The organism is Allobosea sp. BH3, assembly GCF_025499465.1.
GTDB lineage: Bacteria > Pseudomonadota > Alphaproteobacteria > Rhizobiales > Beijerinckiaceae > Allobosea.
The window spans coordinates 112,709-166,597 of the sequence record NZ_JAIMCA010000005.1; the positions used below are offsets into that span (position 1 = coordinate 112,709).

General features: G+C 67.8%; 59 protein-coding genes (2 of these 59 only partly in view). 35 read left to right on the top strand and 24 right to left on the bottom strand.

Annotated elements, in window-relative coordinates; translation table 11 throughout:
• The 3 genes from BoBH3_RS17195 to BoBH3_RS17205 form a co-directional block, all read left to right on the top strand.
• Positions 1–2, top strand: a 2-nt sliver of a protein-coding gene (locus BoBH3_RS17195; protein ID WP_262332060.1) for a YihY/virulence factor BrkB family protein. Its footprint begins 1,048 nt before the window's first position; only 2 of the gene's 1,050 nt are visible here; its start codon lies off the left edge, out of view; only part of the stop codon is in view: it crosses the left edge, with 2 bases visible at positions 1–2.
• A gap of 2 nt (positions 3–4) precedes the next feature.
• Entirely contained in the window at positions 5–1,240 is a 1,236-nt protein-coding gene (locus BoBH3_RS17200; protein ID WP_262332061.1) for an NAD(P)/FAD-dependent oxidoreductase, read from the top strand.
• Positions 1,241–1,360: 120 nt separating this feature from the next.
• Entirely contained in the window at positions 1,361–2,230 is an 870-nt protein-coding gene (locus BoBH3_RS17205) for a VOC family protein (RefSeq protein ID WP_262332062.1), read from the top strand.
• A gap of 108 nt (positions 2,231–2,338) precedes the next feature.
• Here the strand turns inward: BoBH3_RS17205 and BoBH3_RS17210 are convergent, their stop codons facing one another.
• The 6 genes from BoBH3_RS17210 to BoBH3_RS17235 all read right to left on the bottom strand — a co-directional run bounded on the left by BoBH3_RS17210 (position 2,339) and on the right by BoBH3_RS17235 (position 6,694).
• Positions 2,339–2,791: a GNAT family N-acetyltransferase gene (locus BoBH3_RS17210; protein WP_262332063.1), complete on the bottom strand. Its 453-nt coding sequence runs from the start codon at positions 2,789–2,791 to the stop codon at positions 2,339–2,341.
• On the bottom strand, positions 2,788–3,750 hold the full coding sequence (gene cysK, locus BoBH3_RS17215) for a cysteine synthase A (protein WP_262332064.1): 963 nt from the start codon (positions 3,748–3,750) through the stop codon (positions 2,788–2,790). The genes BoBH3_RS17210 and cysK overlap by 4 nt, the downstream gene beginning before the upstream one ends.
• 142 nt (positions 3,751–3,892) lie before the next feature.
• A complete protein-coding gene (locus BoBH3_RS17220; protein WP_262332065.1) occupies positions 3,893–4,345 on the bottom strand; it encodes an RrF2 family transcriptional regulator in 453 nt (150 codons plus the stop codon).
• Complete coding sequence (gene dut / locus BoBH3_RS17225) at positions 4,342–4,815, bottom strand: dUTP diphosphatase (RefSeq protein WP_262332066.1); 474 nt, start codon at positions 4,813–4,815, stop codon at positions 4,342–4,344. The genes BoBH3_RS17220 and dut overlap by 4 nt, the downstream gene beginning before the upstream one ends.
• A gap of 4 nt (positions 4,816–4,819) precedes the next feature.
• Positions 4,820–6,097, bottom strand: a complete 1,278-nt coding sequence (locus tag BoBH3_RS17230) for a phosphopantothenoylcysteine decarboxylase domain-containing protein (protein ID WP_262332067.1) — start codon at positions 6,095–6,097, stop codon at positions 4,820–4,822.
• Positions 6,098–6,190: 93 nt separating this feature from the next.
• On the bottom strand, positions 6,191–6,694 hold the full coding sequence (locus tag BoBH3_RS17235) for an Lrp/AsnC family transcriptional regulator (RefSeq protein WP_262332068.1): 504 nt from the start codon (positions 6,692–6,694) through the stop codon (positions 6,191–6,193).
• Positions 6,695–6,818: 124 nt separating this feature from the next.
• On the opposite strand from BoBH3_RS17235, the gene BoBH3_RS17240 reads away from it, so the two are divergent.
• The 3 genes from BoBH3_RS17240 (at position 6,819) to BoBH3_RS17250 (ending at position 9,353) form a co-directional block, all read left to right on the top strand.
• On the top strand, positions 6,819–7,844 hold the full coding sequence (locus BoBH3_RS17240) for an ABC transporter substrate-binding protein (RefSeq protein ID WP_262332069.1): 1,026 nt from the start codon (positions 6,819–6,821) through the stop codon (positions 7,842–7,844).
• Between the two features lie 73 nt (positions 7,845–7,917).
• Positions 7,918–8,601 carry an ABC transporter permease gene (locus BoBH3_RS17245; protein WP_410050626.1) on the top strand — a complete coding sequence of 228 codons (684 nt, stop codon included), beginning with the start codon at positions 7,918–7,920 and terminating at the stop codon, positions 8,599–8,601.
• Positions 8,577–9,353 (top strand): ABC transporter ATP-binding protein, encoded by a 777-nt coding sequence (locus tag BoBH3_RS17250; RefSeq protein ID WP_262332071.1) that lies wholly within the window; start codon positions 8,577–8,579, stop codon positions 9,351–9,353. The genes BoBH3_RS17245 and BoBH3_RS17250 overlap by 25 nt, the downstream gene beginning before the upstream one ends.
• A 103-nt stretch (positions 9,354–9,456) precedes the next feature.
• On the opposite strand, the gene BoBH3_RS17255 is transcribed toward BoBH3_RS17250, so the two are convergent.
• On the bottom strand, positions 9,457–10,305 hold the full coding sequence (locus BoBH3_RS17255) for an SDR family NAD(P)-dependent oxidoreductase (RefSeq protein WP_262332072.1): 849 nt from the start codon (positions 10,303–10,305) through the stop codon (positions 9,457–9,459).
• A gap of 187 nt (positions 10,306–10,492) precedes the next feature.
• Here BoBH3_RS17255 and BoBH3_RS17260 point away from each other — a divergent pair, with 187 nt between their 5' ends.
• Positions 10,493–12,670, top strand: coding sequence for a protein-disulfide reductase DsbD family protein (locus BoBH3_RS17260; protein WP_262332073.1), 2,178 nt, complete (start codon positions 10,493–10,495; stop codon positions 12,668–12,670).
• A 21-nt stretch (positions 12,671–12,691) separates the two neighbouring features.
• Positions 12,692–13,324 carry a redoxin domain-containing protein gene (locus BoBH3_RS17265; protein ID WP_262332074.1) on the top strand — a complete coding sequence of 211 codons (633 nt, stop codon included), beginning with the start codon at positions 12,692–12,694 and terminating at the stop codon, positions 13,322–13,324.
• Positions 13,325–13,415: 91 nt separating this feature from the next.
• Here the strand turns inward: BoBH3_RS17265 and BoBH3_RS17270 are convergent, their stop codons facing one another.
• Entirely contained in the window at positions 13,416–14,606 is a 1,191-nt protein-coding gene (locus BoBH3_RS17270) for a penicillin-binding protein activator (RefSeq protein ID WP_262332075.1), read from the bottom strand.
• Positions 14,607–14,779: 173 nt separating this feature from the next.
• On the opposite strand from BoBH3_RS17270, the gene rsmI reads away from it, so the two are divergent.
• The 3 genes from rsmI to gshB all read left to right on the top strand — a co-directional run bounded on the left by rsmI (position 14,780) and on the right by gshB (position 17,090).
• A complete protein-coding gene (gene rsmI / locus BoBH3_RS17275) occupies positions 14,780–15,688 on the top strand; it encodes a 16S rRNA (cytidine(1402)-2'-O)-methyltransferase (protein WP_262332076.1) in 909 nt (302 codons plus the stop codon).
• Positions 15,685–16,080, top strand: coding sequence for a YraN family protein (locus tag BoBH3_RS17280; protein WP_410050617.1), 396 nt, complete (start codon positions 15,685–15,687; stop codon positions 16,078–16,080). Before rsmI ends, BoBH3_RS17280 begins: the two co-directional genes overlap by 4 nt.
• A gap of 71 nt (positions 16,081–16,151) precedes the next feature.
• Positions 16,152–17,090 carry a glutathione synthase gene (gshB, locus tag BoBH3_RS17285; RefSeq protein WP_262332077.1) on the top strand — a complete coding sequence of 313 codons (939 nt, stop codon included), beginning with the start codon at positions 16,152–16,154 and terminating at the stop codon, positions 17,088–17,090.
• Positions 17,091–17,117: 27 nt separating this feature from the next.
• Here the strand turns inward: gshB and BoBH3_RS17290 are convergent, their stop codons facing one another.
• Positions 17,118–17,900, bottom strand: a complete 783-nt coding sequence (locus tag BoBH3_RS17290; RefSeq protein WP_262332078.1) for a HesA/MoeB/ThiF family protein — start codon at positions 17,898–17,900, stop codon at positions 17,118–17,120.
• A gap of 155 nt (positions 17,901–18,055) precedes the next feature.
• Between BoBH3_RS17290 and BoBH3_RS17295 the strand changes: the two genes are divergently transcribed.
• From BoBH3_RS17295 to BoBH3_RS17345, 11 genes are all read left to right on the top strand, one after another.
• On the top strand, positions 18,056–19,057 hold the full coding sequence (locus BoBH3_RS17295; RefSeq protein ID WP_262332079.1) for a BMP family lipoprotein: 1,002 nt from the start codon (positions 18,056–18,058) through the stop codon (positions 19,055–19,057).
• Positions 19,058–19,073: 16 nt separating this feature from the next.
• Positions 19,074–20,612: an ABC transporter ATP-binding protein gene (locus BoBH3_RS17300; protein ID WP_262332080.1), complete on the top strand. Its 1,539-nt coding sequence runs from the start codon at positions 19,074–19,076 to the stop codon at positions 20,610–20,612.
• Positions 20,609–21,709: an ABC transporter permease gene (locus BoBH3_RS17305; RefSeq protein WP_262332081.1), complete on the top strand. Its 1,101-nt coding sequence runs from the start codon at positions 20,609–20,611 to the stop codon at positions 21,707–21,709. Before BoBH3_RS17300 ends, BoBH3_RS17305 begins: the two co-directional genes overlap by 4 nt.
• Before the next feature lie 163 nt (positions 21,710–21,872).
• Positions 21,873–22,847 carry an ABC transporter permease gene (locus BoBH3_RS17310; protein ID WP_262332548.1) on the top strand — a complete coding sequence of 325 codons (975 nt, stop codon included), beginning with the start codon at positions 21,873–21,875 and terminating at the stop codon, positions 22,845–22,847.
• A gap of 6 nt (positions 22,848–22,853) precedes the next feature.
• Complete coding sequence (locus BoBH3_RS17315) at positions 22,854–23,264, top strand: cytidine deaminase (protein ID WP_262332082.1); 411 nt, start codon at positions 22,854–22,856, stop codon at positions 23,262–23,264.
• 36 nt (positions 23,265–23,300) lie between these two features.
• Entirely contained in the window at positions 23,301–24,110 is an 810-nt protein-coding gene (locus tag BoBH3_RS17320; RefSeq protein WP_262332083.1) for a purine-nucleoside phosphorylase, read from the top strand.
• A gap of 3 nt (positions 24,111–24,113) precedes the next feature.
• The gene (gene deoC, locus BoBH3_RS17325) at positions 24,114–24,878 is read left to right on the top strand and encodes a deoxyribose-phosphate aldolase (RefSeq protein ID WP_262332084.1); all 765 of its coding nucleotides are present in this window, start codon (positions 24,114–24,116) and stop codon (positions 24,876–24,878) included.
• Complete coding sequence (deoA, locus tag BoBH3_RS17330) at positions 24,878–26,203, top strand: thymidine phosphorylase (RefSeq protein WP_262332085.1); 1,326 nt, start codon at positions 24,878–24,880, stop codon at positions 26,201–26,203. Before deoC ends, deoA begins: the two co-directional genes overlap by 1 nt.
• Positions 26,200–27,144 carry a 2-hydroxyacid dehydrogenase gene (locus BoBH3_RS17335; RefSeq protein WP_262332086.1) on the top strand — a complete coding sequence of 315 codons (945 nt, stop codon included), beginning with the start codon at positions 26,200–26,202 and terminating at the stop codon, positions 27,142–27,144. The genes deoA and BoBH3_RS17335 overlap by 4 nt, the downstream gene beginning before the upstream one ends.
• 100 nt (positions 27,145–27,244) lie before the next feature.
• Positions 27,245–28,603: an esterase-like activity of phytase family protein gene (locus tag BoBH3_RS17340; RefSeq protein ID WP_262332087.1), complete on the top strand. Its 1,359-nt coding sequence runs from the start codon at positions 27,245–27,247 to the stop codon at positions 28,601–28,603.
• An 88-nt stretch (positions 28,604–28,691) separates the two neighbouring features.
• On the top strand, positions 28,692–29,288 hold the full coding sequence (locus BoBH3_RS17345) for a hypothetical protein (protein WP_262332088.1): 597 nt from the start codon (positions 28,692–28,694) through the stop codon (positions 29,286–29,288).
• Between the two features lie 17 nt (positions 29,289–29,305).
• Here BoBH3_RS17345 and BoBH3_RS17350 read toward each other — a convergent pair whose 3' ends face one another.
• The 4 genes from BoBH3_RS17350 to nth all read right to left on the bottom strand — a co-directional run bounded on the left by BoBH3_RS17350 (position 29,306) and on the right by nth (position 33,274).
• On the bottom strand, positions 29,306–30,127 hold the full coding sequence (locus BoBH3_RS17350) for an ATP-binding cassette domain-containing protein (RefSeq protein ID WP_262332089.1): 822 nt from the start codon (positions 30,125–30,127) through the stop codon (positions 29,306–29,308).
• A 10-nt stretch (positions 30,128–30,137) separates the two neighbouring features.
• Complete coding sequence (locus BoBH3_RS17355; RefSeq protein ID WP_410050618.1) at positions 30,138–31,442, bottom strand: sugar ABC transporter permease; 1,305 nt, start codon at positions 31,440–31,442, stop codon at positions 30,138–30,140.
• The gene (xylF, locus tag BoBH3_RS17360; RefSeq protein WP_262332090.1) at positions 31,435–32,481 is read right to left on the bottom strand and encodes a D-xylose ABC transporter substrate-binding protein; all 1,047 of its coding nucleotides are present in this window, start codon (positions 32,479–32,481) and stop codon (positions 31,435–31,437) included. Before xylF ends, BoBH3_RS17355 begins: the two co-directional genes overlap by 8 nt.
• A 130-nt stretch (positions 32,482–32,611) precedes the next feature.
• Entirely contained in the window at positions 32,612–33,274 is a 663-nt protein-coding gene (nth, locus tag BoBH3_RS17365; protein ID WP_262332091.1) for an endonuclease III, read from the bottom strand.
• Positions 33,275–33,333: 59 nt separating this feature from the next.
• Between nth and BoBH3_RS17370 the strand changes: the two genes are divergently transcribed.
• Positions 33,334–33,873 carry a DUF2244 domain-containing protein gene (locus tag BoBH3_RS17370; RefSeq protein ID WP_262332092.1) on the top strand — a complete coding sequence of 180 codons (540 nt, stop codon included), beginning with the start codon at positions 33,334–33,336 and terminating at the stop codon, positions 33,871–33,873.
• On the opposite strand, the gene BoBH3_RS17375 is transcribed toward BoBH3_RS17370, so the two are convergent.
• Positions 33,858–34,481, bottom strand: coding sequence for a class I SAM-dependent DNA methyltransferase (locus tag BoBH3_RS17375; RefSeq protein WP_262332093.1), 624 nt, complete (start codon positions 34,479–34,481; stop codon positions 33,858–33,860). The genes BoBH3_RS17370 and BoBH3_RS17375 overlap by 16 nt on opposite strands.
• Positions 34,482–34,703: 222 nt before the next feature.
• On the opposite strand from BoBH3_RS17375, the gene BoBH3_RS17380 reads away from it, so the two are divergent.
• Entirely contained in the window at positions 34,704–35,600 is an 897-nt protein-coding gene (locus BoBH3_RS17380) for a methylated-DNA--[protein]-cysteine S-methyltransferase (RefSeq protein WP_262332550.1), read from the top strand.
• 67 nt (positions 35,601–35,667) lie between these two features.
• Here BoBH3_RS17380 and BoBH3_RS17385 read toward each other — a convergent pair whose 3' ends face one another.
• Together BoBH3_RS17385 and BoBH3_RS17390 are read right to left on the bottom strand one after the other, a co-directional pair.
• Positions 35,668–36,855: a hypothetical protein gene (locus BoBH3_RS17385; RefSeq protein ID WP_262332094.1), complete on the bottom strand. Its 1,188-nt coding sequence runs from the start codon at positions 36,853–36,855 to the stop codon at positions 35,668–35,670.
• Positions 36,856–36,989: 134 nt separating this feature from the next.
• A complete protein-coding gene (locus BoBH3_RS17390; protein WP_262332095.1) occupies positions 36,990–38,168 on the bottom strand; it encodes a fumarylacetoacetate hydrolase family protein in 1,179 nt (392 codons plus the stop codon).
• Positions 38,169–38,369: 201 nt separating this feature from the next.
• On the opposite strand from BoBH3_RS17390, the gene ugpB reads away from it, so the two are divergent.
• The 5 genes from ugpB to BoBH3_RS17415 all read left to right on the top strand — a co-directional run bounded on the left by ugpB (position 38,370) and on the right by BoBH3_RS17415 (position 43,335).
• Positions 38,370–39,695 carry a sn-glycerol-3-phosphate ABC transporter substrate-binding protein UgpB gene (ugpB, locus tag BoBH3_RS17395; protein WP_262332096.1) on the top strand — a complete coding sequence of 442 codons (1,326 nt, stop codon included), beginning with the start codon at positions 38,370–38,372 and terminating at the stop codon, positions 39,693–39,695.
• A gap of 74 nt (positions 39,696–39,769) precedes the next feature.
• The gene (gene ugpA, locus BoBH3_RS17400) at positions 39,770–40,651 is read left to right on the top strand and encodes a sn-glycerol-3-phosphate ABC transporter permease UgpA (protein ID WP_262332097.1); all 882 of its coding nucleotides are present in this window, start codon (positions 39,770–39,772) and stop codon (positions 40,649–40,651) included.
• Positions 40,651–41,400: a creatininase family protein gene (locus tag BoBH3_RS17405; RefSeq protein WP_262332098.1), complete on the top strand. Its 750-nt coding sequence runs from the start codon at positions 40,651–40,653 to the stop codon at positions 41,398–41,400. Before ugpA ends, BoBH3_RS17405 begins: the two co-directional genes overlap by 1 nt.
• On the top strand, positions 41,400–42,248 hold the full coding sequence (gene ugpE, locus BoBH3_RS17410) for a sn-glycerol-3-phosphate ABC transporter permease UgpE (protein WP_262332099.1): 849 nt from the start codon (positions 41,400–41,402) through the stop codon (positions 42,246–42,248). The genes BoBH3_RS17405 and ugpE overlap by 1 nt, the downstream gene beginning before the upstream one ends.
• A gap of 7 nt (positions 42,249–42,255) precedes the next feature.
• Positions 42,256–43,335 (top strand): sn-glycerol-3-phosphate import ATP-binding protein UgpC, encoded by a 1,080-nt coding sequence (locus BoBH3_RS17415; RefSeq protein ID WP_262332100.1) that lies wholly within the window; start codon positions 42,256–42,258, stop codon positions 43,333–43,335.
• Positions 43,336–43,338: 3 nt separating this feature from the next.
• On the opposite strand, the gene BoBH3_RS17420 is transcribed toward BoBH3_RS17415, so the two are convergent.
• The 5 genes from BoBH3_RS17420 to rph are packed head-to-tail and all read right to left on the bottom strand — an operon-like array spanning position 43,339 to position 46,577.
• Positions 43,339–43,725, bottom strand: coding sequence for a type II toxin-antitoxin system VapC family toxin (locus tag BoBH3_RS17420; protein WP_262332101.1), 387 nt, complete (start codon positions 43,723–43,725; stop codon positions 43,339–43,341).
• Entirely contained in the window at positions 43,722–43,955 is a 234-nt protein-coding gene (locus BoBH3_RS17425; RefSeq protein WP_262332102.1) for a type II toxin-antitoxin system Phd/YefM family antitoxin, read from the bottom strand. Before BoBH3_RS17425 ends, BoBH3_RS17420 begins: the two co-directional genes overlap by 4 nt.
• Before the next feature lie 59 nt (positions 43,956–44,014).
• Positions 44,015–45,214: a radical SAM family heme chaperone HemW gene (gene hemW, locus BoBH3_RS17430; protein WP_410050619.1), complete on the bottom strand. Its 1,200-nt coding sequence runs from the start codon at positions 45,212–45,214 to the stop codon at positions 44,015–44,017.
• Positions 45,211–45,858 (bottom strand): RdgB/HAM1 family non-canonical purine NTP pyrophosphatase, encoded by a 648-nt coding sequence (gene rdgB, locus BoBH3_RS17435; RefSeq protein ID WP_262332103.1) that lies wholly within the window; start codon positions 45,856–45,858, stop codon positions 45,211–45,213. Before rdgB ends, hemW begins: the two co-directional genes overlap by 4 nt.
• A gap of 2 nt (positions 45,859–45,860) precedes the next feature.
• Complete coding sequence (rph, locus tag BoBH3_RS17440; protein ID WP_262332104.1) at positions 45,861–46,577, bottom strand: ribonuclease PH; 717 nt, start codon at positions 46,575–46,577, stop codon at positions 45,861–45,863.
• Between the two features lie 119 nt (positions 46,578–46,696).
• Here rph and hrcA point away from each other — a divergent pair, with 119 nt between their 5' ends.
• A complete protein-coding gene (gene hrcA, locus BoBH3_RS17445) occupies positions 46,697–47,782 on the top strand; it encodes a heat-inducible transcriptional repressor HrcA (RefSeq protein ID WP_262332105.1) in 1,086 nt (361 codons plus the stop codon).
• Positions 47,783–47,789: 7 nt separating this feature from the next.
• Here the strand turns inward: hrcA and BoBH3_RS17450 are convergent, their stop codons facing one another.
• A complete protein-coding gene (locus BoBH3_RS17450; protein ID WP_262332106.1) occupies positions 47,790–48,749 on the bottom strand; it encodes a homocysteine S-methyltransferase family protein in 960 nt (319 codons plus the stop codon).
• Positions 48,750–48,994: 245 nt separating this feature from the next.
• Here BoBH3_RS17450 and BoBH3_RS17455 point away from each other — a divergent pair, with 245 nt between their 5' ends.
• Positions 48,995–49,618, top strand: a complete 624-nt coding sequence (locus BoBH3_RS17455; RefSeq protein ID WP_262332107.1) for a TetR/AcrR family transcriptional regulator — start codon at positions 48,995–48,997, stop codon at positions 49,616–49,618.
• Positions 49,619–49,728: 110 nt separating this feature from the next.
• Positions 49,729–49,977, top strand: coding sequence for a DUF3297 family protein (locus BoBH3_RS17460; protein ID WP_262332108.1), 249 nt, complete (start codon positions 49,729–49,731; stop codon positions 49,975–49,977).
• Positions 49,978–50,094: 117 nt separating this feature from the next.
• On the opposite strand, the gene BoBH3_RS17465 is transcribed toward BoBH3_RS17460, so the two are convergent.
• Together BoBH3_RS17465 and BoBH3_RS17470 are read right to left on the bottom strand one after the other, a co-directional pair.
• Complete coding sequence (locus BoBH3_RS17465; protein ID WP_262332109.1) at positions 50,095–50,628, bottom strand: GNAT family N-acetyltransferase; 534 nt, start codon at positions 50,626–50,628, stop codon at positions 50,095–50,097.
• Positions 50,625–51,221, bottom strand: coding sequence for a helix-turn-helix domain-containing protein (locus BoBH3_RS17470; protein ID WP_262332110.1), 597 nt, complete (start codon positions 51,219–51,221; stop codon positions 50,625–50,627). The genes BoBH3_RS17465 and BoBH3_RS17470 overlap by 4 nt, the downstream gene beginning before the upstream one ends.
• Before the next feature lie 103 nt (positions 51,222–51,324).
• Here BoBH3_RS17470 and lepA point away from each other — a divergent pair, with 103 nt between their 5' ends.
• The 3 genes from lepA to BoBH3_RS17485 form a co-directional block, all read left to right on the top strand.
• A complete protein-coding gene (gene lepA, locus BoBH3_RS17475) occupies positions 51,325–53,130 on the top strand; it encodes a translation elongation factor 4 (protein WP_262332111.1) in 1,806 nt (601 codons plus the stop codon).
• A gap of 62 nt (positions 53,131–53,192) precedes the next feature.
• Positions 53,193–53,399 (top strand): CsbD family protein, encoded by a 207-nt coding sequence (locus BoBH3_RS17480; protein ID WP_262332112.1) that lies wholly within the window; start codon positions 53,193–53,195, stop codon positions 53,397–53,399.
• Positions 53,400–53,513: 114 nt separating this feature from the next.
• Positions 53,514–53,889: the 5' portion of an SDR family NAD(P)-dependent oxidoreductase gene (locus BoBH3_RS17485; protein WP_262332113.1), read on the top strand. The gene runs 371 nt beyond the window's last position; the window shows 376 of its 747 coding nt (coding positions 1–376); it begins with the start codon at positions 53,514–53,516; its stop codon lies off the right edge, out of view.

Genomic DNA, 53,889 nt, shown 5'->3' on the forward strand with positions numbered 1-53,889 from the left:
AGCCATGCTCGATCCGGAAGACACCCGTCACGCCGATCTCCGCAGCGGCGCCGGACCGTGGCAGCCCGGCGCCTTGCGCCCGGCCGGGCGGCCGCTCGAGCAGGACACGCGTTGCGACGTGGTCATCGTCGGCGGCGGCATCACCGGCGCGCTGGTCGCAGAACATATGACGGCGCTCGGCCTCGATATCGTGGTGATCGACCGTGAGCGAGAGGGCTTCGGCAGCACGGCCGCCTCGACGGCGATGCTGCAATGGGAGATCGACCTGCCGCTGCGCGAGCTCGCCGCGCTCTATGGCTTCGCGAGCGCCGCCGAGATCTACCGGCTGAGCTTCGAGGCCGTGGAAGGCCTGCACCGGCTGGCCGCAACGCTCGCTTTGCCTTGTGGTTTCGCCCCGCGACGAACGGTCTACCTCGCCGCTGCCGAGATTGGCGCGCGCGAATTGCGGGACGAGACGGAGCTGCGCCAGCGCGCCGGGCTGCCGAGCGACCTCGTGGAGCACGCCGCGCTGCTGGGTTCCTTCGGCTTCGATCGTGAGGCGGCGATCGTCTCGCCCGGCTCCGCCGAAGTCGACCCGCTGAGCCTCTGCCACGCGCTGCTCGCCCGGGCGGCGGAGCGCGGCGCCCGTATCGTCCGGGACGAGGCCGTGGGCTTCGACGGAACTGCGCGCTCCGCTGCCATCACCCTCGCCGGTGGGGCTGTCGTCGAGGCGAGCCACCTCGTTCTGGCGACCGGCTATGTCATGCCCGATTGCGTGAACGACGATCTTCACAGCGTCGCGTCGAGCTGGGCGATCGCCACCCTCCCCCAGCCGCCGCAGGCGCTCTGGCCGGGTCCGGCGCTCGTCTGGGAGGCGTCGGAGGATTATTGTTACTGCCGCACCACGGCGGAAGGCCGCATCGTCTTCGGCGGCGAGGATGAGGATATCGACGACCCCGCCCGGCGCGAGGCGCTCGGCCCCGCCAAGACCGAGGCCTTGATCGCGCGGCTTCGCGCCCTGGTCCCCGCAGCGCGGCTGGAACTGAACCATGCCTGGTCCGGCGCCTTCGGCCAGACAGAGGACGGGCTGCCGCTGATCGGCCGGGTGCCGGGCCAGCCGCGCATGCTCGCGGCCTATGGCTATGGCGGCAACGGCATCACCTTCAGCTTCATGGCCTCGCGCGTCATCGGGGCGCTGGTGCGGGGGCACGAGGAAGGCTGGTTCAGGCATTTCGCCATCGACAGGCCGCGGCCGGGCTGAGCCGGCCCGGGATTGCAATCCTGCAATCGCAGCCTTGCCTGGCGGATGGGCGACAAGCGGCGGCCAAATAGCCATCATCAGGGTAGAAATTCCTGAATGGCTGCCGCGAAAGGATTTGCCATGTCCGCAACCGCTGCGACGATCGAGGCCACGGCCCGCCCCGAAGCCTATGATGCCCCCTATCACATCGGCGCCGTGACGCTGCGCGTCCGAGACCTGCCGCGGCTCACGGCCTTCTACCGCGACGCCATCGGCCTGAAGCTCCTTTCGGAGAGCGAAGGCAGTGTCGAGCTCGGCGTTGAAGGCCGGGTGCTGGTCCGTTTCGTCGCCGGCGCGGCGCAGCCGAGCGCCGCCACCGGCCTCTTCCATCTCGCGATCCTGCTGCCGTCGCGACGCGATCTCGCCGACTGGCTGAAGCATGCGGCCGGGGCGGGTGTCCGGCTCGAAGGCGCTTCCGACCACCTCGTCAGCGAGGCGCTCTACCTTTCCGATCCCGAGGGCAACGGCATCGAGATCTGCCGCGACCGCCGCCGGGCCGAATGGCCGCGCCGGCCCGATGGCGGGATCGCCATGGCGACCGATCGGCTCGATCTCGACCGGCTGCTCGCCGAGGCAGCGGCCGGCCCTTATGCCGGCATGCCCGCCGGCACCGGCATGGGCCACATCCATCTGCGTGTCGGCGATACGGTGGCGGCCGAGGGTTTCTACCGCGATCTCCTGGGCCTCGACCTGATGGTGCGCTATCCGGGCGCGAGCTTCCTCGCCAGCGGCGGCTATCATCATCACATCGCCGGCAACATCTGGGGCAGCCGCGGCGCCGGCGCCCGACGTCCGGGCGAGGCCGGGCTCGACCGCTTCGAGCTGGTGGCGCGGGACGAGGCGGATTTCGCGACGATGCGCGAGCGTATTCTGGCGAGCGGTGGAAGCGAGGGCGACGGCGCGCCGTCCATTGCCGATCCCTGGGGCAACAGGCTGGTTCTGACCCGCTAGTCTTCGCCTCCAAAGCGCGCTTTAGCCCTCGTGGTTGGCTATGAAGTCGCTTGAGGAAATCCAGTCATCTATTTGAATATTATAAGAATTGCTGCGGATTTTGAAGGCTCAGTGCGTCAGCAGGTGTGACCGCCGCGTTCCGCCGCTATCGGGCCTGAAGCCATTCGCTTCCCAGAACGCCGCCGCCTGCGGGCCGGCGGCGCGCAGCGACAGGCGCGATGCCAGAGCGAGCCCCTGCTGGATGAGGGCTGCGGCGAGCGTGCGGCCGATCCCGGCGCCGCGATGCAGCGGCCGGACATAGACGTGCCGGACCCGCAGGAGGTCCGGCTCGGGGTCGTAGGGGTCGGGCGTCACCGCGCCGATGCCGGCGAGCTCTCCCTCATGGAAGGCTGCGAAGGCGGCGAAGCGATCATCCTCGCCGCCATATCGGCCCGCCAGCCATTCTTCGCGCAGGCCTTCGATGAAGCCGTAAGCTTCCGCGCTCGCCTCGTTGCGCAGCGCCTCGAAATCGTCCGGCAACGCCTCGGTCAGCCGGACGATCTGGATGGCTGTTGGAATCACAACCCGTCGAACAGCGCGCTGGAGATGTAGCGCTCGGCGAAGGACGGGATGATCACTACGATCGTCTTGCCGGCGTTCTCCGGCCGCGCCCCGACTTCGAGCGCCGCCGCGATGGCCGCGCCGGACGAGATGCCGGCCGGGATGCCCTCGTTCTTGGCGAGCGCGCGCGCCGTCTCGAAGGCGGTCTGGTTGCCGACGGTGACCACCTCGTCGATGACGCCGCGGTCGAGCACGCCCGGCACGAAGCCCGCGCCGATGCCCTGGATCTTGTGCGGGCCGGGCTGGCCGCCGGACAGGACAGGAGAATCCTCCGGCTCGACCGCGACCATCCTGACGCCCGGCTTCTTGGCCTTCAGCACCTGGCCGACGCCGGTGATGGTGCCGCCGGTTCCGACGCCGGAGATGACGATGTCGACCTTGCCGTCGGTGTCGTTCCAGATTTCCTCGGCCGTGGTCTTGCGGTGGATCTCGGGATTGGCCGGGTTCTCGAACTGCTGCGGGATGATCGCGCCCGGGATCTCGTTCTTGAGTTCCTCGGCGCGGGCGACCGCGCCGCGCATGCCACCCGGGCCGGGGGTCAGCACGAGTTCGGCGCCGAGCAGCGCCAGCATCTTGCGTCGCTCAAGCGACATCGTCTCGGGCATGACCAGGATCAGGCGATAGCCGCGCGCCGCCGCCACGAAGGCGAGCGCGATGCCGGTATTGCCCGACGTCGGCTCGATCAGCGTGCCGCCCGGCTTCAGCGCGCCTGAAGCTTCGAGCGAGTCGATCATGTTGACGCCGATGCGATCCTTCACGCTCGATATCGGGTTGAAGAATTCGAGCTTGGCGAGGATCGTCGCCTTGACGCCGCGCTCGGCCGGCAGCCGGTTGAGCTTGACCAGCGGAGTATCGCCGATGGTGTCGGTAATGGAGTTGTAGATGCGGCCGCGGCCCGGGGCCTTCTGTGCATCAGCCATGAATGAATCCTCCTGGAGCATTTTCGAGCGAAGTGGGCACCGGTTCGCGTGAGGAAAATGCGACAAAACAAAGAGACGGATCGTCGGTCGCGACCCTAGGTCAATTCACATGACATGTCGATGAATGATATATTTCACATGTCTAGATAGTGAAATCAGTTGTCGTCCCGCTCTGTCCGAACACGGCCCCGGCCTGCGCCCGCCGGCACAATTCCTCGACCGTGACATCGTCGAGCCTCGCCAGGAACGCGGCAGAAGCAGCCTCGACCTCCGGCCCGACCACCTCGTCGACGAGCCGTGACTGCGGAGCGGGCCCCAATCCGTCCTCGACCGTGCTCTGCGTCGCGGCGCGCACGATGTCCCCGGCCGTGATCCGCCGCCGCTCGCGGGCGAGTTCGTAGCCGCCGCGAGGGCCGCGCACGCCCTTCAGGATGCCGACGCGCACGAGCGTCTGCAGCAGCGTCTCGAGATGGCGCGGCGGCAGGTCGTGCCGTGCGGCGAGCATCTTGGCTGCGACCGGCGCCGGCCGCGCATGCAGCGCGATGTCGACGACCGCGGCGATGGCGAGCAGGCTGCGGCGGGAGAGCAGGATCATCGCACGCCTCCATCGCTGACGCTGCCGCTGATGCCCGTCGAGCCGAACCCGCCAGCGCCGCGCGCCGTCGAATCGAGCGTCGCAACCTCGGCCAGTTCGGCCTGGACCACCGACGCGATCACGAGCTGGGCGATGCGGTCGCCGCGCGCGATCGGGAAGGGCTCGGCGCCATGGTTGATCAGCGGCACCTTGATCTCGCCGCGATAGTCGCTGTCGACCGTGCCGGGCGCGTTCAGCACGGTGACGCCGTGCCGGACGGCGAGTCCGGAGCGCGGCCGCACCTGAGCCTCGAAACCGGCGGGCAATTGCATGGCCAGACCGGTCGGCACCAGCGTCCTCTCGCCCGGCGCCAGCACGAGGCCATCCGGGATCGCCGCCCGCAGGTCGAGCCCCGCGGCGCCTGCGGTTTCATAGGCCGGCAGCGGTAGGTCGGCGCCATGGGGCAGACGTTGCAGGGCGACCTTGATCATCGTCTCAGCCCGTCTGGCCGGGCTGCACGAGCCCAGCTACATGGGCGATCAGCCGTGCGGCGACCTCGTCCTTCGGCAGCGTCGGCCAGGTCTCGACATTCGAGGCCGTGACCAGATGCACCGTGTTGGCATCGCCGCCCATGACGCCGGTGCCGCCGACATCATTGGCGACGATCAAATCGCAGCCCTTCCTGGCGAGCTTTGCCTTGGCGTAGTCGATAACGTTCTGCGTCTCGGCGGCGAAGCCGACGACCAGCGGCGGGCGCCCGCTCCTCCGATGCGCGACGGTGGCGAGAATGTCCGGGTTCTCGATGAGCGAGAGCGGGGGCAGCGTGCCGCCATCCTTCTTCATCTTCTCGGGCGCCGCATCCGCCACGCGCCAGTCGGCGACAGCAGCGGCGAAGATCGCGATATCGGCCGGCAGCGCGGTCTCGACGGCCGCCAGCATCTCGCGCGCCGATTCGACATGGATGGTCTCCACGCCCGCCGGATCCGGCACCATGACCGGCCCGCTGACCAGCGTCACGCGGGCTCCGGCTGCGGCTGCGGCTGCGGCGAGCGCATGGCCCTGCTTTCCGGACGAGCGATTGGCGATGTAGCGGACGGGGTCGATCGCCTCATGGGTCGGGCCGGAGGTGATCAGCACATGCCGGCCCGCCAGAGCGCCCGCCGCCGCATGTTCTCCGCCGGGCAGCCGGCCGAGGAAGCCGATGGCGCGGGCCGCGGGCGGCTTCTCACCGGCCAGCGCGAGCTCGATCGCGGACAGGATTTCCGGCGGCTCGGCCATGCGGCCTGGCCCGGACTCGCCGCGCTCGGCCATGGCGCCGCTGTTGGGGCCGACGACGAGGATGCCGTCCTTCTCCAGCTGCGCCATGTTCCGGCGCGTCGCCGGATGCTGCCACATGCGGGGGTTCATCGCGGGCGCGATCAGCACGCGCTTGTCGGTGGCGAGCAGCGCAGTGGAGGCGAGGTCGTCGGCAAGCCCGTTCGCCATCTTGGCGATGAGGTCCGCCGTGGCCGGCGCCACCACGACGAGATCGGTGGAGCGCGAGAGCTGGATGTGGCCGATATCGGCCTCGTCCGTCAGCGAGAACAGGTCGGTGAAGCAGCGCTCGCCTGCGAGCGAGGACACCGAGAGCGGCGTCACGAACTGCTCGCCGGCGCGGGTCAGGATGCAGCGCGAGGCGATGCCGCGATCCTTCAGCCGGCGGATCACCTCCAGCACCTTGTAGGCGGCGATGCCGCCGCCGATGATCAGGAGGACGGAGCGGGAAGCGGGCAAGGCGGCTCCTGGGGCAAGTCAGGCGTCGGACTGCCCGCTTCCTAGCATCCGCATCATGCCGCTGTCATGCGGCTGCTTGGAGGATTTCGGGGCTTAATCGCGCGGCAGGTCCGGCACCTTGTAGGCCGTGGTCGCCTTGATCCGCTCCATGGCGAAGCGCGAGGTCACGTTCTTGAGCGGGATCGTCTCGATCAGCTTCTTGTAGAAGCCGTCATAGGCGGCCATGTCAGCGACGACGACGCGCAGCATGTAGTCCACGTCGCCCGCCATCCGGTAGAACTCCATCACCTCCGGCATCGCCGCGACCATCTGTGCGAACTTCTCCAGCCAGGGGCCGGAATGGTCGGCTGTCTCGATCTGGACGAAGACGGTCAGCCCGAGGCCGATCTTCTCCGGTGCCACCAGCGCAACGCGCTTGAGGATGACGCCCGCCTGCTCGAGCTTCTGGATGCGCTTCCAGCAGGGCGTCTGCGACAGCCCCACACGATCGGCCAGTTCCGCGATCGAGATATTCGCGTCGGCCTGCAGCACGGTGAGAATCTTGCGGTCGATGGCGTCCATTCTCTCAAGCTCGCTTCTGTAAGAATTTTGATCCATTAGTTTCGCCGATAAGAGATAAAATATCTTTTTACGGCTCAACTATTGCATCTAGATAGAAAATCCTTTTCTCAGACTGTCAATGGGGCTGTTTCTCCCCGCGTTTGCGAGAAGGATTTGAACGATGGATCGCCGCCAGTTTCTCATCGCCGGGTCGAGCCTCGCGGCGACGGCGCCCTTCATCGGTGCGGCCCAGGCGCAGAGCGTCACCGCTCGCGTCGGCTACATCCCGATCGTCGGCACGGCGCCATTCTTCGTCGCCAATGGCGAGGGCTGGCTTAAGCAAGGCGGCGTCGATGTCGCGGTGACGGTCTTCGAATCCGGCCCGAACATGATCCAGGCGCTCGCTTCAGGCACGATCGACGTCTATGTCGCCGGTGTGGCGCCGCTGGCTGTCGCTCGCTCGCGGGGCGTCGATGTCCGTGTCGTCGCCTCGACGGCAATCGGCGAGAACGTCGTCGTCAGCGCGCCCTCGCTGACGAAGTTCTTCACGCCCGGCACGAATGCCGCTGCCGCGTTCAAGGCCTTCCGTGCGGCCACCGGCAAGGCGGCGCGCCTCGCGACCCAGCCGGCCGGCTCTGTCCCCAATACGACGCTGCAATACTGGCTCTGGGAAGTCGCGAAGGTCGACAAGGCCGATGTCGAGATCGTGCCGATGGGCATCGACGCGACCCAGCAGGCCATCCTGGCGGCGGCCGTCGACGGCGGCAGCGTCCGCGAGCCGGCGCTCACGATCATCCAGACCCGCAATCCGCAGATCAAGCTGATCGCCGGCGGCGAGGAGGTCTTCCCCGGCCAGCCCGGCACGGTCGTCGCTGTCTCCGGCGCCTTCGCGACCAAGAGCCCGCAGGCCGTGCAGTCCATCGTTTCGGGCCTCGTGAAGGCCGCGGCGTTGATCAAGTCGAGCCCTGCAAAGGTGGCGCCGCATGTCGGCGCGGCGCTCGGCAAGGGCATCGTCGATCCCGAGCTGATCCAGAAGGCGCTCGTCTCTCCGGCGAGCCAGTTCGAAATCGATCCGCGCAAGATCATCGAGCCCGCGCGTGCCATGCAGGCCTATCAGGTCAAGCTCGGCTCCCTCGAGAAGGAGCTGCCGTTCGACGGATTGTTCGACACGCAGTATTACGAGCGCGCGATCAAGACGGGCGGCTGACATTGTGAAAAGACTGCGGGCTCCGGCCCTTGCCCTTGCGGGCCTCGTCGCCTTCCTCCTGCTCTGGGAGGCGATGCCGTTCTTCGGGCTGGTGAACCCGGCCTTCCTGCCGGGGCCGAGCGCCCTGCCGAAGGCCTTCATGCGGGAGCTGTCCTCCGGCGCCTGGCTCGCGGCCGTGCTCGGCTCGCTGCAGCATTACTTCGTCGGCCTGTTCACCGGCGCGGGGCTGGGCGTCGCGCTCGGCGTCCTCGTCGGCATGTCGCGCATCGCGGAAGAGTCGACGGCCTGGGTCGTCAGGGTGCTGCGTCCGATTCCCGGCCTCGCCTGGGTGCCTTTCGCCATCATCTGGTTCGGGGTCACGCCCCAGGCCGCGGTGTTCATCATCGCCATCGGCGTGTTCTGGATCGTCTTCTTCGCGGCCCAGGGCGCGATCCGCGGCGTCGACAGGGACCTCGTCGAGGTGGCGGACGCCTTCGGGTTCCGCTCGCCCCTGCAGCGCCTCGTCAAGATCCTGCTGCCGGCGGCAATGCCCGGCATTCTCGTGGGCGTCCGCACGGCGCTCGGGCAGGCCTGGATGGCGGTGGTCGCGGCGGAGATCTTCGGCGTCGCCGGCGTCGGCCAGCGCATGATGCAGGCGTCGAGCCTGCTCGCGACCGACATCGTCGTCGTCTACATGCTGACCATGGCGGCGCTCTACGGTGTGCTCGACACCGCCTTCGTCGCCTTCCAGAAATGGGTGCTCCGTTGGAAAGCGTGATCGAGATCAAGGGCCTGTCGCTCACCTTCACCCGCGACGGCGAGGAAACCGAGGTGCTGCACAAGCTCGACCTTTCGGTCGGGCGCGGCGAGTTCCTCGCCATCGTCGGCCCTTCCGGCGTCGGCAAGTCGACCCTGCTGCGCGTCATCGCCGGGCTGGCGAAGCCGAGCGGCGGCGAGGTCGTCATCCATGCGAAAGATCAAAGCCGCCGCCCGGTCGCGCTGGTCTTCCAGGATTCGCGCCTCCTGCCCTGGCGCAAGGTCGTCTCCAATGTCGGCTTTGGCCTCGAAGGTCGTGTGCCACGTGGGGAGCGCTTGAAGAAGGCGCAGGAGATGCTCGATCTGGTGGGCTTGAGCCCGCTCGCCCAGCGCTGGCCGCATCAGCTCTCTGGCGGGCAGCGCCAGCGTGTCTCGCTGGCCCGGGCGCTCGCCGTAGAGCCCGAGATCTTGCTGATGGACGAGCCCTTCTCCGCGCTCGACGCGTTGACCCGCGAGACCCTGCAGGACGAGCTCGTCCGCGTCTGGCAGAGCACCGGCAAGACGGTCCTCTTCGTCACCCACGACATCGACGAGGCCGCCTATCTCGCCGACCGGGTGGTGATCCTCTCGGGCGCGCCCGGCCAGATCATCGCCGAGCACCGTATCGATGCGCCCCGGCCGCGCCGGCGCGGTGCGGCGGCGGAGGCCGAGATCGTGCGCGCCGTGCGCCAGGGTCTTGGCGCCGACATCGTCAGCGACGGCGCGGCGATTTGACATTCGTCGTCATTGCGAGCGCAGCGAAGCAATCCAGGGGCGGCAGAGCTCTGCGCCCCCCTGGATTGCTTCGTCGCTGAGCTCCTCGCAATGACGGAAAGGTTCACCCCTTCGCGACGAAGGCCTTGAACGCCTCGCCATAGTCCTTGTGCCAGCGGGAGAGCGGCGGGCGGTTCTCGATGATGTCGCCCATCGCCCAGGCCATGCGCTTCTCGTCGAGGGCCCGCGGCGTGTCCCCGTCCGGGCAGAGGATATAGAAATCGTCGGCTGCGAGCCGCTCCAGCATGAAGTCGACCGTCTGCTCCGCCGTCCAGGCGCCGGCGGGCCGCTCGGTGCGCCCGCGCGCTGCCAGCGGCGTGAAGACGAAGCCGGGGATCAGCAGATGCGCGCTGACCTTGCAGCCCTCGGTGTTGCGCAGCTCGTGCTGCAGTGCCTCGGTGAAGGCCTTCACCCCGGCCTTGGAGACATTGTAGGCCGGATCTCCCGGCGGGGTGGTGATGCCCTGCTTGGAGCCCGTATTGATGATCAGCGCCGGCTCGCCGCGCGCGATCATGCCCGGCGCGAAGACCTGCGTGCCGTTGATGATGCCGCCGAGATTGACGGCGAGGATGCGCTCCCAGACCTCGTGCGCGCCGAAGATCGTGCTGCCCGGCTGCATTCCCGCATTGTTCATCAGCACATGGACCTTGCCGAAGCGGGCGATCACCTGCTCCTGCAGGAAAGCGATGTCCTCCCGGCGGCCGACATCTGTTTCGACGGCAAGGACGTTGTCCTCTCCGACCAGCGTCGCCAGCACCTGGCCTGCGGCCTTCAGCGCGGCGGCGTCCCGGTCGGCGATCGCGATCTTCATGCCGCGCTCGGCGAAGGCGCGGGCGGCGGCGAAGCCGATCCCGGAGGCGCCGCCGGTGATGACGGCGACATGCGAAGGAGCGATGGCTGGATGGCTGGTCATGGTCGTGAATTCTCGTGAATCAGGCGTCGGAGCGCGGAGAACCTACGGCGCGGGGCAGGGCGACATCATGGCGCGCTGCGCTTTCTGGCCGGCGGGCGCAAAATTGGAAAACGGCCTCACTGCCTTGTCATTGGCTTCGGCCGGCCGATTCGGGCATGGGGGCAGGATGTTCGGGAAACGTGACGGGATGATGCTGCGGCATCGCGCAAGCCGCTTCCGGCCGGGTGCTGTCCTGGCGACGGCTGCCCTCGCCCTCGGCCTGTTGGGTTCCGGCGCGGCTGCGGCTGCCGAATCCGCGGCCGTGATCTCCCCGCGCGTCACCGCCACCCTGCTGTCCAGCCGCGATACGGTTGCGCCCGGCGAGCGCTTCCGGGTCGCGCTGGTGCAGAAGCTGGCACCGCACTGGCACACATACTGGCTGAACCCGGGCGATTCCGGCGAGCCGACGCGGATCGAATGGCAACTTCCGGCGGGCGCGAAAGCCGGCGAGATCGACTGGCCGGCGCCGCAGGCGATCCGGGTCGAGCCGCTGGTGAATTTCGGCTTCGAGGGCACGGTGCTGCTGCCGGTCGAGATCGCGGTGCCCAACGACGCGAAGCCGGGCGAGACTTTCACGCTGAGCGCCGATGCCACCTGGCTGGTCTGCGAGAAGATCTGCATTCCCGAGGAGGGCTCCTTCACCCTCGATCTGGCCGTCGGCCCCGCGGCCGTGGTCGATCAGGCGGCGCAGGAACGCATCGACGCGGCGCTGGCCGCCCTGCCGAAGCCGGCGCCGTTCCGCGGCAAACTCAGGGCCGAGGGCGAGAACCTCGCGCTGGAGCTGCCGGAGCTGCCTGCCGGTGCGTCCGATCTGCGCTTCTTCCCGATCTCCGACACGCTGATCGAGCATGCGGCTGACCAGCCCCTCGCCTCCGGTGAAAAGCCGGTGCTGACGCTGGCGCGTTCGAGCGCGTTCAAGCTGCAGCAGCCAGAGCTGACGGGCGTCCTGACTTATCGCGAGGGCGGCGAGCTCCGCGCCGTCACGCTGGCTGCCGATGCCGAGCCGGCCCTGCTGACGGCTTCCGGCACGGCGGCTGCGCCGCCGGCCGCGGTGCGGATTCCGGTGCCGGCCGAGGGCGCCGATCTGACGCTCTGGGCGGCGCTGGCTTTCGCCTTTGCCGGCGGGTTGATCCTCAATCTCATGCCCTGCGTGCTGCCGGTTTTGTTCATCAAGGCGCTCGGCTTCGCCCAGATCGCCCATGTCAGCCGCAGCGAGGCGCGCGAGCAGGGCCTGCTCTTCCTCTGCGGTGTGCTCGCCACCTTCATGCTGCTCGCCGGCGCGGTGATCGGGCTCGGCGCGCTCGGCAGCCAGGTCGGCTGGGGCTTCCAGCTCCAGTCGCCGCCGCTCGTCATCGCGCTTGCCGTGGTGATGGTGCTGATCGGCCTGAACCTGATCGGCGCCTTCGAGATCGGTGGCTCGGCCGCAGGCCTCGGCGACGGGCTTGCCAGCCGGGGCGGCCGCCTCGGCACCTTTATGACCGGCGCGCTCGCGGTCGTGGTGGCGACGCCCTGCACTGCGCCCTTCATGGGTGCCGCGATGGGCTATGCGGTGACGCAGCCGCCCGCTTTGGCGCTCTCCGTCTTCATGGCGCTCGCGCTCGGCTTCGCCTTTCCGGTGGTGGCGCTCTCCTTCGCGCCCGCTTTGCTCAGCTTCCTGCCGAAGCCCGGCCGCTGGATGCTGGTGCTGAAGCAGGCCTTCGCCTTCCCGATGTTCGCCACCGCGATCTGGCTGATCTGGGTCGCATCGGTGCAGACCGGCCCGCAGGGCGTGCTCGCGGCGCTGGTCGCGGTGCTGGCGGCGGGCTTCGTCGTCTGGCTCGTCGGCGTCACGCGCGGGACGGTGCCGCGCCGTATCTTCGGCTCGGCGCTGGCGGTGCTCGTCGCGCTCGGCGCCGGCTGGTTCACCGTGCAGAACGCCGTGCCCGGCGCGACGACCGAGGCGCGGGCCGGCGACGTCGAGGCCTGGTCCCCCGAGCGCGTCGCAGCGCTGCAGGCGCAGGGCAAGCCGGTCTTCGTCAACTTCACTGCGGCCTGGTGCATCACCTGCCTCGCCAACGAGCGCGTCGCGCTCTCGCGCGAGGAGGTGAAGCAGAACTTCGCGAAGCTCGGCGTCGTCTATCTCAAGGCCGACTGGACGAACCGCGATTCCCGCATCGCCAAGGCGCTGGCCGAGCAGGGCCGCGCCGGCGTGCCGCTCTACCTGTTCTATCCGGGCCGCAAGGACGGGCAGGCCGAGATCCTGCCGCAGCTCCTGACGACCGACACCGTGATCGCGGCCGCCACCCGCGCGGCCGGCCGCGAAAAGACCGCGACCGCTCAGCCGTAGATTTCAACCAGGGAGACAGACATGAAGCTGACCAGACAGGGTTTCATTGCCGGCCTCGCTCTTGCCGGGCTTTCTTTGACCGCCGGCGCGGCGCTGGCCGACGGCCCGCGCGTCGGCGCACCCGCCCCGGCCTTCCAGGCGGTGGATGCCGACGGCAAGACCCGCAACCTCTCCGAATTCGCCGGCAAGACCGTGATCCTCGAATGGACGAATCACGACTGCCCCTATGTCCGCAAGCACTACAACAGCGCCACCATGCAGACGCTGCAGAAGGACATGGCCAAGGAGGGAATCGTCTGGCTCTCGGTCATCTCCTCGCCCGTGGGCGAGCAGGGGCATGTCGAGGGGGCGAAGGCCAAGGAGCTCTCGGCGCAGCGTAATGCGGCGCCGGCCGGCATCCTGCTCGATCCGAAGAGCGGCATGGCGCGCGCCTATGCCGCCCAGACCACGCCGCACATGTACATCATCGATCCCAAGGGCACGCTCGCCTATATGGGCGCGATCGACGACAAGCCCTCCGCCTCGGCTTCGAGCCTCACCGGTGCCAAGAGCTATGTCCGTCAAGCGGTGGCCGAGCTCAAGGCCGGCAAGTCGGTCTCCGAGGCGAGCACCAAGGCCTATGGCTGCGTGGTGAAATACGCTCCGGTGAGCTGATACGCCGCGCCGCGAAACTCCAGGCACAGAACACAAAAAAGGGCCGCGGCGATGCGGCCCTTCTTCGTTTGTCGATAGCTGACAGGCCCGATCAGCGCGTCCCGAAATCGCGGGGCGCGGCGTTGATCGTGACGATCTGGCCGTTGCGGAGCTCGAGCACTGCGAGCCCGCGCTCGACCTGCCCGTCCGCCCGGAAGCGGAAGACGCCATCCGCGCCGGCGAATCCTGACCCGTTGGTCAGCACGGCTTCCGAGAAGCGCTGGGACCCTTGCGTCCGCGCCAGCGCCGCGGACAGCGAGACGGCGTCATAGGCCAGCGTCGCGGTGCGCGTCGGCGCGCTGTTGAAGCGCTGCTGGTAGCGGCCGGCGAAGGCGTTGAAGCCGGCGGTATCGGGCGATGCGAACCAGCCGCCCTGGATCGCCTGCACGCGGGCGATGCTCGCATCGTTCCAGACGCCGGTGCCGAGCGGCTTCACGCGCTCGGGGTTGAAGCCGGCCTCCTGCAGTGCCTGTCCGAGCGCCGGCATGGCGTCGGCTGCCGCCGGCACGAAGAGCGCATCCGCCTGCTGCAGCGAGGGCATCAGCCGCCCGACCGCCGCGCGCATCGCGGCGGGGTCGGAGCCGAAGCGCTCGATCGCCGCGACGCGGACGCCGCGGCTGGCGACAGCCTGCTGGAACGCGGCCTCGACCACCTTGCCATAGGCGGTGTCCGGCACCAGCGCGGCGAAGGACTTCCGGCCCTGCTGGGCGGCGTAGGCGATGACGCGGTTGACGTCGTTCTCGGGCGGGAAGGAGAGCAGGTAGACGCCGCGCGAGGCGACGTTGGAATCGCTGGAGAAGGCGATGACCGGTCGGTTGGCGCCGCGTGCCACCTGCCCGGCCGCCTGCACGGCCGGCGCGAAGAGCGGGCCGATGATGAGCTCGGCCCCTTCTGAAATCGCTTCCTGCGCCGCCGCGCGCGCACCATCCGGCGTGCCGCGATCGTCCTTGAGCAGCAGCGTCAGATCGGCATTGGGGAATTCCGTCAGCGCCAGCTCCGCCGCATTGCGCAGCGACTGGCCGACGACACCGCCTTGTCCTTCCGCGGTGAGCGGCAGGATGAGGCCGACCTTCACCTTGCCCGTGCCGATGGTCGTGCCGGTCGGAGCGGCGGGGCCGCCCGAATCGAAGCCGGGCAGGCCCGAAGTGCCGCCGCCGCAGGCGGCCAGCACAAGCGATAAAGCGACTGCGAGGGCGCGCATGCCCGAGCGCAGGACCGGTACGGAATGCCGATGATGCAACACGGGCGATCTCCAATCGTGGCCGGTCCGGCGGAAGCCCGCCCGGCGATGCAGTCCCCCCGTGGGACTTTTCGTGCCAGTGCGGAATCCTATTTTCAAGTTGTTAACTATGGGTTGCGCGCCAGAGACGCAGCCCCGCCATGGCGCGGCCGGCGCTGCTATGGCAGCGTGCCGCCATGGCCAGCGACGCGATCTCCCGCCCCCCGAGCTACACCGCCTTCGGCCTCAGGGCCGAGGCCGAGCCGCTTTCGCCGGGGCTGCACATCGTCGCGACGCCGATCGGCAATTTGCGCGACATCTCCTTCCGCGCGCTGGCGACGCTGGCCGCAGCGGACGCGATCCTGGCCGAGGACACTCGCACCTCGAAGACGCTGCTCGCGCATTACGGCATCGCGACCCCGCTCCTGCCCTATCACGAGCACAACGCCGCGCAGATGCGGCCCAAGGTGCTGGCGAAGCTGCGCGAGGGCGGCAAGCTTGCCCTGATCTCCGACGCCGGCACGCCGCTGGTCTCCGATCCCGGCTACAAGCTCGTCGCCGAACTCGTCGCCGAGGGGTTGCCGGTCACCGGCATTCCGGGTCCCTCCGCTGTGCTGGCGGCGCTGGTCCTGGCTGGGCTGCCGACCGACCGCTTCTTCTTCGAGGGCTTTCTGCCGCCGAAATCGGGAGGGCGTCGCACGAGGCTGACCGAACTCGCCGCCATTCCGGGCACGCTGGTCTTCTTCGAATCGCCGCGGCGCCTTGCGGAGATGCTGACTGACGCCGCTGCCGTGCTGGGCGCCAGACCGGGCGCCGTCGCGCGCGAGCTCACCAAGTTCTACGAGACGGTCCGGCGCGGCACGCTTCCCGAACTGGCCGCCCATTACGGGAGCGCGGAAGAGGCGCGTGGCGAGATCGTCGTGATCATCGGCCCGCCGGGAGCGACCGATCTCGTCCCGACCGACGACGCGATCGACGAGCGGCTGCGTGCCGCGCTGACCAAGGTCTCGCTCAAGGAGGCGGTCGCGCAGGTCGCGGCCGAGACCGGCCAGCCGCGCCGCAAGGTCTATGCCCGCGCCCTCGAACTGACCCGCGACGATCCGTGAGCGGAACGGAGGCCGGCTCCGACAGGCGCAGCCGCAGGGCGCGCCGCTCCGGCCTGACCGGCCGCCGCGCCGAATGGCTCGCCATCCTCTGGCTGAGCGCGAAGGGCTACCGGCTGCTGGATCGGCGCTTCGGCGGCAAGGGCGGCGAGATCGACCTGGTCATGAAGCGCGGCCGCACCGTCGCCTTCGTCGAGGTCAAGGCGCGGGGCCGGCTCGACGAGGCGCTTCTCGCCATCACGCCGGAAAAGCAGCGCCTGGTCGAGCGGCGCATCCGGCACTGGCTCTCCCGCAATCCCTGGGCGAACGGCCATTTTCTGCGGGCCGATGCGGTGTTCCTCGCGCCTTGGCGGCGGCCGCGCCATGTGCCGGCCGCCTTCGCGCTCGTCCTGTGACGCAGGCGTTGCCCCTTGCCGGAACCGGCCTCGTGGTCCGATAAGAGCCGCCTGCAACAGGGAAGCCTGCCATGACCCTCTCCGTCGCCATCCAGATGGACCCGATCGAGCGCATCCGGATCGCCGGGGATACCGGCTTCGCCCTGATGCTGGAGGCGCAGGCGCGCGGCCATTCGCTCTTCACCTACACCCCCGACAAGCTCTCGATGCGCGACGGCAAGGTCACGGCGCCGATCCGCCCCGTCACGGTGCGCGACGCCGAGGGCGACCATTTCACGGCCGGCACCGAGGAGACGGTCGATCTCTCGACGCTGGACGTCATCCTGCTGCGCCAGGACCCGCCCTTCGACATGGCCTATGTCACCACCACGCATATGCTGGAGCGCATCCATCCGAAGACGCTGGTGGTCAACGATCCGGCCCATGTCCGCAACGCGCCCGAGAAGATCTTCGTCACCCATTTCCCGGAGCTGATGCCGCCGACGCTGATCACCCGCGACAAGGCCGAGATCGAGGCCTTCCGCGATGAATTCGGCGAGATCGTCATGAAGCCGCTCTACGGCCATGGCGGCGCGACCGTTTTCAAGACCAGCAGGACCGATCCGAATTTCGGCTCGCTCTTCGATCTCTTCAGCAACCTCTTCCGCGAGCCCTGGGTGGTTCAGGGCTTCATCAAGGAGGTCTCGGAAGGGGACAAGCGTATCATCCTGATCGACGGCAAGGCGGCGGGCGCGGTCAACCGCGTGCCGGCGGTGGGCGACCTGCGCGCCAACATGGTGCGCGGCGGTGCGGCCCGGCCGACCGACCTGTCGAAGAAGGAGCTCGAGATCTGCGAGGCGATCGGGCCGGCGCTGCGCGAGCGCGGCCTGCTGCTCGTCGGCATCGATGTGATCCACGGCAAGCTCACCGAGATCAACGTCACGGCGCCGACCGGCGTGCGCGCCATCAAGAAGCTTGGCGGCCCGGACCTCGCAGCGCAGCTTTGGGACGTGATCGAGGCCAAGCGCTGAGCCGCCGGCTTCGCTCGCAATGACGTGTCAGGCGGCCTTGCCGCTGCCGTTCAGGGCGTTCGTCTCGTCCCAGCCATAGCGCAATGTCTCGAAGCGCATCGTCAGCGCGTCGAGCAGCAGCAGTTTGCCGACCAGCGGCTCGCCGAAGCCGGTGATGGCACGCACCACCTCCAGCGCCATCAGCGAGCCGATGATGCCCGGCAGCGCGCCCAGCACGCCGGCCTCGGCGCAGGTGGGGATCGTTCCGGGCGGTGGCGCTTCGGGAAAGAGGCAGCGCCAGGTCGGGTTCGGCAACCCGTCCGGCCCGGACTCATGCGCCCGCACGGTCGTCAGCGACCCGTCGAAGCGCCCGAGCGCGCCCATCACCACCGGCCTGTGCTCATGGAAGCAGGCGTCGGATACGGCGTATCGCGTCGCGAAATTGTCGGAGCCCTCGGCGACCACGTCGTAGAAGGCGATCAGCGCGCGGGCATTATGCGGGTCGATGCGGGTGACATGCTCCTCGACCACGACATCAGGGTTGAGGTTGCGCACGAAGCGGGCCGCCACCACCGCCTTGTGGGCGCCGATATCGTCGGTCGTGAAGATGGTCTGGCGCTGCAGGTTCGAGAGCGAGACGATATCGTCGTCGACGATGCCGATCTTCCCGACGCCGGCCGCCGCCAGATACTGGATCAGCGGCGCGCCGAGCCCCCCGGCGCCCACCACGAGCACCCGTGCATTCTTGAGCCGTTGCTGGCCAGGCCCGCCGATCTCGGGCAGGACGATGTGGCGCGCATAGCGCTCGATCTCGTCGTCGCTGAGTATCATGCGCAAAGCGTTAGGCCGATTGCGCCGCCGGGGCAATTGGCCTTGCGGCCGGGTCGCGGGTGACCTTCGGCCAGCTTGGCCGCGTCGCCGAGCCATGGCATCGTGGTGTCACGAGGTCCGGACAGCGGCGCCCGGCATCAGAGGGGATCGGTTCGATGCGTATGGGTTCTTTCGCGGCGGCGCTTGCCGGTGTGGCGCTTTCGGCAATGGCGGCGCTGGCGCAGCAGCCGATCAAGCCGGCGGTCGTCTACGACAAGGGCGGCAAATTCGACAAATCCTTCAACGAGGGCGTCTTTATCGGCGCCGACCGCTTCAGGAAGGAGACCGGCGTCGAATTCCGCGATTTCGAGCCGGCCAATGACGCGCAGATCGAGCAGGCGCTGCGGCGCTTCGCCCGCGACGGCCATTCGCCGATCATCGCGGTAGGATTCTCGCAGGCGACGGCCCTGCAGAAGGTCGCGGCTGAATTTCCTGACCTGAAGTTCACCATCATCGACATGGTGGTCGAGCTGCCGAACGTGCAGTCGATCGTCTTCAAGGAGCATGAGGGCTCCTATCTCGTCGGCCTGCTGGGCGCGATGGCCTCGAAGACCAACAAGGTCGGCTTCGTCGGCGGCATGGACATTCCGCTGATCCGACGCTTCGCCTGCGGCTATGTGCAGGGGGTGAAGGCGGCGAAACCCGGCGCCGAAATCTTCCAGAACATGACCGGCTCGACGCCGGCCGCCTGGTCCGATCCGGTCAAGGGCGGCGAGCTCGCCAAGTCGCAGATCGATCGCGGGGCCGATGTGGTCTACCACGCCGCCGGCGGCACCGGCATCGGCGTGCTGCGGGCGGCGGCCGATGCCGGCAAGCTCGGCATCGGCGTCGATTCCAACCAGAACGGCCTGCACCCCGGCAAGGTGCTGACCTCCATGCTCAAGCGCGTCGACATCGCCGCCTTCAATTCCTTCAAGGCCGCCCGCGATGGCGCCTGGAAGCCGGGCACCTCCGTGCTCGGCCTGAAGGAGGACGGCATCGACTGGGCGCTCGACGAGCACAACAAGGCGCTCATCACCCCCGAGATGAAGGCCGCCGCCGACAAGGCCAGGGCCGACATCATTTCGGGCGCGGTCAAGGTCCACGACTACATGTCGGACCAGAAATGCACGATGTGAGGAGCGGATAGCGCCCTTGGCGTCCCAGGCCCCGCCACCCGCCATCGAACTCGTCGGCATCTCGAAGCGCTTCGGAGCGGTCGCGGCCAACCGGGACGTCTCGCTTGTCGTCGCGCGCGGTTCGATCCACGGCATCGTTGGCGAGAACGGCGCCGGCAAGTCGACGCTGATGTCGATCCTCTACGGCTTCTACGAGGCCGATTCCGGCGAGATCAGGATCGCGGGCGTGCCGCGCCGCATCCGTGCCTCGGCCGATGCCATCGCGGCCGGCATCGGCATGGTCCACCAGCATTTCATGCTGGTCGAAACGCTGAGCGTGGCCGAGAACGTGCTGCTCGGTGCCGAGGGCGGCCCGCGGCTCAAGGGCGGGCTGGCGCAGGTGCGGGCGGGGCTCGCCCGGCTCTCGCGGGATTACGGCCTCGCCATCGACCCTGACGCCATCGTCGGCGATCTTTCCGTCGGGCTGCAGCAGCGCGTCGAGATCCTGAAGGCGCTCTATCGCGGCGCCGAGATCCTGATCCTCGACGAGCCGACCGCGGTGCTGACCCCGGCGGAAGCCGACCAGCTCTTCGCCCTGCTGCGCGCGTTGAAGGCGCAGGGCAAGACGGTGATCCTGATCACCCACAAGCTGCGCGAGATCATGGACGTTACAGACCGCGTCTCGGTGATGCGGCGCGGCGAGATGGTCGCCCATGTCGCGACGAGCGAGACCTCGCCGCCGGCTCTGGCCGAGGCGATGGTCGGCCGGCGTGTGCTGCTGCGCGTCGAGAAGCCGCCGCGCGAGCCCGGTCCACCGGTGCTGGAGGCGGTCGGCCTGTCCTGCCGCGACGCGCGCGGCACCGAGGTTCTTCTCGATGTCAGCCTCACCCTCCATGCCGGTGAGATTGTCGGCGTCGCCGGCGTCGCCGGCAACGGCCAGAGCGAGTTGCTGGAGGTGCTGGCCGGGCTGATCCAGCCGAGCCGCGGCGTGATCCGCCTCGACGGCCGGATTCTCACTGTTGCGGACCGCCACCCGGCGCGGCTGCGCGAGCGCGGTCTGATGCACATTCCCGAGGACCGCCAGCGCAGCGGCCTCGTCACGGCCTTCTCCGGTGCCGAGAACGCCATTCTCGGCTACCAGCACGATCCCGTCTTCGGCATGGGTCCGTTCCTGTCGCCCGCCCGCATCGAGGCCCATGCGCGCGAGGCCTTTGCGGCCTATGACGTGCGCCCGCCCGATCCGGCGCTGAAGACGGCGAAATTCTCCGGCGGCAATCAGCAGAAGATCGTGCTCGCCCGCGAGATCGAGCGCGAGCCCCGCGTGCTGCTCGTCGGCCAGCCGACGCGCGGCGTCGATATCGGCGCGATCGAGTTCATCCATCGCCGGCTGCTGGCGCTGCGCGAGGCCGGGGTCGCGATCCTGCTCGTCTCGGTCGAGCTGGAAGAGGTGATGGCACTCTCCGACCGCATCCTCGCCATGTGCGGCGGCCGCATCACCGGCGAGCGCGCGGCGGACGCCGCCGACGAGCGCGATCTCGGCCTGCTGATGGCGGGCGTCACCGACGAGGCGGCATGAGCGCCGCACCGATCGATCTCCCACGTTGGGCCGATGTTGCGCTGGTGCCGCTGGTTTCGGTCGCCGCCGCCCTTCTGGTCGCTGGCCTCGTCGTCGTCGGCATCGGCGAGAATCCGCTGGAGGCGACGGCTCTTTTGCTGCGCGGGGCGCTCGGCAGCGCCGAGGGCATCGGGTTCACCCTCTACTACGCCACGAACTTCATCTTCACGGGGCTCGCGGTCGCGGTCGCCTTCCATGCCGGGCTGTTCAATATCGGCGGCGAGGGGCAGGCTACGGTCGCCGGCATCTGTGCCGCCGTCGCTTGCACGGCGCTCGGCTCCGTGCCGGGTTTCCTTGCGGCCCCGCTCGCTATCCTCGCTGCTGCAGCCGGCGGCGCGCTTTGGGCCTTCATCCCCGGCTGGCTTCAGGCGAAGCGCGGCAGCCATGTCGTCATCACCACGATCATGCTGAATTTCGTTGCCGCGACGCTGATCGTCTATCTGCTGCGGGAGGTCATCGGGAAGCCGGGCTCGATGCAGCCGGAGACACCGGACTTCCCCACCAGTGCGGTGCTGACACCGATGCACCGACTCCTCGCGCCCCTCGGCATCAACCTGCCTGCCACGCCGCTGAACACGTCTTTCCTGCTGGCTTTGGCTGCGCTTTTCGCCGTCTGGCTGCTGATCTGGCGCACCCGGCTGGGCTATGCCATCCGCACCGTCGGCGCCAATCCGCGCGCGGCCGCCTATGCCGGCATCTCGCCGGCCGCGGTGACGATGATCGCCATGACGATCTCGGGCGCTCTCGCCGGCGGGCTCGCGGTCAACGAGGCGCTCGGCGTGCAGCATCGGCTGGTGCTCGATTTCACGGCCGGCTACGGCTTCGTCGGCATCGCCGTCGCGCTGATGGGGCGCGGCCATCCGGTCGGCGTGGGGTTGGCGGCGCTGCTCTTCGGCGTCCTCTACCAGGGTGGGGCGGAGCTCTCCTTCGACAAGCCGACCATCACCCGCGACATGGTGGTGGTCATCGGCGGCGTGCTCATCCTCTTCGCCGGAGCGCTTGACGGGCTCTTCCGCCGGCTGGTGGCGAGCATGCTCGCGACGGGGCGAACGGCATGACGAGGCGCATCGTTCCGTCATTCCGGGTCGGTCCGCAGGACCGAATCCGGAACCCACGACCGGGCGAGCCCTCCGATCGCGACTTCAGCATCTCCCGCCCGGTCGTGGATTCCGGGTTCTTCGCTGCGCGAAGCCCCGGAATGACAAGGGTCGGCGAATGACGATGGACCTGCTCCAGCTCATCGCCCTGGTGCTCGATTCGACGATTCGGCTCTCTATCCCGCTGATCTGCGCCGCCATGGCCGGGCTCTGGTCGGAGAAGGCCGGCGTCGTCGATATCGGCCTCGAGGGCAAGATGCTGATCGCCGCCTTCGCCTCGGCCGTCGCCGCCTTCGTTACCGGCTCCGCCTGGGTGGGTTTAAGCGCCGGCATCCTCGCTTCGCTCGTGCTCGCGCTCGTCCACGGCTTCGCCGCCATCACCTGGCGCGGTAACCAGATCGTCTCCGGGGTTGCGATCAACATGCTGGCGGCGGGGCTCGCCGTCATTCTCGGCAATGCCTGGTATGGGCAGGGCGGACGCACACCTTCGCTGGAAGGCGCCGCGCGCTTCGGCGACATCACCCTGCCCTTCGCCGGCTGGATGCGCGAGAACCTGCAAGGTCTTGGCCTGATCTATCATGAGGTGGTCTCGGGCCACGCAGCCCCCGCCTATCTCGCTTTCTTCTGCGTGCTGGTGACCGCGCTCGTGCTGAAGCGCACGCGCTTCGGCCTGCGCATCCGTGCGGTAGGCGAGAACCCGGCGGCGGTGGATACGGCCGGCATCTCGGTCACTCGCCTGCGCTATGGCGCGGTCGCGATCTCCGGTGTGCTCTGCGGCATCGGAGGCACCTATCTCGCCGTCGCGCAATCGGCCGGCTTCCTGCCGCATATGACGGCGGGGCGCGGCTTCATCGCGTTGGCCGCGGTGATCTTCGCCAACTGGCGGCCCTGGCCGGCGCTTGGCGCCTGCCTGCTTTTCGGCCTGCTCGAGGCTATCGCGATAAGGCTACAAGGTGTGACGTTGCCTGGCATTGGCCTCGTGCCGGTGGAAGCGATTCAGGCCTTGCCCTTCATCATCACCATCGTGCTGCTCGCCGGCTTCATCGGCAAGGCGACGCCGCCCCGGGCCTCCGGCCTGCCCTATGTCAAGGAACGCTGAACGGACATGTCCGCCGAGCCCGATTTCGACGCCCTCTTCGCCGCCGCCTCCGCCGTTCAGCGGCGCGCCTATGCGCCCTATTCGCGGTTCCGGGTCGGTGCGGCCCTGCTGGCCGATGACGGGGCCGTCTATGCCGGCTGCAATGTCGAGAACGCTGCCTATCCGGTCGGCACCTGCGCCGAGGCCGGCGCCATCGCGGCGATGATCGGCGCGGGCGCCAAGGCGATCCGCGCCGTGCTCGTCTTCGGCGAAGGGCCGGAACTCGTCACGCCCTGCGGCGCCTGCCGTCAGCGCATCCGCGAGTTCGCCATGCCCGAGACGCCCATCGTCATTGCCGGGCCGGAGGGCATCCGGGCGCGCTTCACGCTCGACGCGCTGTTGCCAGCCTCCTTCGGACCGGCCAATTTGCCGCGATGATTTGCGTACCCGGGAGAGGGTGATGAGAGCGTGGTGATGGCGGCCGATCCGGCTTTCGAGGAGGCGGCATCCGCGCTGGTCGCGCGCGGCGTCGGCCCGGTGGATTGCGCCCTCGTGCTCGGCACCGGGCTCGGCTCCATCGCCGATGACGTGCAGGATGCACTGCGCATTCCCTATGCCGATTTGCCCGGTTTCCCGCACGGCGAGGTCTCCGGCCATGCCCGCCAGCTCTGCTACGGCACGCTCCATGGCCGCAAGGTGCTGATCTATCAGGGGCGCGCCCATTATTACGAGGGCGGCGACCCCGCCGTGATGCGCGTGCCGCTCGGCATGCTGACCGCGTTGGGCGCGCCGCCGCTGCTCTTGACCAATGCGGCGGGCTCGCTCTCGGCCGAGATGCCACCCGGCAGCCTCGCCCTCATCACCGACCACATCAATCTCAACGGCCCCAACCCGCTTGTCGGCGACAAGGGCGACGGCCGCTTCGTGCCGATGGTCGATGCCTATGACCCGCGTCTGCGCGGCCTGCTGAAGCAGGCAGCGGGCAAGGCGGACGTGCCGCTCGGAGAAGGCGTCTATATGTGGTTCTCCGGCCCGAGCTTCGAGACGCCGGCCGAGATCCGCATGGCGAAGCTGCTCGGCGCCGATCTCGTCGGCATGTCGACGGTTCCGGAGGTCATTCTGGCGCGCCGCCACGGCCTGCGCGTCGCCGGCCTCTCCATCGTCACCAATATGGGCGCGGGGCTGCATGGCGGCGCGCCGCATCATGCCGAGACGCGCGATGTCGCGGCGCTGGCGGCGGGCGCGTTGCGGCGTCTGCTCGGCGCCTTCCTGCCGGAGTTGTGAGCCATGTCGGATGCCGCTTTCGCCAGACGGGCGCTCGCCCTGCTCGATCTCACCGATCTCGCCGACGACGCGACGGAAGCCGGTGCGCGCGAACTCTGCCGGCGCGCGGTCTCCGGGCCGGTGCCTGTCGCGGCCATCTGCATCTGGCCGCGCTTCGTCAAGGTCGCGCGCGAGGCGCTCGGCGACAATGATGACGTCCGGATCGCGACGGTGGTGAACTTCCCCGATGGCGACACCCCGATCGCGCCGGCCATCCGCGAAACGGAGGAAGCGGTGGCGGACGGCGCCGACGAGATCGATCTCGTCCTGCCCTGGCGCTCTTTGCTCGCCGGCCAGGGCGCCTCGGTCGGCGCCATGGTTCGTAACGTCAAGATGCGCTGCGGCGACAAGCTGCTGAAGGTCATCCTCGAAACCGGCGAATATCCCGATCTGGAGAAAGTCAGGGACGCATCCCAGCTCGCCATCGACGCCGGGGCCGATTTCATCAAGACCTCGACGGGCAAGACCGAGCATTCGGCCAGCATTCCGGCGGTGCGAACCATGCTCGGCGTCATCGGCATGGCGCGCCGCCCCGTGGGCATCAAGCCCTCCGGCGGCATCCGCACCCTCGACGATGCCCGCGCCTATCTCAACCTCACCGACGCGATGATGGGGCCGGACTGGGCGACGCCCGCGACCTTCCGCTTCGGCGCCAGCGGCCTCTATGGCGCTCTGGTCGCGGCGATCCAGGGCGCTGCGCCGGGCGAAGCACCGCGCGGGAGCTATTGATGCGGCTGACGCAGGAGATCATCGCCGCCAAGCGCGACGGCGCCGAACTGTCCGACGCCGATATCCGCCAGCTCATCGAGGGGCTGAGCGAGGGCCACGTTACGGAAGGGCAGGCCGCGGCCTTCGCCATGGCGATCTATTTCCAGGGCATGAGCGCGAAGGAGCGCGTGGCTCTGACGCTGGCCATGCGCGATTCCGGCACGGTGCTGCACTGGGACGATCTGCCCGGCCCAGCCCTCGACAAGCATTCCACCGGCGGCGTCGGCGACACGGTGAGCCTGCCGCTTGCGGCGGCGGTCGCGGCTTGCGGCGGCTATGTCCCGATGATCTCCGGCCGTGGCCTTGGCCATACCGGCGGCACGCTCGACAAGCTCGACGCCGTGCCGGGCTACGACACCCAGCCGGGCGTCGGCCTCTTTCACAAGGTCGTCCGGGAGGTCGGCTGCGCCATCATCGGCCAGACGGCCGATCTCGCTCCGGCCGACCGGCGCCTCTACGCCATCCGGGACGTCACCGCGACGGTCGAGACGATTCCGCTCCTCACTTCGTCGATCCTCTCGAAGAAGCTCGCGGCTGGGCTCAACGGGCTCGTCATGGACGTGAAATTCGGTTCCGGTGCCTTCCTGCCGGACTATGGCGAGGCGCAGAACCTCGCGCGGGCGCTGGTCGATGTCGCGAACGGCGCCGGCCTGCCGACCACGGCGCTCCTGACCGATATGAGCGAGCCGCTCGCCTCCGCGGCCGGCAATGCGCTGGAGGTCGCCTATGCGCTCGATCATCTCACCGGCCGCAGGCGGGAGCCGCGCTTCCATGAGGTGACGGTGGCGCTCGGCGCCGAGATGCTGCTGCTCGGCGGCCTCGCCCCCGATGCCGCCGCGGCCCGCGCCCGGATCGAGCAGGCCTTCGCCTCCGGCGCGGCGGCGGAGCGCTTCGCCCGGATGGTGGTCGCGCTGGGCGGCCCGGCCGATCTGCTCGAGGCACCGCAGAAACATCTCGCGGCAGCGCCCATCGTGAAGCCCGTCTTTCCCGAAGCGGCCGGGGCGGTCGCGTCCATCGATACCCGCGCCGTCGGCTTGGCGGTCGTCGCACTCGGCGGCGGCCGCACCCGCCCGCAGGATCCCGTCGACCCTGCCGTCGGCATTGTCGAACTGGCGGGTCTGGGCGATACGGTCGGGCCGGATCGGCCGCTCGGCATCGTTCATGCACGCGAGGAGGCGGGCCTGGCGACGGCGAGTGAGCGCTTGCGCAGGGCCTACCGGATCGGAGACGCTGCGGCGCGCGGTCCCCTGATTGCGGAACGGATGACGGAGAGGTCTTCGGTATGAGTTTGCTTCTGGCCATGACGGGTTGGCACGTCGAGGATTGGCGGGCCCGCTTCAAGGCGCTGCTGCCGGAGATGCCGATCGTCGTCCTCGGCGAAGCCTTCGACCGCCGCGCCGTCCATTACGTCGCGAGCTGGAAGCACCCGCCCGGCAGCCTCACCGGCCTGCCGAACCTCGCTGCGCTCTTCTCGCTCGGCGCCGGGGTCGATTTCCTCTTCGCCGACGACAAGCTGCCTGCGGCGCCGATCGCCCGCGTCGTCGATCCCGACCTGACCACGCGCATGAGCGAATACATCGTGCTGCATTGCCTGCTGCATCTGCGCCAGCAGCGCCGCTACGACCGCCAGCAGCGCGAGGGTGTCTGGGACGACGACCGGAACCAGCCGGCGGCGCGCTCGGTGCGCGTCGGCATCATGGGGCTGGGCGAGCTGGGGCAGGATGCGGCCCATAAGCTGAAGGTGATGGGCTTCGACGTTGCCGGTTGGAGCCGGTCGCCGAAGGCGCTCGACGGCCTGCCTAGCTTCTCCGGCGAGGACGGCATGAAGGCTTTCCTCGCCCGCACCGACATCCTCGTCAGCCTGCTGCCGCTGACGCCTGAGACGCGCGGTATCATCAATACGGCGCTGTTGGCCGGCCTCGCGCAGGACGGGCGCCTCGGCGGGCCGTTCCTGATCAATGCCGGCCGGGGCGGCCTTCAGGTCGAGGCCGACATCCTCGCGGCGCTCGAGGCCGGCACGCTCAAGGGCGCGACGCTCGACGTCTTCGAGACCGAGCCGCTGCCGCAGGGATCGCCGCTCTGGAGCCACCCCGGTGTCGTCGTGACGCCGCACAACGCCGCGATGTCGGAGCCGGAGGCGATTGCCTCGCTGATCGCCCAGCAGATCAGGCGCCTTGAGGCCGGCGAGCCGCTCCAGCATGTGGTCGATCCGGCGCGCGGCTATTGAGGCCGATCTTCGGACGTCACGGAACGGTCGCGGCATTGTCGTCCGGCTGAAACCGGGCCGGGCGAAGCAGGAGGCCTCTCCCTCTCGCCCGGAGCCGCCCATGCGCACGCCGCTCGCCGTAGCCCTGTTGCTTTGCTCGACTGTCCTCGCCGGCGCCCAGGAGGCCGGGAAGGAGTTCCCGGCGAAGCTCCTCGGCCAGGCTTTGCTGCCTGCCAACACGCTCGTTCCCGCGCCTGCTGACGCCCCGGCGGACCTCAAGGTGTCGGGCAAGTTCGTCACACCCGGCAAGCGCATCGAGGCTGTCGGCACCGTGATGGGGGCTTCGGGCGGCCGCCCGACGGGCCTGTCCACGCCTTTCGCCGGCCAGCCGGTGCAGGGCTTCTCCGGCATCCGCTCGCTCGGCAACGGCGAGTTCCTCGTGCTCACTGATAACGGCTTCGGCGGCAAGGCGAATTCGCCGGACGCCATGCTGTTCTTCCATCGGCTCAAGGCCGATTTCGCGGGCGGCAGGATCGAGCGCCTCGCCACGACCTTCCTGCACGACCCGGACAAGAAAGTGCCGTTCCGCATCGTCCATGAGGGCACGGAGAAGCGCTACCTGACCGGCGCGGATTTCGACCCCGAATCGATCCAGCCGATCGGCGGCAAATACTGGATCGGCGAGGAGTTCGGTCCCTACCTCCTGCGCGTCGACGCCGACGGCAAGGTCGAGGCCGTTTTCGAGACGATGGTCGACGGCAAGCCCGCCCGCTCGCCCGATCATTACGCGGTCACCACGCCCGGTGCGCCGAACCAGCCGGTCGCCTTCAACGTCCGCCGCTCCAAGGGCTTCGAGGGCATGGCGCAGTCCCCGGACGGACGCTTCCTCTATCCGCTGCTGGAAGGCCCCTTCTGGGATTCGGCAAAGACCAGCTTCGAGGAGATCGACGGCAAGGCCGTGCTGCGCATCCTCGAATTCGATGTGCAGGCCGAGAAATGGACCGGCCGCTCCTGGTTCTATCCGCTGGAGCTGAAGGGCAACGCCATCGGCGACTTCAACATGATCGACGCCACGACCGGCCTCATCATCGAGCGCGACGACGGCGAAGGCACCGCAGACAAGGCCTGCCCCGCCGGCCAGCGCGGCCCCGACTGCTTCCATGACATCGCCAAGTTCAAGCGCATCGTGAAGATCGAGATGACCGACGCCAACGCCGGCAAGCCGGTGCGCAAGGTCGGCCATATCGACCTGATGAACATCAAGGATCCGGACGGCAGGGCGAAGCAGGGAACCGCGAACGGCGTCTTCACCTTCCCCTTCTTCACCATCGAGAACGTCGACGTGGTCGACCGCGCGAACGGCGTCATCATCGTCGGCAACGACAACAACCTGCCCTTTTCCTCCTCGCGCGATCCGAAGAAGGCCGATGACGAGGAGCTGGTGCTGCTCTCGGCCAAGGAGCTGCTCGAGGCGAAGTAAGCCCCGCACAAGGCTGACGGCCTAGAAGCAGGCCCGCTTCCGGCACTTCGCCCGGAGGCGGGCTTCGCTTCTTCGGGGGAGGGTTGCGATGTTGCGCAAAGCGGCGATGGACAGCTTTTCCGGGTCGGCCCGCCGTCTCGCACCGGCCCTGTTGCTGGCCGCCGGCCTCGCCGGCTGCAACAGCTCGACGGCCCAGCTCACCTATGCTTCGGCAAGGCCCTATTCGCCCGAATGGTGCGAGGCCGCCAAGACGATCGCCACGGACAACTATTCGGGTTCTCACCTCTTCGCCGTCGGCCGCTGCCACGAACAGGGCATCGCCGGCTTTCCGAAGGAGCAGAACCTCTACGTTTTCTACTACACGCAGAGTGCGCGCTGGGGGAACCTGCAGGGCGGCGAGGCACTGGCGAGGCTCGGCCAGCCCGTGCCGGCCAATGATCTGGAACTGGCCTGGCAGGACCGTCAGGCGGCGCGGCGCAACACCGAGACCATCGCCGCCGCGATCCGCGGCCCCAATCAGCAGCGGCAGAACACCTGGCCGGGTCAGCCGAACGTCGGCGTTTCGCGCCCGTCGCCCCCGCTGGTGACCTTCCCCTCCCGCAGCTTCACGCAGACGCAGTCGAGCACCTCGACCAACACGCGCACCGTCTGCAACAACGGCGTCTGCACGACGACGAACCAGTAGCGGCGCCGGCCAGGCACTCACGCCCCGCGCAACGCGCCCGGCCCTGCCACAGCGGCCGGCGGGCATTTGCCCGAGATGATCATGCCCAGGACCTCATCCTGGGTGACGTCGGCGGTGCGGGCGGTTCCGACGACCCTGCCGTTCTTCATCACCGTGATGCGGTCGGCGAGATCGAAGACATCGTGCAGGTCATGGCTGATCAGGAAGATGCCGATACCCTGCTTCTTGAGCTGGAGGATCAGCTCCGCCACCTGCCGTGTCTCGGCCGGGCCGAGCGCCGCCGTCGGCTCGTCCATGATCAGCGCACGAGCGTTGAAGTAGATCGCGCGTGCGATCGCGACGGACTGGCGTTGGCCGCCCGAGAGCGCCTTCACCGGCTCCTTGAAGCGTCGGAAATGCGGGTTGAGCCGGCCCATCACCTTGCGCGTCTCGGATTCCATGCTGGCGTCGTCCAGCGTGCCCCAGCCGGTCAATAGCTCGCGGCCGAGAAAGATGTTGGCGGCGGCGTCGACATTGTCGGCCAGCGCCAGCGTCTGGTAGATCGTCTCGATGCCGTGGCGCTTGGCGTCGCGCGGGCTGGCGATCGCGGCCTCCTCGCCATTGACCAGAATCGTGCCTGAGTCGGCGCGATAGGCTCCCGAGAGGATTTTGATCAGCGTCGATTTGCCGGCTCCATTATGGCCGAGCAACCCGACGACCTCCCCCGGCATCAGGTCGATGCTGGCGCCGTCCACCGCCTTGATGCCGCCAAAGGCGATCGAGATGTCGCGCATCTCGATCAGCGGCGTGCCTTGGCCTGGATGCGTATCGCGGATGTCTGCCGGCTCTGCGATGCTCATCGCCACCTCCTCAGCTCAGCCGCTTGCGATAGACGCCGTCGAGCCAGACCGCGACGACGAGGACGATGCCCACGACGATGTTCTGCAGCGGCGCATCGACGCCGATCAGCACCATGCCGGACTGGAGCGACTGCATCACCAGCGCGCCCAGCATCGCGCCTGCGATGGTGCCGACGCCGCCGGCAAGCGAGGTGCCGCCGATCACCGCGGCTGCGATCACATAGAGCTCGTCCAGCATGCCGGCCGAGTTGGTCGCAGCGTTGAGCCGCGCCGTGGAAATGCAGGCCGAGATGCCGACCAGCGCGCCCATCAGCCCGAAGACGAGCATCAGCACCTTGCGGGTGTTTACGCCTGAGAGCTGCGCCGCCTCCGGGTTGCCGCCGATGGCGAAGACATAGCGGCCGAAGCGCAGGCGCTTGGCGAGGAAGGTCATGGCTATGCCCACGGCCAGCGCCACCAGCACCGGCACGGCAAGGCCATGGCTGATGAAGAGCCCGCCCTCCGGCCATGTCCCGCCCTTCGCCTCGACCAGGCGGCGCGCGATCCCGGCCGGCAGCGCGTAGGCATTCGCCATCATGACGGTTGCGATCACCGCGCCGCAGCCCAGCGCCGCGATCAGGATTTCGGCCCAGAGCGGGCGCAGGACGAAGCCGAAGCGCTTGCGCCGCCGCCTGATGAGGGCTGCCGCCCCGCAGATGGCGATGCACAGCGCGACGCCGATTGCCCAGGATGCGGTGCTACCGATAGCACCGTCGACGCCGCCGCCGAGGGGGCGGAAGCGCGAATCCATCGGCGCGATGGTCTGGCCCTGCGTCACCCACCAGGCGGCGCCGCGCCAGACCAGCAGGCCGCCGAGCGTGACGATGAAGGAGGGGATCGCGAGATAGGCAATCAGCGCGCCCTGCATCAGCCCGACGAGCCCTCCTAACCCGATTGCCAGGGCCAGGCTGACGAGCCAGGTGGCCGGATGCTCGAAGCCCCAGACCCCCGGCAGCAGCCGGACCTGCACGAGACCGACCACCATGCCCACGAAGCCGAGCATGGATCCCACCGAGAGATCGATGTTGCGCGTCACGATGACGAGCACCATCCCGCAGGCCATCACCGCGATGGAAGCGGTCTGAACCAGCAGGTTCCAGAGATTGCGCGCGGACAGGAACGCGCCGTCCGAAAGCCAGTTGAAGCCGAGCCAGATCACGGCGAGCGCCGCCACCATGCCGATCATGCGCGGGTCGAACTCGATCTCGCGCAGATGGTCGGAGAGGCTGCGGCGCTCCTGCGCCGGGCTGGCCGGCGCAGGCGTGACTTCAGTCACAAGCCTTGACCTTGCCGGCGGCGACGCCCTGGCAAACGGCGGACTTCGGCGCCCAGCCGGCGTCGATCACGACGTTCAGGTTCTCTTTCGTCACCGGCACGGGCGTCAGGAACAGCGCCGTCATCTTCTGCTTGGACGGGCCCTGATCCCAGCTCATCGATTTCGGGACCTCGGAGAGCTTGGCGCCGCCGGCGAGCCTGATCGCGATCTCAGCGGCGTTCCGGCCCAGCTCGCGCGCATCCTTCCAGATCGTCACGGTCTGGGTGCCGAGCGCGACGCGGTTGAGCGCCGCCCGGTCGGCGTCCTGGCCGGAAACCGGCACGGAGCCCGCCAGCCCCTGCGCCTCCAGCGCCGCGATGGCGCCGCCGCCCGTGCCGTCATTGGCGGCGACCACGGCGTCGACCTTGTTCTGGTTGCGCGTCAGGATCTGCTCCATGTTGCGCTGGGCGTTGGCCGGCAGCCAGCCATCGGTGAAGGCCTCGCCGACATTCTTGATCTTGCCGCCGTCGATCGCGGGCTTCAGCACCTCGATCGAGCCCTGATAGAGGAAATTGGCGTTGGGATCGGAACTCGAGCCCTTGATGAAGACGTAATTGCCTTCGGGCTTCGCCTTCTGGATCTCGCGCGCCATCATCCGGCCGACCTCGACATTGTCGAAGGTGAGGTAGAAGGCCTGCGGGATCTCGATCAGCCGGTCATAGCCGACGACGGCGATGCCCTCGTTGACGGCCTTCTCGACGGCGGGGCGGATCGCCTGCGCATCCTGCGCCAGGATGATCAGCGCCTTGGCGCCGCGCGAGATCAGGCTCTCGACATCGGTCAGCTGCTTGGCTGGCGAGGATTGCGCGTCGGCGGAGAGATAGGTGCCGCCGGCCTTCTCGATTGCGGCCTTCATCGCGGCTTCGTCGGTCTTCCAGCGCTCTTCCTGGAAATTCGACCAGCTCACCCCGATCACGGGGCCTTTCGACTGGGCATAGGCATCTGCGTGAACCGACATAGCGGCAAGAGCGATGCTCGCCGCGAGGACGAAACGCTTCATCACTGACCTCCTGAGCTTCCTCTGCCGCAGACTCTCAGGCTTCTCCGAGCCTTGAAGGCGTCCGGCGCCGGGGAGCACAACCCAGCGTTGGGGGGCTGTCAAGCAGACTAAGGGAGGGCCTGCCGAGGCGTCAGGTGATGCGCTTGTCGGGCGAGTCGCAGAGGTCGTTCTGAATGCAGCGGCCGCATTCGGGCCGCAGCGCCTTGCAGGTGTAGCGCCCGTGCAGGATCAGCCAGTGATGGGCATGGCGGCCGAACTCGTCCGGGATCGCCTTCTCCAGCCCGAGCTCGACCTGCAACACATTCTTTCCCGGCGCGATGCGCAGGCGGTTGGCGACGCGGAAGACATGGGTGTCGACCGCGTGGGTGATCTCGCCGAAGGCGATGTTGAGCACGACATTCGCCGTCTTGCGGCCGACGCCGGGCAGGCTCTCCAGCGCCTCCCGTGTCGTCGGGACTTCCCCGCCGAACTCGGCGATCAGCTTCTCGCAGAGCGCGATGACGTTCTTCGCCTTGGTGCGGAACAGGCCGATGGTCTTGATGAAGTCGCGCACCTTGTCCTGCCCGAGCGCCAGCATCTTCTGCGGCGTGTCGGCGATGGCGAAGAGCGGGCGCGTCGCCTTGTTGACGCCGGCATCGGTCGCCTGCGCCGACAGCACGACCGCGACCAGGAGCGTGAAGGCGTTCACCGATTCCAGCTCGCCCTTGGGCTCGGGATTGGCCGTGCGGAAACGCTCGAAGATCTCGCGGATCTCGGCCGGCTTGCGGGCGCGCGGCAACGTGATGCGTTTCACGGGAGGGCGCGTGCGCGCGGGCCTGTTCGGCTGGTCCATGACGGCGTTATAGTGGCCGGATGATCCCCGGCAAGAGCCTCGACAGCAACAGGCTGCGCGATGCGGCGGACGCCTCCGGGCGCCCGGTCTTCGACGCGACGATCACGCCGCATCGTTCGCTCGGTCAGAACGGCTTCCGCATCGTGATGACGCTGGTCTGCCTGGCGAGCATCGTCTCCTCGATCCCCTTCATCGTGCTCGGCGCCTGGCCGGTCGCCGGCTTCTTCGGCATCGACGTGCTGGCGCTGTTCATCGCCTTCCACGTCAATTTCCGCCACGCCCGCGCCTTCGAGCGCATCGTGGTGACGCCGCTCGAGGTCTTCCTGCGCAAGGTCTCGCATCACGGCCGCGAGGCGGTCTGGCGCTTCAACCCGGCCTGGACGCGGCTCGAGCGAAAGACCGACGAGGATTTCGGCCTGCTCGGGCTGACGCTGGTCTCGCGCGGGGAGAGCGTGGCGGTCGCCGGGGCGCTCTCGCCGGCTGAGCGTGAAGGCTTCGCCGATGCGCTCGGCACTGCGCTGGCCAAGGCCAGGCGCGGGCCGGACTACGACGCTTCCTGAACGGTTTCGTCCCGGCGGGCGAGCCAGATCGTGTGCCCGCCGCAGCTCTCGTCCTCGGCGACATGCGCGATCACGCTGAAGCCGTTCTCCGCCAGCAGCGCGCTATACTCCGCTGGGTCGAGGCTCGCATGATAGAGCGGCTCGCCCTCGAAGGCGCCGATGGCCTCGCCATGCGAGGGGCCGCTGGTGAACATCAGCGCCGCGCCGGAGGCGGCGTGGCTGGCGAAGACCGGGAACATCGCCCGCTGGTCGCTCTGCGTCAGGTGGAAGAAGCTGTCCCAGGCGAGCAGCCCGTCGAAATGGCGGCCGAGCGCGAGCCGGCGCATGTCCTGCACATGCCATTCGGCTTGCGGGAAACGCTGCCGGCAGAGTTCGATCAGTGAGGGGGAGGAATCGGCGCCCGTCACGGCGTAGCCGCGGTCGAGAAAGGAGCGGGCAATCGGTTCGCCCGAACCGCAACCGATATCGAGGATGGTGGCGCGCTCGGGAACGAGCGCGAGGAAGCGGTCGAGCCATGGCGCTTCCATCGACGTCCTGCCGCGTAGCCGGTCGAAGGCGGCGGCGTGGCGTTCATAGAGGTCGATGATGGCGCTCGAGGCGGTCGTCATGGTTCGTCCGAAATGTGAGGCGCGTTCCTGAAGTCCGAGCTGTATAATGGCGCCCTGCCGGCTCTTGTCAGCTTTCGGGTGGGAGCGGCATGGTTGGCGCCCTAGATTCGCATCATGACGACAGATGCGAAGGTTTCAGCGATGAACGCTCATGCTCAGATGAAAACGGCGATGACCCCGACGCGCTTCTCCAATGCGGTGCTGGCGCGCGCTGCCGAAGCGATGCCGAGCGAGGCCGATTTCCCCGCCGTCGCGCCGGGCTCGGACTACGACACCGTCAGGCGCATCCTCTCCTACATCACCCATAACTGGCGCGAGCAGCCGACGATCGAGGCGATCGCGGAGGCTGCCGGCGCGACGCCGACCGATGTCCATCATCTCTTCCGGCGTTGGTGCGGGCTCACGCCCAAGGCGTTCCTGCAGGCGATCACGCTCGACCATGCCAAGGGCCTGCTCGCCTCCTCCGCGAGCGTGCTCGACGCGGCGCTGGAGGTCGGGCTCTCCGGGCCGGGCCGCCTGCACGATCTCTTCGTGACCCATGAGGCGATGTCGCCTGGCGAGTGGAAGACCGGCGGCGGAGGCCTCAGGCTCTCTTACGGCTTCCACGCTTCACCGTTCGGCGAAGCGCTGATCGTAGTCACGGATCGTGGGCTCGCGGGCCTCGGCTGGGTTTCCAGCAGCGTCGACGGCGGCAAGGTCGTCGGCGGCAGGGCGGAGGCGCTCGCGGACATGATGCGGCGCTGGCCCCATGCCGATTACCGCTTCGACCCGCAGGCGACCGGCGCTTACGCCGCGCGCATCTTCGATCCGAAGGCATGGGCTGCCGAGACACCGCTGCGCGTCGTGCTGATCGGCACGGATTTCGAGGTCAGGGTCTGGGAGACGCTGCTGCGCATCCCGGTCGGGCGCGCCACCACCTATGGCGACGTCGCCTGCCATATCGGCAAGCCCACGGCCTCGCGCGCCGTCGGCATGGCAGTCGGCAAGAACCCGATCTCCTTCGTCGTGCCGTGCCACCGCGTCATCGGCAAATCCGGAGCGCTGACCGGATACCATTGGGGCTTGACGCGCAAGCGCGCCATCCTCGGCTGGGAGGCCGGGCAGACCGCGGGCGGCTAGAGCTCGCTGATCTTCTGCGGGATGACGGCGTGCTTCCCTTGAAACCCGAAGCTTCAACGAAGCATGCTCAGCCGGCGCGAAGCAGGGGCGGAGCACCGATCAGCGTGCGCGCCAGCAGCAGGATCGTCGTGACGTAATAGCCGACGAAGAACCGCTCCCAGGCTGCCGGATAGAGCGCGAAATGCGCGCCGAGCGCGAGCAGCATCGCGGCGGCCAGGACCAGCGTCTCATGATCCGCCGGTTCCTCTCCGCGCAGCAGCGGCTGGCCGAGCTGGAGTACGAGCCAGCACAGCGCGAGCGCGCAGAGAATGAACTCCGGATAGCCCGTCACCGCCTCGAACAGGCCGAAGACAATGGCGCGCAGATAATCCACGGGCAGGAACGCGCTGTTCGGAAAGGCGAGGCCGTCGGGCTTGTCGACGAAGACGAAGTTGAAGAGCACCAGCTGGCCGTGATTGCCCGTCGCCTTCACGACGGCCAGGTAGACCGCCAGCGCTCCCGCCACCAGCGCGGCGGTGCGGATGAGCGTTGCGCGGGCGAAGCGGTCGAGCACCGTCTCCACGAAGCAGAGGATGACGATGAACAGCAGCGCGTTGGCGCGGGTCGCGACCCAGGCCATCGCCACCGCGACGAGCAGGGCCATCTGGACCGGGCCGTCCTTCCGCTTCAGCCAGACGAGCAGGAAGAGCATCTGCAGGCAGATCGCCATGGCATCGGGCGTGAACAGCGTCGCGATCTTCAATCCGAGCCCGACGACCCAGGCGATCGGCACGATCAGCAGCTTGTCCGCCGGCAGGAGCATCCGGGCGGCAAAGAAGGATATGATGATCGCCAGCGCGGTCGACAGACCGCTGACGAAGGACATCGCCCAGAAATCGCTCCCGGCGATGCCGCCGATCAGGCCAATGGCCGCGATATAGGCCGGCTTGCTGGCATAGAAGGGCAGGTTGGCGGCGAAGTAAGCGCCGTCCTGTTCCATCTTCTCCCGATAGGGGCCTGCGGTGAAGGCTGCGTAGATCTCGGGCGCGACGCGCTCTTTCATCTCGCGATAGGCGGTGAGATGCCCCTCCTCGCCGCGGAATTCCTTGGCGAGCGCCGAATAGGTCAGCGCATCCCAGTTGGTCTCGGGGCGGATGAAGGCCGCGCCGAAGGTCAGCGCGGCCAGCAGCAGGGAAAGCAGCAGGGCCTTGCCCAGGCTCGCGCTCGGGAGCCAGAACCCGGCCTGTCGCTTCGAAGCCACCGACATGCTGCTCATGCTCGCTCTCGGATCTGCGGATGGCCGATCCGGTGCGGAATGCCGACCCTTGCGGGAAGGGCTCGCACGAAAAGTTTAATCGACGCTTGCGCCGATCGCAGAGTGCGGCGCGCTGGCGGCCGAATCTCCGGTCGTCAGAGCAGCCCGCGCTTCGCCAGATGGCGCATCAGATGCGAGGTGCCGTAGGTCCAGGGCTCGCATTCATCGGTGCGCTTCATGCGGTTGACGAGGCTGCCGAGCTCGGGCGCGGCGATGGTGACGATGTCCCCGTATTTATGGGTGAAGCCGCCGCCCGGCGCATCGCGATCCTTGATCGGTGCGAACATGGTGCCGAGATAGAGCGCCGCGCCGTCCGGATACTGGTGGTGCGGGCCGATCATCTGCCCGGCGAGATCGGCCGGGTCGCGGCTGATCTTCGCGATGGAGGAGGAGCCCTCCAGCGTGAAGCCGTCCTCGCCCGCGACCGTCAGTGTCACCGTGGTGCGACGGATATGGTCGAGGCTGAAGGCCGCGTCGAAGAAGCGGATGAACGGGCCGACGGCCGCGGCCGCGTTGTTGTCCTTGGCCTTGCCGAGCAGCAGCGCCGAGCGGCCCTCGACATCGCGCAGATTGACGTCGTTGCCGAGTGTCGCGCCGACGATGCGCCCGTCGGAGGCGACGACCAAGACGATCTCCGGCTCGGGATTGTTCCAGGTCGAGGACGGGTGGAGCCCTGCGTCGAAACCGGTGCCGACCGACGACATCGGCGGCGCCTTGGTGAAGATCTCGGCATCCGGGCCGATGCCGACCTCGAGATACTGGCTCCAGGCGCCCTGCTTGATCAGCACCTCCTTGAGATGCATCGCCTCGGGCGAACCGGGCTTGAGCTTCGAGAGGTCGTCGCCGATCAGCTTGCCGATCTCCTCGCGGATGGTGACGGCCGCCGCCGGGTTGCCGCGCGCCTTCTCCTCGATGACGCGCTCCAGCATCGAGACGGCGAAGGTGACGCCCGCCGCCTTCACCGCCTGCAGATCGAGGGGGGAGAGCAGCCAGGGCTTCTTCGTATCGCGCCCGTCCACCGGCGTGTTGGCGAGGATCGCTGCGAGCGAACCGATCGCCTCGCCCTTGGCCGCCTTTAGCGCTGCTGCCGGGTCGGCGTTCTCGCAGAGGTCCCGGCTCGTCGGGAAGCTCGTGGTCACGTCAATGAGCTCGCCGTCACGCACGGTGACCACGGAGGGGCCGGCGAGATCCGGGCGCCAGACGCGGCCGGCGAGCACGGCGGCCGAAGCATCCTTCGGCAGGGTCGCGGCGACGGAAAGATCGAGGCTGGGCATGGCACGGTCCGGATCAGGAAATTATCAGGGAGGCGCAGATCATCCGGTTATGCGCCAAGACGCAAGTCGGTTAGCAACGATGGTAGGATTGCCCCGCATGTCATCGATTTGTCATTGAACTGTCGCCCAGGCTTCATGCTAGCTTGCGCACCAACGACAAGAACCGCGGCGCCGCCTTGCCTGCGGAAGGGAGATCAGTCCATGACCACAAAAACGCGCATCCTGATGTCGGTCGCGGCTTTCGCGCTCGCCAGCGCCTCGCCCGCTCTCGCCCAGACCGAGATTCAGTGGTGGCACGCGCTGACCGGCGCCAACAACGACGTCGTCGTCAAGCTCGCCGAGGACTTCAACGCCTCGCAGAAGGACTACAAGGTCGTCCCCGTCTACAAGGGCTCCTATCCCGACACGCTGAACGCCGGCATCGCCGCCTTCCGCGCCGGCCAGGCCCCGCACATCCTGCAGGTTTTCGAGGTCGGCACCGGCACGATGATGTCGGCCAAGGGCGCGATCAAGCCCGTCCACGAGGTGATGAAGGAAGCCGGCGAGAAGTTCGACCCGAACGCCTATCTCCCCGCCATCACCGGCTATTATTCGACGGCTAAGGGCGACATGCTCTCGATGCCGTTCAACTCGTCGTCCATGGTGATGTGGTACAACAAGGACGCCTTCAAGAAGGCGGGCCTCGACCCGGCGAAGCCGCCGAAGACCTGGCCGGAAACCTTCGAGGCCGCCAAGAAGCTGAAGGCTGCCGGCTACGACAAGTGCGGCGTTTCGAACGCCTGGGCCCCCTGGGCCAATATCGAGCAGTTCGGCGCCTGGCATAACGTGCCGCTGTCGACCCAGGTCAACGGCATGGCCGGCTTCGATGCGGTGCTGAACTTCAACAAGAGCCCGGCCTTCCTCAAGCACTGGACCAACCTGGTCGAGCTGCAGAAGGACAAGACCTATGACTACTCGGGCCGCACCAACAACGGCGAGGGCCGCTTCACCTCGGGCGAGTGCCCGATCTTCCTGACCTCCTCGGGCTTCTTCGGCAACGTTCGCGCCAATGCCAAGTTCGACTGGGGCAACGCTCCGATGCCGTATTATCCGGACGTGCAGGGCGCCCCGCAGAACTCGATCATCGGCGGCGCTTCGCTCTGGGTGATGGGCGGCAAGAAGGCCGACGAGTACAAGGGCATCGCCAAGTTCTTCACCTTCCTCTCGGACGTCGACCGCCAGGTGAAGCTGCACACCGAGTCCGGCTATCTGCCGATCACCAAGGCCGCCTACGAGAAGGTCAAGGCTTCGGGCTTCTACAAGGACAAGCCCTATCTCGAGACCCCGATCCTCGAGCTGACCAACAAGGCCCCGACCGACAATTCGAAGGGCCTGCGTTACGGCAGCCTCGTCCAGATCCGCGACATCTGGTCGGAGGAGCTGGAGGCGGCGCTGAACGGCCAGAAGTCGCCGCAGGCGGCGCTGGACGCGGCGGCCGAGCGTGGCAACCAGATGCTGCGCCAGTTCGAGCGCACCGCCTCGCGCTGAGCACTCCGCTCTTGCATCTCTAAGGCCATCCCGGGCAAAAGCGCCCAGGATGGCATGCTCGTTCAAGGACGCCGATGCAGAAGAACGCGTATTTCAAGGGCCTGGCGATCCCCTTCCTGCTGCTGTTGCCGCAGCTCGTGATCACCGTCCTGTTCTTCTACTGGCCGGCGAGCCAGGCCGTCTGGCAGAGCTTCCTGCTCGAGGATGCCTTCGGCACATCGACAGAGTTCGTCTGGTTCGAGAACTACCAGCTGCTCTTCGCCGACCCCGGCTATCTCAAGGCCTTCATCAACACGATCGTCTTCTCCACCTTCGTCTGCGTGTTCTCTCTGTCGATCGCCCTGCTCTTCGCGGTGATGGCTGACCGGCAGCTCCGTGGCGGCGAGATCTACAAGACCCTGCTGATCTGGCCCTATGCAGTGGCGCCCGCCATCGCCGGCGTGCTCTGGATCTTCATGTTCGATCCCTCGCTAGGCATGCTGGCGCGAGGGCTGCAGTCCCTGGGCATTCCGTGGAACCCGCGGCTCAACGGCAACCATGCCATGCTGCTCGTCATCCTGGCCGCGACCTGGAAGCAGATCAGCTACAATTTCCTGTTCTTCCTCGCCGGCCTCCAGTCGATCCCCAAGAGCGTGATCGAGGCCGCGGTGATCGACGGCGCCAAGCCGATGCGGCGCTTCTGGACCATCGTCTTCCCGCTGCTCTCGCCGACGACCTTCTTCCTGCTCGTCGTCAACATCGTCTACGTCTTCTTCGACACCTTCGGCATCATCGACACGGTCACCGGCGGCGGCCCCTCGGGCGCCACCGAGACGCTGGTCTACAAGGTCTTTTCCGACGGCAAGGGCGGCTCCAACCTCGGCGGTTCCGCCGCACAGTCCGTGGTGCTGCTGGTGATGGTGATCGGGCTCACCGCGGTCCAGTTCCGCTTCATCGAGCGCAAGGTGAGCTACTGATGGCGTCCGTGCTCTGGCTGGATCTCACCGCCGAGGAACTGCGCTCCAAGGCTGCGAAGGACGCCGTCGTCGTCCTCCCCGTCGCCTCCGTCGAACAGCACGGCCCGCATCTGCCGGTCGGCGTCGACACCATCCTGTGCGGCGGCGTCTGCAAGGCGGCGGCCGAGCTTGCGAGCGATGTCGAGGTCGTCGTCGCGCCGACGCTCTGGTGCGGCATGGCCGAGCATCACATGGCCTTCGGCGGCACCTTCACCTTCGACATTCCGACCTATCGCGCCGTCCTGCTCTCCTTCCTCCGGAGCATCGAGCGCCACGGCTTCCACCGCGTGCTGATCGTCAACGGCCATGGCGGCAACATCGCTGCGCTGACGGCCTTCCTGCCCGATTTTGCCCGCGAGACGCGGCTGCATGTCGAGGCGACCACCTATTTCCTGCTGGCGCAGGACGCGCTCGGGCCGCTGCTGGAGGACCAGAAGGGTGTCCAGCACGCCTGCGAGGTCGAGACCTCGATGATGATGGTTCTGGCGCCGGGCTGCGTGCGCGAGGCGCGGCTGGGCGAGGCCTTCGGCATGCTCGACGGCGCGCCGGGCCGCCCCACCGTCTCCCGCCACCGCTCCTTCCGGGACATGACCGAGAGCGGGGTGATCGGCGATGCTCGCCGCGCCACGCTGGAAAAGGGCAAGGCCTGCCTCGACGCCTGCGCGCAGGCGCTGGCCGGGCTGATGCGCGAGATGGGGAAGGGGCTCTGATGGTTGAGGACCGCCGCCTCGGCGATGCGATCGCCTATGTCATCCTGACGATCGGCGTGCTGATCGTCGCCTTTCCGGTCTGGCTGACCTTCGTCGCCTCCACCTGGGATGCCGCGACCGTCATCAACGGCCAGATGCCGCTCTATCCGGGCCCGTATTTCTTCGAGAACTACAATCGCATCCTCTTCATCGGCACGTCCGGCACGACGCGCGAGCCGGTGATCGGGATGATGCTGAACTCCTTCGTGATGGCGATGGCGATCGCGCTCGGCAAGATCTTCATCTCGGTGCTCTCGGCCTATGCGGTGGTCTATTACCGCTTCCCGTTCCGCATGGCGGCGTTCTGGATCATCTTCATCACGCTGATGCTCCCGGTCGAAGTCCGCATCTTCCCGACCTTCAAGATCGTTTCCGATCTGAACATGCTCGACACCTATCAGGGCCTCGCCATTCCGCTCATCGCTTCGGCGACGGGCACGCTGCTCTTCCGGCAGTTCTTCATGACGATCCCGGACGAACTGCTCGAAGCCTCGAAGATCGATGGCGCGGGCCCCTTCCGCTTCTTCAAGGACACGCTGCTCCCGCTCTCGATCACCACGATCGCGGCGCTGTTCGTGATCCAGTTCATCTATGGCTGGAACCAGTATCTCTGGCCGCTCCTGGTGACGACCAAGGACTCGATGCAGACCATCGTCATCGCCATCAAGAAGATGATCGTCACCGCCGACGCGCTCACCGAATGGCAGCTCGCCATGGCCACCGCCATGCTCGCGATGCTGCCGCCGGTCCTCGTCGTCATCCTGATGCAGAGGCTCTTCGTGAAGGGCCTGGTCGAAACCGAGAAGTAAGCTCCGCATGGCCCAGGTCACCCTCAACAACGTCAGGAAGATCTACGCCGGCGGCTTCGAGGCCGTGAAGGGCGTGTCGTTCGACATCCCGGACGGCGGCTTCTGCGTGCTGGTCGGCCCCTCGGGCTGTGGCAAGTCGACCCTGCTCCGCATGGTCGCCGGTCTGGAGACGATCAGCTCCGGCGAGGTCGCGATCGGCAGCCGCGTCGTCAACGAGATCGAGCCGGCAGACCGCGACATCGCGATGGTCTTCCAGAACTACGCGCTCTATCCGCATATGAGCGTCTACGACAACATGGCCTACGGCCTGCGCAACCGCGGCACGCCGAAGGATGAGATCGAGAAGCGCGTCAAGGAAGCCGCGAAGATCCTGGCCATCGAGGCGCTGCTGGAGCGTCGCCCGAAGCAGCTCTCGGGCGGCCAGCGCCAGCGCGTCGCCATGGGTCGCGCCATCGTGCGCAAGCCGCAGGTCTTCCTCTTCGACGAGCCGCTGTCCAACCTCGATGCCAAGCTGCGCGTGCAGATGCGCGTCGAGATCAAGAAGCTGCAGCGCGCCCTCGGCGTCACCTCGATCTACGTCACCCATGACCAGGTCGAGGCGATGACGCTGTCCGACAAGCTCGTGGTGATGAATGCGGGCCAGGTCGAGCAGATCGGCCTGCCGGCGGACGTCTATCGCAAGCCGGCGAGCAAGTTCGTCGCGACCTTCATTGGTTCGCCGCCGATGAACATCCTGCCTGGCACGGTCGATGGCCCCGGCATCGTCGCGCTCGGCGAGGCGCTGATCGAGGCGCGAGACCTGCGCGACGACCTGTCGGCGCAGACGCCGGTCGAGGTGGGCCTGCGCCCCGAGGATGTCGAGATCGCCTCCGAAGGACAGGCGGGCTCGCTGCCCTTCGATGTCGAGTTCATCGAGGAGCTCGGCGCGACCCAGCTCTTCCACGGCAAGCTCTCCGGCCAGCCCTTCGTGATGCAGGCCGCGACAGGAGACGTCGCCGCGCAGGAGGGCCGCCTCTGGATCTCCGTCGATCCCGACAAGGTCCATGTCTTCGACCCGAAGACGGGCGTGCGGCTCGGGAAGGGCTGAGCGCTACCAGAGGCGTTTGACGGCGAAGCCGTCGAACAGGGCCTCGTTCGAAATCAGCACCATGTCCTCGGATTGGGCCTGCGCGATCAGGAGGCGGTCGAACGGGTCCTTGTGCGCGATGTTCATCTCGCCGGCCCGCAGCGCATGGTGGATGCTGATCGGCAGTTCGCTAAAGCCTTGATCGGCGATGATCGTCTCGAAGTCCTGCGCCAGCAGCGCCGCATCGGGGAGCTTGCCGATGCGGAATTTGGTGGCCACCTCCATCGCCGAGGCGGCGCTGACGGCGATGCTGTTGGCCTCGTCCCCGATAGCGTCGCGGGCGCGGTCGCTCAGCGCCTCGTCACCTGCAAGCCACCAGATCAAGGCGTGCGTGTCGAGCAGCAGCCTCAAGTGAGATTCCAGCCGCCAAGCTCGCTGTCAGGCAGCGGCTCATTAAAGCGCGCGTCGATGGCGATCTTTCCCTTGAGGGCTCCGAAGCGTCGCTTGCCGCGTGGCGCGACCGGCACGAGGCGCACCACCGGTACGTTGCCGCGGGCGATGACCACGTCTCCACCTTCGAGCGCGTCGGCAATCAGCTTGGACAGGTTCGTCTTGGCGTCGTGAACCGAGAACTGGGCCATCGAGTATCCCTCTTAGCTAACAAGGTAGCTAAGAGGGATCCGGCAGGCAAGAGACGCGCTCAAGCAGCCAGATCGGCCACCAGCGCGTCGAGCAGCAGCGCCCCCTCGGGCGTGGCGGCGAGCTTGCCGCCGGGCCGGCGCATCAGGAGCTTGTCGTCGATCAGGCTGGCGATCCGCTTCTCGTTCAGTGGCCGCCCGGCCAGCGCCCGGAACACGGAGGGGTCGATGCCCTCGACGAGCCGAAGCCCCATCAGAAGATATTCGTCGCCCTGCGATTCCGTGCCGAGCACCTCGTCCTCGACCAGCGCATGGCCTTCGGCCTCGACCCGATCCAGCCAGATCTCCGGCCTCTTCTCGGTCGAATGTGCCGTGCGGCCCTGCGCCGTGACCAGCCGGCCATGGGCGCCGGGGCCGACGCCGGCATATTCGCCATAGCGCCAATAGACCAGGTTGTGCCGGCATTCGGCGCCGGGCCGCGCATGGTTCGAGATCTCGTAGACCGGCAGACCGTGCTTCTCCGTGATCTCCTGCGTCATCTCGTAGAGCGCAGCGCCCGCCTCATGATCGGGGATGGCGAGCTTGCCGGCCCGGAACAGCCGCTCGAATGCGGTGCCGGGCTCGATGGTGAGCTGGTAGAGCGAGAGATGCTCGGCCGCATGGCTGATCGCCAGCTCCAGCTCCGCGCGCCAGAGCGCGGGCGTCTGTGCCGGCGAGCGGGCATAGATCAGGTCGAAGGAATAGCGCTCGAAATAGCGCCGCGCGATCGCGACGGCGGCGAGTGCTTCCTCTGCGGAGTGCATTCGCCCAAGCGACTTGAGGTCGGCGTCGTTGAGTGCCTGCACGCCGAGCGAAACTCGGTTGACGCCCGCGGCCCGGAAATCGGCGAACCGCCCGGCCTCGACGCTGGTCGGGTTGGCTTCGAGCGAGACCTCGCAGTTCGGGTCGACGGTCCAGTATTCGCCGATGGCGTCGAGGATCGCGCCGACGGTGCGGCCCTCCATCAGCGAGGGTGTGCCGCCGCCGAAGAAGATCGAGGTCACGGTTCGGCCGGGAGTGAGCGCGGCGCGATGCGCGATCTCGCGGCGGAAGGCGGCGATATAGCGGGCCTGGTCCGGCGGCTGCAGCCGGACATGGCTGTTGAAGTCGCAATAGGGGCATTTGGCCAGGCAGAAGGGCCAGTGCACATAGACGGCGAAGCCCGCATCCGCGGTCGGATGCAGGGCAGGCGGCCGCTCGACGAGGGCGGCCGCGGTGCTCACGACGGCTTCCTCAGGCAGGCGGCAGCGAGCGCATGGAAGGCGCGCGCCCGATGCGACAATCCCGGCGAGCCATCGGCCGGAATGCCGTGCTTCTCCTGCGCCGTCATCTCGCCGAAGGTCTTGGCGTGGCCGTCCGGCAGGAAGATCGGATCGTAGCCGAAGCCCCCAGCGCCGCGCGCATGCTCGGTGACGGTGCCGAAGACCCGCCCCTCGAACAGCTCCTGATGCCCGTCCGGCCAGGCGATCACCAGGGCCGAGACGAAATGCGCCTTGCGCTTGTCGGGGGTGGTCGCCCCGCGCTTGGCCAGCTCCACCTGCACCCGCGAAATCGCCGGGGCGAAATCCTTGCCCGGCCCGGCCCAGTTGGCCGAGAACAGGCCGGGCGCCCCGTCGAGCGCATCGACGCAGATGCCGGAATCGTCCGAGAGGGCGGGCAGGCCGCTCGCGCTCGTCGCGGCGACGGCTTTGATCGCCGCATTCTCCGAGAACATGTAGCCGTCCTCGACCGGCTCCGGCAGGCCTAGTTCACCGGCCGAGACCAGCTCGACGCCATAAGGCGCCAGGAGCTCGCGCATCTCGCGCAGCTTGCCCTGGTTATGGGTCGCGATCACGACCTTGCCGGAGAGGGTGCGATGCCCGCTCATGCTCAGGCCACCGCGGCCTTCTGCAGCGTGACGAGCTTGCCGATGCCGTCCTTGGCGAGCCTGAGCAGCGAGAGCAGCTCGTCTTCCGAGAAGGGCGCGCCCTCGGCCGTGCCCTGCACCTCGACGAGGCCGCCCGAGCCGGTGATGACGAAATTGGCGTCGGTCTGGGCGCCGGAATCCTCGACATAGTCGAGGTCGATCACCGGCGCGCCGGCAACGATGCCGCAGGAGACGGCCGCGACATGGTCCTTCAGCGGGTTCGTGCCCTTGAGCAGCCCGCGGCCCTCCATCCACTTCAGCGCGTCGTGTAGCGCGACCCAGGCGCCGGTGATCGAGGCCGTGCGCGTGCCGCCATCGGCCTGCAGCACGTCGCAATCGACGACGATCTGGCGCTCACCGATCGCGGTCAGATCGACCACCGCGCGAAGCGAGCGGCCGACGAGCCGCTGGATTTCCTGCGTGCGGCCGGAGGGCTTGCCGGAGGTGACCTCGCGGCGCGTGCGCTCATGGGTAGCGCGCGGCAGCATCGAATATTCGGCGGTGACCCAGCCCTTGCCGGTGCCGCGCAGCCAGGGCGGCCCCTTTTCCTCGACGGTCGCGGCGCAGAGCACCTTCGTCTCGCCGAATGTCACCATGCAGGAGCCCTCGGCATAGCGCACCACGCCGCGTTCGAGCGTGACCTTGCGCATCTCGTCTGCGGCGCGTTTGGAGGGTCGCATGAAGCTGTCCTGTCTGTCTTGAGAGGTGCGGCTTGTAGGCGTTCGCGCCGCGCCGGGCAAGGCGGAAGGCCGGTCTTGCCCCTTGATCGGCGCCCCCGGCATGACGACAATAGGAAACGATGAGTGGCCACACCCGACCCCCGGAGACGACAAGCAGCCTGGTCGAGATCGACCAGCGCTCGCGCGAGATCTTCCGCCAGATCGTCGACGGCTACCTGACGACGGGGGAGCCGGTCGGCTCGCGCAACATCGCCCGCCTCCTGCCGATGGCGCTGTCGCCCGCGACGGTGCGCAACGTCATGACCGACCTGGAGCTGGCCGGGCTGATCTACGCGCCGCACACCTCCGCCGGGCGCCTGCCCACCGAGCGGGGCCTGCGCTTCTTCGTCGACGCGATGATGGAGGTCGGCAATCTCACCGCCGATGAGCGCGCGCGCATCGAGGCGCAGATCAGGGCCGGCGCCGGCCAGCGCAACTTCGACCAGACGCTGACCGAGGCCTCGGCGCTGCTCTCGGGCCTTTCGCGCGGCGCCGGCGTCGTCGTCACCACTAAGGCCGACCCGCGGCTGAAGCACATCGAGTTCGTGCGGCTCGACCCCGCCCGCGCGCTGGTCGTGCTGGTGGCGGAGGACGGCACGGTGGAGAACCGCCTGCTCGCCCTGCCGGTCGGGCTGCCGGCCTCCGCGCTGATGGAGGCCGCGAACTTCCTCAACGCCCGCATTCTCGGCAAGACGCTGGCCGAGCTGCGCGGTGAGATCGGAACGCAGCGTGCCTTGATGGAGCGGGAGCTCGACACGCTCACCGCCCGGCTCGTCGAGAGCGGCATCGCCACGCAGGCCGGCCCCGGCAGCGACCGCCACCTGATCGTGCGGGGCCAGGCCAATCTGCTCGACGACCTCAGGGCCCAGGAGGATCTCGAGCGCATCCGCATGCTCTTCGGCGATCTCGAGACGCAGACCGACGTCATCGATCTGCTGACCCGCGCCGAGCAGGGCGACGGCGTGCGCATCTTCATCGGCTCGGAGAACAAGCTATTCTCGATGTCGGGCTCCTCGATGGTGGCGGCGCCCTTCCGCGATGCGGAGCAGCGCATCGTCGGCGTCGTCGGCATCATCGGCCCGACGCGGCTGAACTACGCCCGCATCGTGCCGATGGTCGATTACACCGCCAAGGTGGTCGGCCGCCTGATCGGCGGCGACCGCTGAGGCGTTCTCAGGCGCTCAGGGCCACAGGCGGAACGCAGGCTTCACATACGGCGGCGACATGTCGATGGTCGGTGCCGCAGCAGCCGCCGAGGATGTGGAAGCTCGGGAAATTCCGCCTGAGAACCTGATAGCGCCGGCCGAGATCGGCGGGATCGCCCTCATCCAGCGTCTCCGAATCGTCGAGCTCGGCATGACTGAGCATCGAGGCGTTGGCCCGCACGCCATGCACCCGCTTCATCCAGCCCTCGCCCGCCTCCAGCGCCTTCTCGAAATGCACCGGATGGGCGCAGTTGATCATGTAGTAGAGCGGGGCGCCGCCTGTCTCGTCATCGACGATCTCGACGGCCTCGCGCAGCGACCGGCCGCTGATCAGCCTGCCGTCGGTCTCGACCGTGAAGGAGATCGCGCAGGGCATGTCGTGTGCCTGCGCGGCGTTGGAGATACCGATCGCCTCCTCGATGCTGCCCAGCGTGTAGGCCGCGACCATGTCGGCCTGCGATTCGGCGAAGGTCGCGATCTGCACGCTGTGATAGGCCTCGGCTTCGTCCCGCGCCATGCGGCCTTCCTTGTAGCCGTCGCCGCGCGGGCCGATCGCCCCCGAGATGACGCAAGGCATGGAGGGCGTCTCCCAGCGCTCGCGCAACTCGCTCAGCAGCGTGATCGAAGCCAGGTTCGCCGCCTTGAGCGCCTTCGCGTCATAGTCAAGCTTCGTCCCCCAATCGGGATTGGCGCGCCAGGACGCGCTGTCGAGCACGAAGCCGACGCCGCGCCCCTGCGCGATGGCGAGGTACTTCTCGTAATAGGCGATGAGATGCTTCCTGCCCTCCTCGCTCGCGAGCAGGGTGAAGGAGGCGAAATGCGGCAGCTCCAGCCCGTCATGGAAGATCAGGGTCGTTTCCATGCCGCCGTCGCTGAGGAAGACGCTGCTGCCCTGCATCTGCGGTAGGGCATGCCGATACTTGGCCATCTGTGTTGCTCCGCTCGAGGTTTCAGCCGGCCCGGATGGCCTTGTCGGACCCGCCGGGGATGCGCTGGTTATCTCCCGCGACCATGCTCCCGGACTAGCCGGCTTGCGGTACGGAGCGGGCACGTAAGCGGAAAGTCGTTAGAATACAGTGCGTTGCACATGCGCGTGGCGCGTGTGGGCGCAGTCATGCTAGGTTGCGAGCGCGTAAAACCACACCAGCGGTACAGTTTTCCGGAGGTCCTGCCGTGAGCAAGGGCATCGCCACGCGTGACCGCATCCTCGCGATTGCCGAGGCGGGCGTTCTGGAAAAGGGCTTCGGTGCGACCTCGATCGAGGAGGTCATCGCCGAGGCTGGCATCACCAAGAGCGGATTCTTCTATCATTTCCGGGATAAGAACGAGCTCGCCCATGAGATGCTGAAGCGCTATGTCGCGAGCAACGACCAGCTCTTCGACGAAATCTTCGCGCGCGGCCGCGAATTATCCGACGACCCGCTGCAGGCGTTCCTGATCTCGCTCAAGCTTCTGGCCGAGGTGATGTCCGATCTGCCCAATGGCCATCCCGGCTGCCTGATCGCCAGCATCTGCTATCAGGAGCGCCTCTACGACCGCGAGGTGCGCGAACTCACCGCCCGCTCCGTCCGGGGCTGGAACGCCCGCTTCCGCGGCATCCTCGAGGAGATCGCGGTGGTCCACCCGCCGCGCGAGCCGGTCGATCTCGCTGATCTCGCCGACATGCTCTCCTGCGTCGTCGACGGGGGCATCATCATGTCGAAGACGCTGGGCGATCCAAGCCGCCTGGCGCGGCAGGTTCTGGCCTTCCGCAGCTTCGTGAAGCTGATCTTCTCCGAGCCGCAGCGAGCGTCCTAGGCGGCAGGAGATCGCCCCCCGCAATCGGCTGGATTTGGCATCGCCGCATTGACGCGCTACCTGTCGGCCAAGGGCGCGAACGCCCGCTTCGTAAGATCAAGGCTCAAGAGATGACCGAAACGCTTCCCGACCGCCTCTCCGTCAATCCGGACAGCCCCTATTACAATGCCGACGTGCTGGCTCAGGACATCGGCATCCGCTTCAAGGGCGTCGAGAAGACCAATGTTGAGGAATACTGCGTCTCCGAAGGCTGGGTGAAGGTCGCGGCCGGCAATGCCAAGGATCGCTTTGGCCGGCCGATGACGATCACGCTCAAGGGCCCTGTCGAGCCCTATATCCGTGGTACGGCGGAAGGCTGAGGCGCCGTTTCCGCCCGCGTCATTCTCGGGCTTGACCCGAGAATCTGATGCCGCAGGGAGCGTCGGAGCCTCATCCCGAAAGAGATGCTCGGGTCAGGCCCGAGCATGACGCCCTGCTCAGCGCAGGTCCTTGTAGAAGAACGTCGCGCCGCAATCGGCACCGTCCGGCATCAGCGCATAACGCGGAATGGTGCCGACCTCGACGAAGCCGAGGCTGGTATAGAGCGCATGCGCCGCGCTCGCCCCGTCGGTGTCGAGCACCAGCAGATTGCGTCCGCGGCGCAGCGCCTCGGCTTCTGCGGCCTGCATCAGCCGGGAGGCGATGCCGCGCCGGCGCGCCTGCGAATGGACCAGCACCTTGGCGATCTCGGCGCGATGCGGCTGGTTCGGCTTGCCGATCAGCTGGATCTGCGTCGTGGCGACGATGCGCCCGGCGAGCGATGCGGCAAACAGCACCGTCCGCCCCGCCGCCACCTCCGCGACGACGCCCTCCCAGAAGCGCTCGTATTCGGCCGCAGCCGCATCGGCCATGAAGCCGACCGAGGCACCGCTGGCGACAGCATCGGCGAGGATGCCGCAGAGCGCCGGGATGGCGGCGCGCGCCCCGGCCTCGTCGAGCTGCGCGATCGTGATCTCGTCCTTCGCCGTCATACCCTTGTCCTGTTCCATTCGTCGGCGGCCGTCAGCACGACCGCGTAGCGCGCCGGCACCGTGCCGGGATTGTGGAAGCTGATCGGCCCGTCGAGCAGCATGGCGAGGCAGTCCCCGGCCGCGAGCCGCTGCTCCTTCTCGCCGAGGCTGAGGACCAACTCGCCCTCCAGCAGCCAGATCTGCTGGTCGAGGCGGAAGCCGGCGCGCGGCCCTTCCAGCAGCACGCGGGCGCCGGCCGGCATCTCGACCTCGACGATCTCCAGCCGCGAGCCGGTGCCCGGCGGCGAGACGGAGCGACGCAGATAGCCGCTGGCCGGGTCGACCCAGATCGGCTGGTCGGCGCGGGCGGCAAAGGGGCCGGAACCGCGCTCCTCATGGAAGAGTGCCGAGATCAGGATGCCGAGCCCCGCGCAGAGCCGGTCGAGCAGGGCCGCGGTCGGGCTCGATTCGCCGCGCTCGACGCGCGAGATCATCGCTCGGCTGACACCGGAGCGCTCGGCGAGATCGTCCAGCGTCAGGTCGCGGCTCTGCCGCATCGCCTTAATGCGGCGGCCGATGCGGGCGTCCAGTTCCAGAGTTTCAGGAGATTCCATGATAATAGACAATGTCTGATATCATGGAATCGTCAAGCCTCGAATGACCCGCCGGCGCGGCAACATGCTTGGCGCAACGCGGCATCACTGCTATGGCGCGCGCATGAGCACCCGTTCCATCGACAATATCCGCAACTTCTCGATCGTCGCCCATATCGACCACGGGAAGTCGACGCTGGCCGATCGTCTGATCCAGCAGACCGGCACCGTCGCCGCCCGCGACATGAGCGAGCAGATCCTCGACTCGATGGATATCGAGAAGGAGCGGGGCATCACCATCAAGGCCCAGACGGTGCGGCTGGACTACAAGGCCAAGGATGGCAAGGACTACGTCCTGAACCTGATGGACACCCCCGGCCACGTCGACTTCGCCTATGAGGTCTCGCGCTCGCTCGCGGCCTGCGAGGGTTCGCTGCTGGTTGTCGACGCCTCTCAGGGCGTCGAGGCGCAGACGCTCGCCAACGTCTATCAGGCGCTCGACGCCAACCATGAGATCGTCACCGTCCTCAACAAGATCGACCTGCCGGCGGCCGAGCCGGAGCGCATCAAGCAGCAGATCGAGGATGTGATCGGCCTTGACGCCTCGGAGGCCGTGCCGATCTCGGCCAAGACCGGCCTGAACATCGAGGGCGTGCTGGAGGCGATCGTCCAGAAGCTGCCCGCACCGAAGGGCGACCCTGACGCGCCCCTGAAGTGCCTGCTGGTCGACAGCTGGTACGACGCCTATCTTGGCGTCGTCGTGCTGGTGCGCGTCATCGACGGCGTGCTGAAGAAGGGCATGACGATCCGCATGATGCGCGCCAATGCCTCCTATGGCGTCGACCGGGTCGGCGTGTTCAAGCCCAAGATGACCGAGGTCAAGCAGCTCGGCCCGGGCGAGGTCGGCTTCTTCACCGCCTCGATCAAGGAAGTGGCGGATACCGCCGTCGGCGATACGATCACCGACGAGAAGAAGCCGATCGCGGAGCCGCTACCGGGCTTCAAGCCGGTGCAGCCGGTGGTGTTCTGCGGCATCTTCCCCGTCGATGCCGCTGATTTCGAGGTGCTCCGCGCCGCCATGTCGCGGCTGCGGCTGAACGATGCGAGCTTCTCCTACGAGATGGAGACCTCGGCCGCGCTCGGCTTCGGCTTCCGCTGCGGGTTTCTCGGGCTGCTGCACCTGGAGATCATCCAGGAGCGGCTGGAGCGTGAGTTCAACCTCAACCTGATCTCGACCGCACCGTCGGTGGTGTACCACCTGAAGCTGCGCGACGGCACGACGCTGGAGCTGCACAACCCGGCCGACATGCCGGACGTGATGAAGATCGAGTTCATCGAGGAGCCCTGGATCAAGGCGACGATCTTCACGCCGGACGAATATCTCGGCTCGGTGCTGAAGCTCTGCCAGGACCGACGCGGCGTCCAGACCGACCTGTCCTATGTCGGCGCACGCGCCCGGGTCGTCTATGACCTGCCGCTGAACGAGGTCGTTTTCGACTTCTACGACCGGCTGAAATCGATCTCGAAGGGCTACGCCTCCTTCGACTACCAGATCACCGACTATCGCGAGGGCGATCTCGTGCGCATGTCGCTGCTGGTCAACGCGGAGCCCGTCGACGCGCTCTCCATGCTGGTGCACCGCTCGCGCGCCGAGGCCCGCGGACGCGCCATGTGCGAGAAGCTCAAGGAGCTGATCCCGCCGCATATGTTCCAGATCCCGGTGCAGGCGGCGATCGGCGGCAAGATCATCGCCCGCGAGACCATCCGCGCGCTGCGCAAGGACGTGACCGCCAAATGCTATGGCGGCGACGCCACGCGCAAAAGAAAGCTTCTGGAGAAGCAGAAGGAAGGCAAGAAGAAGATGCGGCAGTTCGGCAAGGTCGAAATCCCGCAGGAAGCCTTCATCGCCGCCCTCAAGATGGACGATTGAGGCAACCTTCCCGCCCTTCGCGCGTTGTTCCTTCATACCCAACAGCGAGAAGGAGCGTCCCGATGGACTGGAATCGCGTTGAAGGAAACTGGAAGCAGCTCAAGGGCAAGGTCAAGGAGCAGTGGGGCAAGCTGACCGATGACGATCTCGACGTCATCGCCGGCAAGCGCGACCAGCTCGAAGGCAAAATCCAGGAGCGTTACGGCCTCGCCAAGGATCAGGTCCGCAGCGACGTCGACACCTGGTACGATGGCCAGAAGTTTCACTGACGGCTGCTGCGGCCAGTTGGCTGCAGCCTGAATCGGAGAGCCCGGCATTCGCCGGGCTCTTTGCATGTCGGGACACCTCTTGATCGGCCGCGGCAACCGGCCGAATGTCGTCCTATGTTCGACGATCTATCAGGCAAGAGCGCTCTGGTGACGGGCGCCTCGGGCGGGCTGGGCCTGCATTTCGCCAGGCTGCTCGCGCGCCACGGCGTCGTGGTGACGCTGGCCGCGCGACGGCAGGTGGCGCTGGAAGCGGCCTGCGGCGAGATCGCGATGGAGGGCGGGCGCGTCCGAAGCCTGCTTCTAGATGTCGCCGATGCCGCTTCGGTGGCGGAGGCGCTGGCCGACCGTGCCTTCGACATCCTGATCAACAATGCAGGCATCAGCGGTGCAGCCAGGGCGGCCGATCTCACCGAAGCCGGCTGGGACGATGTGTTGGACACCAATCTGAAGGGCGTCTTTCTGGTGTCGCAAGCCGTGGCGCGCGGGATGC

What these genes read in the sequence shown, in the direction of transcription:
- BoBH3_RS17350 (WP_262332089.1), bottom strand. Translation starts at nt 30,127, where the DNA reads ATGAGCATCGCAGAGCCGGCAGACATCCGCGATACGCATCCAGGCCAA.
- BoBH3_RS17465 (WP_262332109.1), bottom strand. Translation starts at nt 50,628, where the DNA reads ATGACGGCGAAGGACGAGATCACGATCGCGCAGCTCGACGAGGCCGGG.
- BoBH3_RS17425 (WP_262332102.1), bottom strand. Translation starts at nt 43,955, where the DNA reads ATGGCCCAGTTCTCGGTTCACGACGCCAAGACGAACCTGTCCAAGCTG.
- deoA (WP_262332085.1), top strand. Translation starts at nt 24,878, where the DNA reads ATGCGGCTGACGCAGGAGATCATCGCCGCCAAGCGCGACGGCGCCGAA.
- rdgB (WP_262332103.1), bottom strand. Translation starts at nt 45,858, where the DNA reads ATGAGCGGGCATCGCACCCTCTCCGGCAAGGTCGTGATCGCGACCCAT.
- BoBH3_RS17370 (WP_262332092.1), top strand. Translation starts at nt 33,334, where the DNA reads ATGATCCCCGGCAAGAGCCTCGACAGCAACAGGCTGCGCGATGCGGCG.
- BoBH3_RS17255 (WP_262332072.1), bottom strand. Translation starts at nt 10,305, where the DNA reads ATGACCAGCCATCCAGCCATCGCTCCTTCGCATGTCGCCGTCATCACC.
- rsmI (WP_262332076.1), top strand. Translation starts at nt 14,780, where the DNA reads ATGGCCAGCGACGCGATCTCCCGCCCCCCGAGCTACACCGCCTTCGGC.
- BoBH3_RS17335 (WP_262332086.1), top strand. Translation starts at nt 26,200, where the DNA reads ATGAGTTTGCTTCTGGCCATGACGGGTTGGCACGTCGAGGATTGGCGG.
- BoBH3_RS17450 (WP_262332106.1), bottom strand. Translation starts at nt 48,749, where the DNA reads ATGGCCAAGTATCGGCATGCCCTACCGCAGATGCAGGGCAGCAGCGTC.
- lepA (WP_262332111.1), top strand. Translation starts at nt 51,325, where the DNA reads ATGAGCACCCGTTCCATCGACAATATCCGCAACTTCTCGATCGTCGCC.
- deoC (WP_262332084.1), top strand. Translation starts at nt 24,114, where the DNA reads ATGTCGGATGCCGCTTTCGCCAGACGGGCGCTCGCCCTGCTCGATCTC.
- BoBH3_RS17200 (WP_262332061.1), top strand. Translation starts at nt 5, where the DNA reads ATGCTCGATCCGGAAGACACCCGTCACGCCGATCTCCGCAGCGGCGCC.
- BoBH3_RS17310 (WP_262332548.1), top strand. Translation starts at nt 21,873, where the DNA reads ATGGACCTGCTCCAGCTCATCGCCCTGGTGCTCGATTCGACGATTCGG.
- dut (WP_262332066.1), bottom strand. Translation starts at nt 4,815, where the DNA reads ATGATCAAGGTCGCCCTGCAACGTCTGCCCCATGGCGCCGACCTACCG.
- BoBH3_RS17290 (WP_262332078.1), bottom strand. Translation starts at nt 17,900, where the DNA reads ATGATACTCAGCGACGACGAGATCGAGCGCTATGCGCGCCACATCGTC.
- BoBH3_RS17205 (WP_262332062.1), top strand. Translation starts at nt 1,361, where the DNA reads ATGTCCGCAACCGCTGCGACGATCGAGGCCACGGCCCGCCCCGAAGCC.
- BoBH3_RS17345 (WP_262332088.1), top strand. Translation starts at nt 28,692, where the DNA reads ATGTTGCGCAAAGCGGCGATGGACAGCTTTTCCGGGTCGGCCCGCCGT.
- BoBH3_RS17265 (WP_262332074.1), top strand. Translation starts at nt 12,692, where the DNA reads ATGAAGCTGACCAGACAGGGTTTCATTGCCGGCCTCGCTCTTGCCGGG.
- BoBH3_RS17460 (WP_262332108.1), top strand. Translation starts at nt 49,729, where the DNA reads ATGACCGAAACGCTTCCCGACCGCCTCTCCGTCAATCCGGACAGCCCC.
- ugpB (WP_262332096.1), top strand. Translation starts at nt 38,370, where the DNA reads ATGACCACAAAAACGCGCATCCTGATGTCGGTCGCGGCTTTCGCGCTC.
- BoBH3_RS17375 (WP_262332093.1), bottom strand. Translation starts at nt 34,481, where the DNA reads ATGACGACCGCCTCGAGCGCCATCATCGACCTCTATGAACGCCACGCC.
- BoBH3_RS17235 (WP_262332068.1), bottom strand. Translation starts at nt 6,694, where the DNA reads ATGGATCAAAATTCTTACAGAAGCGAGCTTGAGAGAATGGACGCCATC.
- BoBH3_RS17415 (WP_262332100.1), top strand. Translation starts at nt 42,256, where the DNA reads ATGGCCCAGGTCACCCTCAACAACGTCAGGAAGATCTACGCCGGCGGC.
- BoBH3_RS17260 (WP_262332073.1), top strand. Translation starts at nt 10,493, where the DNA reads ATGATGCTGCGGCATCGCGCAAGCCGCTTCCGGCCGGGTGCTGTCCTG.
- BoBH3_RS17245 (WP_410050626.1), top strand. Translation starts at nt 7,918, where the DNA reads ATGCCGTTCTTCGGGCTGGTGAACCCGGCCTTCCTGCCGGGGCCGAGC.
- BoBH3_RS17250 (WP_262332071.1), top strand. Translation starts at nt 8,577, where the DNA reads ATGGGTGCTCCGTTGGAAAGCGTGATCGAGATCAAGGGCCTGTCGCTC.
- BoBH3_RS17380 (WP_262332550.1), top strand. Translation starts at nt 34,704, where the DNA reads ATGCCGAGCGAGGCCGATTTCCCCGCCGTCGCGCCGGGCTCGGACTAC.
- BoBH3_RS17320 (WP_262332083.1), top strand. Translation starts at nt 23,301, where the DNA reads ATGGCGGCCGATCCGGCTTTCGAGGAGGCGGCATCCGCGCTGGTCGCG.
- BoBH3_RS17220 (WP_262332065.1), bottom strand. Translation starts at nt 4,345, where the DNA reads ATGATCCTGCTCTCCCGCCGCAGCCTGCTCGCCATCGCCGCGGTCGTC.
- BoBH3_RS17315 (WP_262332082.1), top strand. Translation starts at nt 22,854, where the DNA reads ATGTCCGCCGAGCCCGATTTCGACGCCCTCTTCGCCGCCGCCTCCGCC.
- BoBH3_RS17295 (WP_262332079.1), top strand. Translation starts at nt 18,056, where the DNA reads ATGCGTATGGGTTCTTTCGCGGCGGCGCTTGCCGGTGTGGCGCTTTCG.
- BoBH3_RS17405 (WP_262332098.1), top strand. Translation starts at nt 40,651, where the DNA reads ATGGCGTCCGTGCTCTGGCTGGATCTCACCGCCGAGGAACTGCGCTCC.
- BoBH3_RS17385 (WP_262332094.1), bottom strand. Translation starts at nt 36,855, where the DNA reads ATGAGCAGCATGTCGGTGGCTTCGAAGCGACAGGCCGGGTTCTGGCTC.
- BoBH3_RS17240 (WP_262332069.1), top strand. Translation starts at nt 6,819, where the DNA reads ATGGATCGCCGCCAGTTTCTCATCGCCGGGTCGAGCCTCGCGGCGACG.
- xylF (WP_262332090.1), bottom strand. Translation starts at nt 32,481, where the DNA reads ATGAAGCGTTTCGTCCTCGCGGCGAGCATCGCTCTTGCCGCTATGTCG.
- BoBH3_RS17305 (WP_262332081.1), top strand. Translation starts at nt 20,609, where the DNA reads ATGAGCGCCGCACCGATCGATCTCCCACGTTGGGCCGATGTTGCGCTG.
- BoBH3_RS17470 (WP_262332110.1), bottom strand. Translation starts at nt 51,221, where the DNA reads ATGGAATCTCCTGAAACTCTGGAACTGGACGCCCGCATCGGCCGCCGC.
- rph (WP_262332104.1), bottom strand. Translation starts at nt 46,577, where the DNA reads ATGCGACCCTCCAAACGCGCCGCAGACGAGATGCGCAAGGTCACGCTC.
- BoBH3_RS17390 (WP_262332095.1), bottom strand. Translation starts at nt 38,168, where the DNA reads ATGCCCAGCCTCGATCTTTCCGTCGCCGCGACCCTGCCGAAGGATGCT.
- gshB (WP_262332077.1), top strand. Translation starts at nt 16,152, where the DNA reads ATGACCCTCTCCGTCGCCATCCAGATGGACCCGATCGAGCGCATCCGG.
- ugpA (WP_262332097.1), top strand. Translation starts at nt 39,770, where the DNA reads ATGCAGAAGAACGCGTATTTCAAGGGCCTGGCGATCCCCTTCCTGCTG.
- hrcA (WP_262332105.1), top strand. Translation starts at nt 46,697, where the DNA reads ATGAGTGGCCACACCCGACCCCCGGAGACGACAAGCAGCCTGGTCGAG.
- ugpE (WP_262332099.1), top strand. Translation starts at nt 41,400, where the DNA reads ATGGTTGAGGACCGCCGCCTCGGCGATGCGATCGCCTATGTCATCCTG.
- BoBH3_RS17480 (WP_262332112.1), top strand. Translation starts at nt 53,193, where the DNA reads ATGGACTGGAATCGCGTTGAAGGAAACTGGAAGCAGCTCAAGGGCAAG.
- cysK (WP_262332064.1), bottom strand. Translation starts at nt 3,750, where the DNA reads ATGGCTGATGCACAGAAGGCCCCGGGCCGCGGCCGCATCTACAACTCC.
- BoBH3_RS17340 (WP_262332087.1), top strand. Translation starts at nt 27,245, where the DNA reads ATGCGCACGCCGCTCGCCGTAGCCCTGTTGCTTTGCTCGACTGTCCTC.